At 71.8% G+C, this 57,671-nt stretch carries 48 protein-coding genes and 1 tRNA gene (2 of these 49 running past the window's edge); 15 read left to right on the plus strand and 34 right to left on the minus strand.

The features are described from left to right. From G472_RS0107295 to arfB, 3 genes are all read left to right on the plus strand, one after another. A protein-coding gene (locus tag G472_RS0107295; protein WP_029007853.1) for an amylo-alpha-1,6-glucosidase crosses the window boundary here: on the plus strand, positions 1-484 show its 3' portion. Its footprint begins 1,586 nt before the window's first position; only the last 484 of its 2,070 coding nucleotides appear in the window; its start codon lies off the left edge, out of view; the stop codon is at positions 482-484. Between the two features lie 149 nt (positions 485-633). Continuing rightward, positions 634-834, plus strand: coding sequence for a hypothetical protein (locus tag G472_RS0107300; RefSeq protein ID WP_029007854.1), 201 nt, complete (start codon positions 634-636; stop codon positions 832-834). Positions 835-897: 63 nt separating this feature from the next. Beyond that, positions 898-1,320: an alternative ribosome rescue aminoacyl-tRNA hydrolase ArfB gene (gene arfB / locus G472_RS0107305; protein ID WP_029007855.1), complete on the plus strand. Its 423-nt coding sequence runs from the start codon at positions 898-900 to the stop codon at positions 1,318-1,320. A gap of 66 nt (positions 1,321-1,386) precedes the next feature. On the opposite strand, the gene G472_RS0107310 is transcribed toward arfB, so the two are convergent. The 7 genes from G472_RS0107310 to hpt form a co-directional block, all read right to left on the minus strand. Beyond that, entirely contained in the window at positions 1,387-4,086 is a 2,700-nt protein-coding gene (locus tag G472_RS0107310) for a nitrate reductase (RefSeq protein WP_084536505.1), read from the minus strand. Further along, positions 4,079-4,429: a nitrite reductase small subunit NirD gene (nirD, locus tag G472_RS0107315; RefSeq protein WP_029007857.1), complete on the minus strand. Its 351-nt coding sequence runs from the start codon at positions 4,427-4,429 to the stop codon at positions 4,079-4,081. The genes G472_RS0107310 and nirD overlap by 8 nt, the downstream gene beginning before the upstream one ends. A 5-nt stretch (positions 4,430-4,434) precedes the next feature. Then, positions 4,435-6,888 (minus strand): nitrite reductase large subunit NirB, encoded by a 2,454-nt coding sequence (gene nirB, locus G472_RS0107320; protein ID WP_029007858.1) that lies wholly within the window; start codon positions 6,886-6,888, stop codon positions 4,435-4,437. A 693-nt stretch (positions 6,889-7,581) separates the two neighbouring features. Continuing rightward, on the minus strand, positions 7,582-7,938 hold the full coding sequence (locus G472_RS31795) for an HPF/RaiA family ribosome-associated protein (RefSeq protein WP_051340536.1): 357 nt from the start codon (positions 7,936-7,938) through the stop codon (positions 7,582-7,584). 34 nt (positions 7,939-7,972) lie between these two features. After that, positions 7,973-8,419 (minus strand): DUF3775 domain-containing protein, encoded by a 447-nt coding sequence (locus G472_RS0107330; protein ID WP_051340537.1) that lies wholly within the window; start codon positions 8,417-8,419, stop codon positions 7,973-7,975. A 60-nt stretch (positions 8,420-8,479) separates the two neighbouring features. Then, entirely contained in the window at positions 8,480-8,986 is a 507-nt protein-coding gene (locus tag G472_RS0107335; RefSeq protein WP_035691456.1) for a BCAM0308 family protein, read from the minus strand. 85 nt (positions 8,987-9,071) lie between these two features. Further along, positions 9,072-9,632 (minus strand): hypoxanthine phosphoribosyltransferase, encoded by a 561-nt coding sequence (hpt, locus tag G472_RS0107340; RefSeq protein ID WP_051340538.1) that lies wholly within the window; start codon positions 9,630-9,632, stop codon positions 9,072-9,074. 118 nt (positions 9,633-9,750) lie between these two features. Here hpt and selA point away from each other — a divergent pair, with 118 nt between their 5' ends. From selA to G472_RS0107365, 5 genes are all read left to right on the plus strand, one after another. After that, complete coding sequence (gene selA, locus G472_RS0107345) at positions 9,751-11,166, plus strand: L-seryl-tRNA(Sec) selenium transferase (RefSeq protein ID WP_084536506.1); 1,416 nt, start codon at positions 9,751-9,753, stop codon at positions 11,164-11,166. Continuing rightward, complete coding sequence (selB, locus tag G472_RS31800; RefSeq protein ID WP_211100156.1) at positions 11,163-13,094, plus strand: selenocysteine-specific translation elongation factor; 1,932 nt, start codon at positions 11,163-11,165, stop codon at positions 13,092-13,094. The genes selA and selB overlap by 4 nt, the downstream gene beginning before the upstream one ends. A 41-nt stretch (positions 13,095-13,135) precedes the next feature. Further along, positions 13,136-13,228 (plus strand) — tRNA-Sec (locus G472_RS0107355). Between the two features lie 17 nt (positions 13,229-13,245). After that, positions 13,246-13,644, plus strand: coding sequence for a hypothetical protein (locus G472_RS0107360; RefSeq protein WP_156927031.1), 399 nt, complete (start codon positions 13,246-13,248; stop codon positions 13,642-13,644). A gap of 134 nt (positions 13,645-13,778) precedes the next feature. Further along, positions 13,779-14,246, plus strand: coding sequence for a hypothetical protein (locus G472_RS0107365; protein ID WP_029007864.1), 468 nt, complete (start codon positions 13,779-13,781; stop codon positions 14,244-14,246). Positions 14,247-14,500: 254 nt separating this feature from the next. Here the strand turns inward: G472_RS0107365 and G472_RS0107370 are convergent, their stop codons facing one another. The 15 genes from G472_RS0107370 to argE all read right to left on the minus strand — a co-directional run bounded on the left by G472_RS0107370 (position 14,501) and on the right by argE (position 32,156). After that, positions 14,501-14,815, minus strand: a complete 315-nt coding sequence (locus G472_RS0107370) for a hypothetical protein (protein ID WP_029007865.1) — start codon at positions 14,813-14,815, stop codon at positions 14,501-14,503. Between the two features lie 5 nt (positions 14,816-14,820). After that, positions 14,821-15,723, minus strand: a complete 903-nt coding sequence (gene nrfD, locus G472_RS31805; protein WP_169732789.1) for an NrfD/PsrC family molybdoenzyme membrane anchor subunit — start codon at positions 15,721-15,723, stop codon at positions 14,821-14,823. Between the two features lie 11 nt (positions 15,724-15,734). Continuing rightward, entirely contained in the window at positions 15,735-16,616 is an 882-nt protein-coding gene (locus tag G472_RS31810; RefSeq protein WP_035691458.1) for a 4Fe-4S dicluster domain-containing protein, read from the minus strand. 43 nt (positions 16,617-16,659) lie between these two features. Then, on the minus strand, positions 16,660-19,218 hold the full coding sequence (locus tag G472_RS0107385) for a molybdopterin-dependent oxidoreductase (RefSeq protein ID WP_029007866.1): 2,559 nt from the start codon (positions 19,216-19,218) through the stop codon (positions 16,660-16,662). A 12-nt stretch (positions 19,219-19,230) separates the two neighbouring features. Further along, complete coding sequence (locus G472_RS40880) at positions 19,231-19,818, minus strand: molybdopterin-binding domain-containing protein (RefSeq protein ID WP_029007867.1); 588 nt, start codon at positions 19,816-19,818, stop codon at positions 19,231-19,233. After that, positions 19,815-20,045: a hypothetical protein gene (locus tag G472_RS31815; protein ID WP_035691461.1), complete on the minus strand. Its 231-nt coding sequence runs from the start codon at positions 20,043-20,045 to the stop codon at positions 19,815-19,817. Before G472_RS31815 ends, G472_RS40880 begins: the two co-directional genes overlap by 4 nt. A 46-nt stretch (positions 20,046-20,091) precedes the next feature. Beyond that, positions 20,092-20,619 (minus strand): hypothetical protein, encoded by a 528-nt coding sequence (locus G472_RS0107400; protein ID WP_029007868.1) that lies wholly within the window; start codon positions 20,617-20,619, stop codon positions 20,092-20,094. A 25-nt stretch (positions 20,620-20,644) separates the two neighbouring features. Next, positions 20,645-22,819 carry a selenide, water dikinase SelD gene (selD, locus tag G472_RS31820; protein ID WP_051340541.1) on the minus strand — a complete coding sequence of 725 codons (2,175 nt, stop codon included), beginning with the start codon at positions 22,817-22,819 and terminating at the stop codon, positions 20,645-20,647. A gap of 50 nt (positions 22,820-22,869) precedes the next feature. Further along, positions 22,870-24,282: a M20/M25/M40 family metallo-hydrolase gene (locus G472_RS0107410; RefSeq protein WP_029007869.1), complete on the minus strand. Its 1,413-nt coding sequence runs from the start codon at positions 24,280-24,282 to the stop codon at positions 22,870-22,872. Positions 24,283-24,294: 12 nt separating this feature from the next. After that, positions 24,295-25,479, minus strand: coding sequence for a metal-dependent hydrolase family protein (locus G472_RS0107415; protein WP_029007870.1), 1,185 nt, complete (start codon positions 25,477-25,479; stop codon positions 24,295-24,297). 52 nt (positions 25,480-25,531) lie between these two features. Further along, the gene (locus G472_RS0107420) at positions 25,532-27,274 is read right to left on the minus strand and encodes a dipeptide ABC transporter ATP-binding protein (protein ID WP_029007871.1); all 1,743 of its coding nucleotides are present in this window, start codon (positions 27,272-27,274) and stop codon (positions 25,532-25,534) included. Between the two features lie 10 nt (positions 27,275-27,284). Next, positions 27,285-28,214 carry an ABC transporter permease gene (locus G472_RS0107425; protein ID WP_051340542.1) on the minus strand — a complete coding sequence of 310 codons (930 nt, stop codon included), beginning with the start codon at positions 28,212-28,214 and terminating at the stop codon, positions 27,285-27,287. Between the two features lie 19 nt (positions 28,215-28,233). Continuing rightward, entirely contained in the window at positions 28,234-29,211 is a 978-nt protein-coding gene (locus G472_RS0107430) for an ABC transporter permease (RefSeq protein WP_029007873.1), read from the minus strand. Between the two features lie 118 nt (positions 29,212-29,329). After that, on the minus strand, positions 29,330-30,940 hold the full coding sequence (locus tag G472_RS0107435) for an ABC transporter substrate-binding protein (protein WP_029007874.1): 1,611 nt from the start codon (positions 30,938-30,940) through the stop codon (positions 29,330-29,332). A 61-nt stretch (positions 30,941-31,001) separates the two neighbouring features. After that, the gene (gene argE, locus G472_RS0107440; RefSeq protein WP_029007875.1) at positions 31,002-32,156 is read right to left on the minus strand and encodes an acetylornithine deacetylase; all 1,155 of its coding nucleotides are present in this window, start codon (positions 32,154-32,156) and stop codon (positions 31,002-31,004) included. 177 nt (positions 32,157-32,333) lie between these two features. On the opposite strand from argE, the gene G472_RS31825 reads away from it, so the two are divergent. Continuing rightward, positions 32,334-33,254, plus strand: a complete 921-nt coding sequence (locus G472_RS31825; protein WP_051340543.1) for a LysR substrate-binding domain-containing protein — start codon at positions 32,334-32,336, stop codon at positions 33,252-33,254. On the opposite strand, the gene G472_RS36860 is transcribed toward G472_RS31825, so the two are convergent. The 6 genes from G472_RS36860 to mdh all read right to left on the minus strand — a co-directional run bounded on the left by G472_RS36860 (position 33,229) and on the right by mdh (position 45,287). Continuing rightward, complete coding sequence (locus tag G472_RS36860) at positions 33,229-37,467, minus strand: response regulator (protein ID WP_029007876.1); 4,239 nt, start codon at positions 37,465-37,467, stop codon at positions 33,229-33,231. The genes G472_RS31825 and G472_RS36860 overlap by 26 nt on opposite strands. A 206-nt stretch (positions 37,468-37,673) precedes the next feature. Continuing rightward, positions 37,674-38,933, minus strand: a complete 1,260-nt coding sequence (gene odhB / locus G472_RS0107455; RefSeq protein WP_029007877.1) for a 2-oxoglutarate dehydrogenase complex dihydrolipoyllysine-residue succinyltransferase — start codon at positions 38,931-38,933, stop codon at positions 37,674-37,676. Between the two features lie 42 nt (positions 38,934-38,975). After that, positions 38,976-41,879, minus strand: coding sequence for a 2-oxoglutarate dehydrogenase E1 component (locus G472_RS0107460; RefSeq protein ID WP_029007878.1), 2,904 nt, complete (start codon positions 41,877-41,879; stop codon positions 38,976-38,978). A 171-nt stretch (positions 41,880-42,050) separates the two neighbouring features. Continuing rightward, positions 42,051-42,926, minus strand: a complete 876-nt coding sequence (sucD, locus tag G472_RS0107465) for a succinate--CoA ligase subunit alpha (protein WP_029007879.1) — start codon at positions 42,924-42,926, stop codon at positions 42,051-42,053. A 1-nt stretch (position 42,927) separates the two neighbouring features. Further along, positions 42,928-44,124, minus strand: a complete 1,197-nt coding sequence (gene sucC, locus G472_RS0107470; RefSeq protein WP_029007880.1) for an ADP-forming succinate--CoA ligase subunit beta — start codon at positions 44,122-44,124, stop codon at positions 42,928-42,930. A gap of 194 nt (positions 44,125-44,318) precedes the next feature. Then, entirely contained in the window at positions 44,319-45,287 is a 969-nt protein-coding gene (mdh, locus tag G472_RS0107475) for a malate dehydrogenase (protein WP_029007881.1), read from the minus strand. 238 nt (positions 45,288-45,525) lie between these two features. On the opposite strand from mdh, the gene G472_RS31835 reads away from it, so the two are divergent. Continuing rightward, positions 45,526-45,918, plus strand: coding sequence for a hypothetical protein (locus tag G472_RS31835; protein WP_051340544.1), 393 nt, complete (start codon positions 45,526-45,528; stop codon positions 45,916-45,918). A gap of 99 nt (positions 45,919-46,017) precedes the next feature. Here the strand turns inward: G472_RS31835 and G472_RS31840 are convergent, their stop codons facing one another. The 3 genes from G472_RS31840 to G472_RS0107495 all read right to left on the minus strand — a co-directional run bounded on the left by G472_RS31840 (position 46,018) and on the right by G472_RS0107495 (position 49,926). After that, on the minus strand, positions 46,018-47,160 hold the full coding sequence (locus G472_RS31840; protein WP_245593415.1) for a DUF2336 domain-containing protein: 1,143 nt from the start codon (positions 47,158-47,160) through the stop codon (positions 46,018-46,020). Positions 47,161-47,325: 165 nt separating this feature from the next. Further along, positions 47,326-48,990 carry an NAD+ synthase gene (locus tag G472_RS0107490; RefSeq protein ID WP_029007882.1) on the minus strand — a complete coding sequence of 555 codons (1,665 nt, stop codon included), beginning with the start codon at positions 48,988-48,990 and terminating at the stop codon, positions 47,326-47,328. A gap of 54 nt (positions 48,991-49,044) precedes the next feature. Further along, entirely contained in the window at positions 49,045-49,926 is an 882-nt protein-coding gene (locus tag G472_RS0107495; RefSeq protein ID WP_029007883.1) for an HpcH/HpaI aldolase/citrate lyase family protein, read from the minus strand. 154 nt (positions 49,927-50,080) lie between these two features. Here G472_RS0107495 and pdxY point away from each other — a divergent pair, with 154 nt between their 5' ends. Beyond that, a complete protein-coding gene (gene pdxY / locus G472_RS0107500) occupies positions 50,081-50,941 on the plus strand; it encodes a pyridoxal kinase PdxY (RefSeq protein WP_029007884.1) in 861 nt (286 codons plus the stop codon). Positions 50,942-51,212: 271 nt separating this feature from the next. On the opposite strand, the gene G472_RS0107505 is transcribed toward pdxY, so the two are convergent. Beyond that, positions 51,213-51,650 carry a YbaN family protein gene (locus G472_RS0107505; RefSeq protein ID WP_029007885.1) on the minus strand — a complete coding sequence of 146 codons (438 nt, stop codon included), beginning with the start codon at positions 51,648-51,650 and terminating at the stop codon, positions 51,213-51,215. A gap of 192 nt (positions 51,651-51,842) precedes the next feature. On the opposite strand from G472_RS0107505, the gene G472_RS0107510 reads away from it, so the two are divergent. Next, the gene (locus G472_RS0107510) at positions 51,843-52,400 is read left to right on the plus strand and encodes a hypothetical protein (RefSeq protein ID WP_029007886.1); all 558 of its coding nucleotides are present in this window, start codon (positions 51,843-51,845) and stop codon (positions 52,398-52,400) included. An 87-nt stretch (positions 52,401-52,487) separates the two neighbouring features. Next, entirely contained in the window at positions 52,488-53,126 is a 639-nt protein-coding gene (gene maiA, locus G472_RS0107515; RefSeq protein ID WP_029007887.1) for a maleylacetoacetate isomerase, read from the plus strand. Positions 53,127-53,160: 34 nt separating this feature from the next. Here the strand turns inward: maiA and G472_RS0107520 are convergent, their stop codons facing one another. Next, positions 53,161-53,937: a HAMP domain-containing protein gene (locus tag G472_RS0107520; RefSeq protein WP_029007888.1), complete on the minus strand. Its 777-nt coding sequence runs from the start codon at positions 53,935-53,937 to the stop codon at positions 53,161-53,163. 125 nt (positions 53,938-54,062) lie between these two features. Between G472_RS0107520 and G472_RS31845 the strand changes: the two genes are divergently transcribed. Together G472_RS31845 and G472_RS0107530 are read left to right on the plus strand one after the other, a co-directional pair. Beyond that, on the plus strand, positions 54,063-55,817 hold the full coding sequence (locus tag G472_RS31845; RefSeq protein ID WP_035691467.1) for a uracil-xanthine permease family protein: 1,755 nt from the start codon (positions 54,063-54,065) through the stop codon (positions 55,815-55,817). Further along, positions 55,787-56,746: a TAXI family TRAP transporter solute-binding subunit gene (locus G472_RS0107530; RefSeq protein WP_084536517.1), complete on the plus strand. Its 960-nt coding sequence runs from the start codon at positions 55,787-55,789 to the stop codon at positions 56,744-56,746. Before G472_RS31845 ends, G472_RS0107530 begins: the two co-directional genes overlap by 31 nt. 45 nt (positions 56,747-56,791) lie before the next feature. Here the strand turns inward: G472_RS0107530 and G472_RS36865 are convergent, their stop codons facing one another. Continuing rightward, a protein-coding gene (locus tag G472_RS36865) for a fused response regulator/phosphatase (protein WP_051340545.1) crosses the window boundary here: on the minus strand, positions 56,792-57,671 show its 3' portion. Its footprint extends 431 nt past the window's final position; 880 of the gene's 1,311 nt are visible here — the last part of the coding sequence; the start codon falls outside the window, past its right edge — the gene reads right to left on this strand; it ends in the stop codon at positions 56,792-56,794.

Here is a 57,671-nt window from a genome sequence, read left to right on the forward strand (position 1 = left end):
CGGCGACGACCCCGCCTGCCGCCCCAACCAGATCTTCGCCGTGTCCCTCGACCACCCCGTGCTCGACCGCCACCGCTGGGAGCCGGTGGTGGATACGGTGCGGGAGCGGCTGCTGACCCCGGTCGGCCTGCGCTCGCTCGCGGCGGGGCACCCCGACTACAAGCCGCGCTATTACGGCGACCTGCGCGCCCGCGACGCCGCCTATCACCAGGGCACCGTGTGGGGCTGGCTGATCGGCCCCTTCGTCGATGCCTGGCTGAAGCTGCACCCCGACGACACGGCCGGCGCCCGCCGGTTTCTGGAAGGCTTCCTGCCCCATCTGGACGAGGCCGGCGTCGGCACCATCAGCGAGGTCTTCGATGCAGACCCCCCATTCACCCCGCGCGGCTGCATCGCCCAGGCCTGGAGCGTGGCGGAGGTGCTGCGCTGCTGGGCGAAAACGCAGGACGGCGGTGAAGGGAAGCAAGCAGGCATCCGGTTATGACAGCCATGCTGCCCCACCTTCATGGCAGCCATGCTGCCCTATCGCGGCCCCGCCGCTTGCCCCTGCGCCGCCCCCGGCCTAGGATTGCTGCAACGCAATAAGAAAGACCCCCGGGAGGGGCGCCTTCTCGAACCCAAGAGGAGGTCCATGTGATCACGCATCCCGAATTCGGCGTCTACCCGTCCCCCGAAGAACTCCGCGCCATCATGCACGAGGCCAACCGGGAACGCGCCCGCTACATCCGCGCGACTGTCGGCCGCCTGTTCGGCGCCCTGGCGGCGGCGGTGACGCCGCGCCGCCGCGAGGCGGTGCTGACCGTTCCGGCCATGTCCTTCGGCACCCGGCGCTGACGCCCTCCGGATCGCATCAAACCGGTATCGGTTTGGTGCGATCCGATTTAGGGTGTCACCGTCATGATCCGCATCACGCACCGCATATCCGTTGACGAGAGCGAGCTTCAGGAGGAGTTCGTGCGCGCCTCCGGTCCCGGCGGCCAGCACGTCAACAAGACATCCTCGGCGGTTCAGCTCCGCTTCGACGTGGCGGCGTCCCCCAACATTCCCCCGGACGTGAAGGCCAGACTCGTCCGTCTGGCCGGCTCCCGCATGACCTCGGAGGGAGTCCTGATCCTCGTCGGCGACACCTACCGGTCGCAGATGCGAAACCGCGAGGACGTTCGGGAACGGCTGATCGACCTGATCCGCGACGCCACCGTCGTCCCGAAAACCCGCCGCCCGACCAAGCCGACGTTCGGTTCCAAGCAGCGGCGCCTGGAGGGCAAAGCCAAACGGGCCGAGGTCAAGCAAGGCCGCCGGGGGCCGACGCCGCAGGATTGAGGGGAGCCTGCAACGCCGGCAATGGGGCCTGATCCGATGGCCTCCCCTCCCGACGCCCCGCCGCCCTCACGCCGCCGCCCCCTCCCGAACCGCCGCCAGGATCTCGCGCAGTTCCGGCACGCACGAGCCGCAGTTCGTGCCGGCGTTGAGCGCCCGCCCGATTGCCTCCACGCTGGTCAGGCCGCCGTCGCGCACCGCCGCGGTCAGGCGGTCGAGCCCGACACGGAAGCAGGAGCAGACGATGCGGCCCTCCGCCGCCGCCGGCTCGGACGAGCGGCCGGAGAGCACCGCCAGGCGGGCGGCGGCGTCCAGCGGCTCCCCGGCCAGCAGGCGCAGCAGCCGGTCGCGCGACGGCAGGGCGCCGTCAGCCGCCAGGAACAGGCAGGCGGCCAGGCGGTCATCGGCGATCCAGGCGCGGCGCAGCACGCCGCGGCGGCGATCCTCGTAATCCACCGTGTCGGCACCGGCCGGGGACAAGCCGGGAAACAGGTCGGCCAGCGCGCCGGCGTCGGGCGGGGCGTCCTCCCCGGCCAGCGCCAGGACGTGGCCGCCGGGCACGGCGTGGCGGGCCCAGTAGCCGGCGTGCCGCGGCTCCACCGGTTCGCGCGACAGCAGGCAGCCGGCCCAGCGCAGCGTCACCGGCTCCACCCGCGCCGGCATCGCCTTCAGCTCCGGCTGGCCGGAGACGGGGTCGGCGACGGCGTCGATGAGCGTGCCCGCCACGCACGCGCCGGTGAAGCGGTCCGTCCAGTGCATGGGCAGGAAGGCTTCGCCCGGCCGCTGCCCGTCCTTCAGCGCGGCGCGGGCCAGGGCGGTCCCGGTGGCGGTGACGATGCGCACCACGGCGCCGTCCGTGACGCCGGCCCGCGCGGCGTCCGCGGGGTGCAGGTCGACGCAGGGCTCCGGCGTGTGGGCCGACAGGCGCGGCGACCGGCCGGTGCGGGTCATGGTGTGCCAGTGGTCGCGGGTGCGGCCGCTGTTGAGCCACAGCGGGAAGTCGGCGCTGCGGGCGCGGGCCGGCGGCCGGCCGGTCACCGGCAGCAGCCGCGCCCGGCGGTCGGGCGTGAAGAATCCGCCGTCGGCGAACAGGCGGCGGGTCGGCGCCTCCCCCGCGCGCATCGGCCAGGGGGCGGAGGTGAGAGCGTCGTAGGCCGCGTCGTCCAGCCCGGCCAGGGCCCCGATGTCGAAGTCGCGGCTGCCGCCGTTCTCGAAGGCGGAGAGGGCCGCGTGTTCCCGGAAGATGGTGGCCGGGCGGTCGTAGGCGAAGGCGTCCGCCCACCCCAGCGCGCGCCCCAGGGCCGAGACGATCCACCAGTCCGGCCGCGCCGCGCCGGGCAGCGGCAGGAACGGGCGCTGGCGCGCGATGGTGCGGTCGGAGTTGGTGACGGTCCCGTCCTTCTCCCCCCACAGGGCGGCGGGCAGCGTCAGATGGGCCAGCCGGGCCGTGTCGGTGTCGGCGAAACCGTCGGAGACGGCGACGAAGTCGCAGCGCGACAGGGCGGCGCGCAGCCGGCCGGCGTCGGGGACGCTGACCGCGGGGTTGGTCGCCATGATCCACAGGGCCCGGATGCGCCCGTCCTCCACCGCGCGGAACAGGTCGACGGCCTTCAGCCCCTCCCGCACCGCCATGCGCGGGGCGTTCCAGAAGCGGCGCACCCGGTCCACCTCGGTCGCCGAGAACCCCATGTGGGCGGCAAGCTGGTTGGCCAGCCCGCCGACCTCCCGCCCGCCCATGGCGTTGGGCTGGCCGGTCACCGAGAACGGCCCCATGCCCGGCCGGCCGATCCGCCCGGTGTAGAGATGGGCGTTGAGGATGGCGTTGACCTTGTCGGTGCCGCGCGCCGACTGGTTGACGCCCTGGGAGAACACGGTGACCACCCGCTCCGTCGCCGCGAACAGGTCGTAGAAGCGGCGCACGGCGGCGGGGTCCAGGCCGCACAGGGCGGCGGCGCGCTCCGGCGTCGGCGCCTCGGCCAGCGCGGCGGCCACGGCCCCCGCCGCCCCGTCGGTGTGCCGCTCGACGAAGGCGGCGTCGCCGTGGCCGCCGGCGTGCAGGTGGGCGAGCAGGCCGTTGAACAGGGCCACGTCGGCGCCGGGGGCAAGCGCCAGGTGCAGGTCGGCCTCGTCGCAGGCGGCGGTGCGGCGGGGATCGACCACGACGATGCGCGTCCCCCGCTCCCGTCGCGCCGCCAGCAGGCGCTGATGCAGCACCGGGTGGCACCACGCGAGGTTGGAGCCGACCAGCACCACCAGGTCCGCCTGCTCCAGATCGCCGTAGGTGCCGGGCACCGTGTCGCTGCCGAAGGCGCGCTTGTGGCCGGCCACCGTGGAGGCCATGCACAGGCGCGAGTTGGTGTCGATGTTGGCCGTGCCGATGAAGCCCTTCATCAGCTTGTTGGCGACGTAATAATCCTCGGTCAGCAACTGGCCGGAGACGTAGAGCGCCACCGAATCCGGGCCGTGGTGGTCGATGGCGTGACGGAAGGCGGCGGCCAGCGTGCCGATGGCGCGGTCCCACGACACCGGCCGCCCGTCCAGATGCGGGTGCAGCAGACGGCCCTGCGTCCCCACCGTCTCCGCCAGGGCGGCACCCTTGGAGCACAGCCGGCCGCGGTTGGCGGGATGATCGGGGTCGCCGCGCACCGTCACCGCACCGTCCGGCCCGGTCTCGGCGAGCACGCCGCAGCCCACGCCGCAATAGGGGCAGGTGGTGCGGACGGTGCGACCCGCACCACCGTCCCGCGGGATGCCGGACCCGTCAGGCACCGGCCGCCTCCGCGAAGGCGGGGTTGGCGATCTGGATGACGCCGTCGACCACCCGCACGGGCACGCTGGTGGCGGTGCAGGCGTCCGGCCCCGCGGTGCGGCCGCTTTCCAGGTCGAAGACCATGCCGTGCAGCGGGCAGGTGACGCTGCGGCCGTGGACGATGCCGTTGGACAGCGGTCCCGCCCCGTGGGGACAGCGGTCGCGCAGGGCGAAGACCTCGTCGGTGCCGGTGCGGAACACCGCGATGTCGCCGCCGGGCGCCCGGACGACGCGGGCACCGCGGGCGGGGATGTCGGCGACACGGCCGACGGCGATCCAGGAGGGGGCGTTGATGGCGTTCATGGCGGTCACTCCGCGGCGGCGGCGTATCGGGTGAGGTTGGCGAGGGGCCGGAACTCGTGCGCGTCCACGGCCGCGGCCGCACGCTCCGCCCACGGGTCGTCCTGCATGAAGACCTGCGAGTGCAGGAAGCGGGCGTGCAGGGACTTGCGGCTCGCGGCGTCGAACAGGCGGTCGCGCACATGGTCGATGCCCACGCGTTCGATCCACGGCGCGGTGCGCTCCAGATAGCGCGCCTCCTCGCGGTAGAGCTGGAGGAAAGCGCCGGTGTATTCCAGCAGTTCCTCCTCCGTCTCCACCTTGCACAGCAGGTCGGTGACGCGGACCTTGATGCCGCCGTTGCCGCCCACGTGGATCTCCCAGCCGCTGTCGACGGCGATGACGCCCAGATCCTTGATGGTCGCCTCCGCGCAATTGCGCGGGCAGCCGGACACCGCCATCTTGAACTTGTGCGGTGTCCAGGTGCCCCAGGTCATCTGCTCCAGCTTGACGCCCATGGCCATGGACGCCTGCGTGCCGAAGCGGCACCATTCGGACCCGACGCAGGTCTTCACGGTGCGCAGCGCCTTGCCGTAGGCGTGGCCCGACACCATGCCGGCGGCGTTCAGGTCGGCCCAGATGGCCGGCAGGTCCTCCTTCTTCGCACCCAGAAGGTCGATGCGCTGGCCGCCGGTCACCTTGATGGTGGGGATGGCGAACTTGTCCGCCACGTCGGCGATGGCCCGCAGCTCCCGCGGGTTGGTCAGGCCGCCCCACATGCGCGGCACCACCGAGAAGGTGCCGTCCTTCTGGATGTTGGCGTGCACCCGCTCGTTCACGAAGCGGGACTGGCCGTCGTCCGCATATTCCCCCGGCCAGGCGCACAGCAGGTAGTAGTTGAGCGCCGGGCGGCACGAGGCGCATCCCTCCGGCGTCGTCCATTCCAGCGTCTGCATGACCTCGGGGATCGACTTCAGCCCCCGGGCCACGATCAGGCGGCGCACGTCGTCGTGGGTGTGGTGGGTGCACTTGCACATGGGCTTGGCGCCGGTCTCGGCCACGTAGCCGTCGCCCAGCGTCAGGGCCAGCAGCGATTCCACCAGCCCCGTGCAGGTGCCGCACGACGCCGACGCCTTGGTGTGGGTGCGGACGTCGTCCACCGAGGCGCAGCCCTTTTCGCGGATGGCGGTGACGATGGTGCCCTTGCACACCCCGTTGCAGCCGCAGATCTCCGCCGTGTCAGGCAGCGCGGCGACCGCCGCGAAAGGGTCCCGGGCACCGGCCCCGGCCCCCTGCCCGAAAATGAGGCTGTCGCGGACGGCCGCCACGTCCTCCCCGTCCTTCATGAGCTGGAAGAACCGGGAGCCGTCGGCCGTGTCGCCGTAGAGGACGGCGCCCACCACCCGGTCGTCCTTCAGCACCACGCGCTTGTAGACGCCGCGGGCGGCGTCGCGCAGCACGATGTCCTCCGTCCCTTCGGCGGAGAAGGTACCGGCGGAGAACACCTCCACCCCCGTCACCTTCAGCCGCGTGGCGGTGACGGTGCCGGTGTAGGCGCTGCCCGCCACCCCGGCCAGCCGGTCGGCGCACACCCTGGCCATGTCCCACAGGGGCGCCACCAGCCCGTAGGTCTGGCCGCGGTGCTCCACGCATTCCCCCACCGCGAACACGGCGGGGTCTGAGGTGACCATGCCGTCGTCGACGACGATGCCGCGGTTGACCGTCAGCCCCGCCGCCCGGCCAAGCGCCGTGTTGGGGCGGATGCCCACGGCCATCACCACCAGGTCGGCCGGCAACTCCCGCCCGTCGGCCAGCTTCACCGCGCGCACGCCGTCACTGCCCAGGATCGCCTCGGTCGTGGCACCGGTGAGGACGCGGATGCCGCGTCCCTCCAGTTCCCGCTGCAGCAGCCAGCCGGCGGCCTCGTCGAGCTGGCGCTCCATCAGCGTCGCCATGAGGTGGACGACGGTGACCTCCATGCCGTGCACGCGCAGGCCGTTGGCCGCTTCCAGGCCGAGCAGGCCGCCGCCGATCACCACGGCGTGCGCCCCCGGCTTCGCCGTCGCCAGCATGGCCTCCACGTCCGCCAGGTCGCGGAAGCCGACGACGCCCGGCAGGTCGCGCCCCGGCACCGGCAGGATGAAGGGATCGGAACCCGTGGCGATCAGCAGCGTGTCGTAGGCCACCGAGCGCCCGGACACGGCGGTGACGGTGCGGGCGGCGCGGTCCACCGTCTCCACCCGCTCGCCCGTGTGCAGCGTGATGCCGTGATCCTCGTACCAGGCGCGGTCGTTGAGCACGATCTGGTCGAAGGTCTTCTCCCCGGCCAGCACCGGCGAGAGCATGATGCGGTTGTAGTTGGGGTGCGGCTCCGCCCCGAAGACGGTGATGGCGTAGCGGTCGGGCGCGCGGGCCAGCAGCTCCTCCACCGTGCGGATGCCGGCCATGCCGTTGCCGATGACGACGAGACGTTCCTTGGTCATGCTTCGGGTCCCTCGTGAGAGGCGGGTCCAGTCGGGCCGGAACCTCCGGGGCGGCGCGGCCAACAAAAAAGGCGTCCGCGGCGGGCCGGGAAAACCCCGGCTGCCGTGGACGCCTTTGTCCGGTCGGGCCCGTCGTCGGACCCTGCGACGGCACGGCACCCCGGTGCCGCCCGTCGAATTCGTCGTCAGCGACGCCATTGCCGCTGCACTGCCGCAATTATTCTAGCAAGAGGCGGGCCAGCGCCGGGACCACGCCCCGCCACGGCCGGGAAACGGCGGATTCCCTGCCCCGGGCAGCGCCGCGGCCCGGCCGCCGGCCGGCGGCGGCCCGCGCCCGGACCACCGCTCCCTGCCTATCCCGAAGGCATCTGCGCCGCTTCGCACCATTTGTGTGCAGGATGGCGCCTCAACCGCCCGCACCACACAAAAAGACCCCTCCGCAAAGGGGGCGGAGGGGTCAGTTTCCTGCCGGAGACACGACATCATGCCCCGGTTGCCGCCTGGCAACCTTCGGGCGATCTCAGCTTACGCAAGAACGGGGCCAGAACCGCGGGGGCGCCGCGCCGGGGATCCGGGCGCGCAACGCTGCCGTCGGGAAGGGCAAACGGGCGGGGGAACGGGCAATTGCCCCAAACAGCACCACCGGATGGCGGTGCGCTCCCCCGCCGTGGGGCGGGGGAGCAACCGGTGCGCCTATTCCGCCGCCATCATCGGCGCGGCGGGCACGGAAGTTTCGCGGCGCCGGCGCGCCCAATCGTCGAGGCGGCGGCGGGCGGCGTCGAAGGCGTTGCGCACCGCCACATGCACGTTCTCGCTCGCGTTGCACTGGTCACCGCGGACCACCAGCTCGCCGCCGGGCACCGTCATGTCGATGCGCACATGGTAGAGACGGCCCTTGCGGCGGTCGTGGTGCGGAGCCTCCACCACCACGTCGCAGCGGGTGAGGCGGCCGCACAGGCGATCCAGTTTCGCGGCCTTCTGGCGGATCTTGTACGCCAGGGCATCGGAAGCGTGCATGTTGCGGAACGAAATCTGGAGAGGAAGCTGCATGATGCGCTCTCCCTTGGGGTGAAAAGGGCAGTCGTCAGATGCGGACGAACGCGTTGTCGGCCGTGGACAGGCCGATCTGGTCCAACCCCTCCTCCAGGCAATCGCCCAGGTTCGGGATGCCGATCAGGTAATCGGCCGAACGGTCGTTGTGCCGTTCGCGGGCCAGTTCCACCGCCTCGGCCCATTCGTCGCGCGCGAAGTCGCCGCGGCCGAGCCAGGCCAGCGCAATGACGTCGACGATCTCATCGTCGTCGAGCGTCGCCAGCACGCCGGTCAGTTCCGCCAGCGTCGGGTCTTCGGGTCCCGGCTCCGGCCGGTCGAGATCCTCCTCCTCCGCGAGGTCCTCGTCTTCGGCGTCGACCGGCGCCATGCCGGCGTCGTACGCCCTGGCCTTGGAGATGATGTAGCACAACCGCTTGAGCCCGATGTTCAGTTCGGGCGGTTCAAGGGTCCTGTCCTCCAGGACCGCGGAGTCGCTCATGGCGAATCTCCCTCGTCGGAGCCGGTAGCGGGGCCGGTGTCGATGGCCGACGTCCGTGCCTCAGGCGTCGCAACGCCAGTGGACACGCACGAAATATTGGCCCTCCACGTAACGGATGTCCAGATCCCCGTGGTGGGACCGTTCCAGTGCCTTGCCGAGGCGGGCGGGCGTGTGGATGTCGGTGGTGGTGACGACCAGACCGCCGTCGCGCTCCTCGATGTCCAGGATGCGGTGCATCGGGTGTTCCTGCCGCTCGACCCCTTCGTGGTGGTGCAGCAGGAACAGGACCTCGTCCCTGTGGCGGGCGATGAAGCGGCCGGTGAGGATCAGCACCCCGGCCGGGGCGTGGTCGGCCGCCCGGCGGCAGGCCGGGCAGACGCCCTGGGCGGCGTCGATGTACAGCAGGCCCCAGCGCCAGCGTCCTTCCAGGAACAGGGCGCCGCATTCGGAGCAGCGCGTCGGCTCGGTCGGTTTGCGGTGCCACGCGTAGGGGTCGTGTACGCGCTCATGAATCAGGCGGTCGCGCCGTGGCTCGTGGCGTACGCCCTCCGGGACTGTGGCCGGCATCGTCACCTCCTGTGGGATGCGATCGGCGATCTGTAAAATCCATGCTACGCCCGCGGTGCCCGGAAGGGCATGCGGCAAAACGGCCCTATGGCAGCTCCACCCGGCCGACGAAGGGCAGGTGGCGGTAGTCCTCCGCCCAGTCGATGCCGTAGCCGACGACGAAGACGTCGTCCACGGTGAAGCCGATGAAGTCCACCGGCACCGGCACGACGCGGCGGGAGGGCTTGTCGAGCAGGGCGCAGATGCGCACCTCGGCGGCGCCGGCGTCCAGCAGCAGGCGGCGCACCGCGTCCAGGGTGCGGCCGCTGTCGGCAATGTCGTCCACCAGCAGCACCGGCCGCCCCGCCACCCCGTCGGGCAGCGGCCCCAGCACCCGCACGGTGCCGGAGCTTTCGGTGCCGCTGCCGTAGCTGGAGATGCGCAGGAAATCGACCCGCGGGTGCAGCCCCGCCCGCCCCAGCGCCCGCACCAGATCGGCGGCAAAGACGAAGCTGCCCTTGAGCAGGGCCACCACCGTGACGTCCGACGCCACCGTCCCGGCGATCTGTGCCGCCAGCTCCTCCAGCCGGCGGGTGATCGCCGCCTCGTCGATCAGCGGCAGGACGGTTCCCCGCCTCGGGGTCGGCTCGGTGGTGGCGGCGGTCATGGGCGGCGTCTCCCGCGGGATGGAAAGCGGTGTCTTGCCCGCGGGCGGCCGGCGGAGTCAAGGAGGTACCCACCCCGTCCCGTGGCCGCCCCGCCGCCCCGCCGCCATACTGCGGCCCATGTCCCTCGCCCCGCCCCCCGCCCGCCCCCCCGCCCGGCTCCCCGATGCGCGGCGCCGGCTGCCGCCGGTGCACAAGCTGCTGGAATCGCCGGACGCGCAGGCCCTGGCGGCCGAGCACGGCCGCACCGCCCTCACCGCCGCCCTGCGCGCCGCGCTGGATACCGCCCGCGCCGCCGCCGCCCGGGGGGACGGGGTGCCCGGCGTCCCCGCCCTGCTGGCCGACGCGCGCGAACGGCTGGCGGCGGCGCGGCGGCCGGTGCTGCGGCCGGCGATCAACGCCACCGGCGTGGTGCTGCACACCAACCTGGGCCGCGCGCCCCTGGCCGACGCCGCGGTGGACGCCGTCGCAGCGGTGGCCGGCGGCTACGCCACCCTGGAGCTGGACACGGCGACCGGCCGGCGCGGCGGCCGGGGCGACGCGGTGGCGGCGCTGCTGTGCGACCTCACGGGGGCGGAAGCGGCGCTGGCCGTCAACAACAACGCCGCCGCGGTGTTGCTGGCGGTGTCGGCGCTGGCCGCGGGCGGCGAGGCGGTGGTGTCGCGCGGCGAGCTGGTGGAGATCGGCGGCAGCTTCCGCATCCCCGACGTGGTGCGCCAGGGCGGCGCCCGGCTGGTGGAGGTGGGGGCGACCAACAAGACGCGCCTCGGCGATTACGAGGCGGCCATCGGCCCGGACACCCGCGTGCTGCTGAAGGTGCACCGCAGCAACTTCCGCATGGTCGGCTTCACCGCCGCCCCCGCCACCGCCGACCTGGCGGCGCTGGCCCGGCGCCGCGGCCTGGCGCTGGTGGAGGACCTGGGCAGCGGCACGCTGGTGGACCTGACCGCCTACGGCCTGCCCCATGAGCCCACGGTGGGCGACGCGGTGGCGGCCGGGGTGGACCTGGTCACCTTCAGCGGCGACAAGCTGCTGGGCGGGCCGCAGGCCGGTCTGGTGGCGGGGCGGCGCGACGCGGTGGCGCGGCTGAAGGCCCACCCGCTGATGCGCGCCCTGCGCCCGGACAAGATGGCGCTGGCCGCCCTGGAGGCCACCCTGCGCCTGTACCGGGAGCCGGACCGGCTGGCCGAGCGGCTGCCGGTGCTGGCCATGCTGGCGGCCACGCCGGCGATGCTGGAGGCGCGGGCGGCGCGGCTGGCCGGCCTGCTGGCCGGCATCGGCGGATTGACGGTGGAGCCGGGGCAGGACGAGGCGTACGCCGGCGGCGGCTCCCTGCCCGGCGTCACGATCCCCACGCGCACGCTGGCGCTGCGCGCCGCGTCCATGGGCGCCGCGGCGCTGGCGGCGCGGCTGCGCACCGGGCGGCCGGCGGTGGTGGGACGGCTGTCCGGCGACCGCCTGCTGCTGGACCTGCGCACGGTGGCGGAGGCGGAGCTGCCGGCCCTGGCCGCCGCCGTGCGGGAGGCGGTGGCGTGAGGACCGCCATGGTGGGGGTGATGGGCCACATCGACCACGGCAAGACCGCCCTGGTCCGCGCCCTGACCGGCACCGACACCGACCGCCTGCCGGAGGAGAAGGCGCGCGGCATCTCCATCGCGCTGGGCTTCGCCCGGCTGGCGGTGCCCGGCGGTGCCATCGACCTGGTGGACATGCCCGGCCACGAGCGTTTCGTGCGCACCATGGTGTCGGGCGCCACCGGCCTGGAGGCGGCCCTGCTGGTGGTGGACGCGGGCGAAGGGGTGCGGCCCCAGACGGTGGAGCATCTGGCCATCGCCGCGCTGATCGGGGTGCGCCGCGCCGTGGTCGCGGTCGCCCGCTGCGACCTCGTCCCGGCGGAGCGGGCGGCGCAGACCGCGGCAGAGGCGCAGGACCTGTGCGCCCGCCTGGGCTGCGCCGCCGCCCCGGCGGTGGCGGTGTCCGCGCGCACCGGTCAGGGGCTGGCGGCGCTGACGGCGCACCTCGCCGCCCTGGCGCGCGACCCGGCGGAGCGGCCGGACCATGGCTTCGCCTGGCTGCCGGTGGACCGGGTGTTCGCGGTGGCCGGGTTCGGCACGGTGGTGACGGGCACGCTGCGCCGCGGCCGGCTTGCCGTGGGCGACCCGGTGGAGCTGCTGCCGGGCGGCCGGCCGGCACGGGTGCGCAGCCTGCAGATCCACGGCGCCGCGGTCGACGCCGCCACCCCCGGCCGGCGCACCGCCGTCGCCCTGCGCGGAGTGGAGCGGGCGCACGCCGCGCCCGGCATGGCGCTCGCCACCCCCGGCCTGCTGCACCCGGCGCACTGGCTGGACGTGGTGCTGAGCGTGCCGCCCGTCGCCGCCGCGCCGCTGGACACGGGCCGCCCCGTGCGGCTGCTGTTCGGCACGACGGAGGCGGAGGCGCGCGTGCGCCTGCTCGACGGCGACCGGCTGGAGCCCGGGGCCGAGGGGGTGGCGCAGCTCCGCTGTCCGGACGGCGTGACGGTGCCGGCGGGGGAGCCGTTCATCCTGCGCGCCGGCTCGCCCCCGGCGACCCTGGCCGGCGGCCGCATCCTCGCCCCCGCCCCGGCGCGCCGGCGCCGCGGCGACCCGGCGACGCTCGGCCTGCTGGGCGCCCTGGCGGCGACCGCCGATCCGGCCGACGCCGCCGCGCTGCACCTGCGGGCGGCCGGCACCGCGGGGCTGGACCTGCCCGCCCTGGCCCGCGCCGTGGGCCGCGCCCCCGCCGCCGTGGCGCCGCCCGCCGGCGCGGTGACGCTGCCCGGCGCCCTCCTGCTGGACGCCGCCGCGGCGCGGCAGGCGGAGGAGCGGGTGCTGGCCCTGGTGACCGACCACCAGCGCCGCACCCCCACCGCGCCCGGCCTGCCGCGGGAGCATCTGCGTTCCCTGCCCGGCCTACCGGCCGCGGTGGCCGAGGCGGTGGCCGAGCGCCTGACCGCCGCCGGCCGGCTGCTGCGCGACGGCGCCGCGCTGCGCCTGCCCGGCGCGGACGCCGACCGGCTGCTGTCCGACACCGACCGCGCCCTGCTGGCGGCGCTGGAGGAGGCGTTCCGCCGCGCCGGCCTGACCCCGCCCGACGCCGCGGCGGTGGCCGCCGGCAGCCGGCGCCGCGTGCAGGCCCTGGGCTATCTGCTGCGCCGCGGCACGCTGGTGCGCACGGTGGACCGGGTGCACAGGCGCGAGATCCTGTTCCACCGCGACGCCCTGGCCCGCGCCCGGCGCATCCTGTCCCGGCACCTGGCGGACCGCCGCACCGGCTTTCCCGTGGGCGAGGCCGGCCGGCTGCTGGGCATCTCCCGCAAGTTCTGCGTGCCCCTTCTGGAACACCTGGACGCCACCGGCTTCACCCGCCGCGACGGCGACCACCGCGTGCTGGCCGAACCGGGCACCCCGAACGAGCCGGCGCGCGGCGACGGGAGGGTGTGGTAGGGACGTGGGTCACCCACCCGCCGCGGGCGGGAGGGAACGCGGGAGGCGACAAGGGTCTGGTGGCCCTCCTGGTCTTCAAAACCAGCGGATCGCCCAAAGCGATCGGTGGGTTCGATTCCCATCCGCCTCCGCCAGCCGGCGTGCGCCGGCGATGAAGCCTGCTTCAGCAGCGCGGCCTTTTCCGAATCCGGCATGGTATGATCTCATTCCGGTGCACCTGGCGTCCGCGGAGCCGATCGCGACGATCGGCCGCTTCGTGGAAGCGGCTCAGGACGCAGGGGGCGCCCTGCTGCGCTTCACGCACCCGGAAACCGACGGCGAACCCGACGCCTGCCCCGGATGCGTCTACGTCGTGCACGACGGTACCATCTATGAGGGCAGGTCAAGCGATGGCGGAACAACGTTCCACGGCTATCCGTACCGGGGTAAACCGGTCTCCCGTACGGTTCGGGAACTGCGGGCGATGGCTCGGCGGGACGGGTGCCCGGATGCGTTCGAGCACCGGGTGACGGAGCACATCGTGCTCCATGGCTCCGGCAGGCACGGGTGAGACGATCATGAAGGCAGCCCATAGCTTCGAGGTGCGGCTCGAGTGGCGGGATACGGCTGACGGCCAGCCGGTGCGGACCTTTGCCGCCATCGACGTGCGGATCGACGACGCGCCCGGCTGGCCGTCATCCGACGATGGCGCCCCCCCTGGAGTGGTTTGCCGGCGATCTGCTGGCCCATCTCGCCGAACGGTGGGATCAACTTCTGATCCGCCAGCACTACCCGGCCAACCTCAGCGTCAGCCGGCCCGACGAGGTGTGGAGCGCCTTCGAACGGCGCCCGATTCGGTCACCCGCGGCCGCCGAGGATGATGAACGGGCGTGCCTCGCCTTCGAAAGGACGCACAATCTGGCGTCGGCGTCCTCAGGCGTTTCGGGTCTGCCGCCCCTGTGGCTCCTGCGGCAGGGACATCGCTTCGTCGTCGACACCGGCACCACCCTCTGGACGGTTCCGGTCGATGCCGTCGTGGAGGCTCTGACCACGGTGGGCGACGCGATCGCACGGCGCCTCGACGAGAACGATCCGCAAAAATGGAGCCACATCATCGAACGATGGCGGGGGCGTTCGGCTTCGAGCGGATTCGGGACGTCGTCAAGCTCGTGAGAACCTGCGCCAGACGATGCACCGGACCTCGACAGCCTGGGTGCGCGGGTGTGCGGCACGCTCGATCACGGCGCACCGCCCTACCGGCAGGGGATTGACGCCGCCCGCGAGCTGCGGGATCCCGCCGGCGGACCGGGCCGACCCGTTCGACGTACTCGAACACGTGCTCGAAAACGCAGGAGCGGAGGTGCGCTGCATCCACATTCCGTCCCCGCCGCGCGATGCCATCGCGGTGTGGGGGACTGCCCAGCCGGCTAACCTCCCTCCATCAGTGCCTCCAGGCAGTCGCGCGCCGTCTTCAGCCGCTCGTGCCGCATCCCCACCATGGGGAAGGCGCCGGAGTGGAGCACGCTCAGCACGGCGTTCACCTGATGCAGGTTCTGCTCCAGCCGGGGCGCGGTGTCGCCGGCACGGCGGCGGGCGATCAGGTGGTTGCGCATGTTGACCAGGCAGCGCATGCCCTCCAGCAGCTCGTCGTGGTGGCGTTCGGGCTTCTCGGTCAGGATGCGGTCGAGGTGGCGGAGCGCGCTGCGGCAGTGGCCGTGTTCGGGGGTGTCCTCGGGCAGCATAGCGGTCATCTCCGCGGGGGCAGGCGGGCGGGTTCGGGCGGGCGGGTCAGGCGGAAGGTGTCGCGCGGGCGCTCGGTGGAGCGGTTGCCGGCCTGGATGACCGCGTGGCGCAGCAGCGCGCCGCCGGCCAGGGCGGCCAGCGCGCCGATCACCGACAGGGTGCGCGAGGGGCGGCGGGACAGACGGTTGGCGGCGTGGCAGGCCAGCGGCACCGCCACGCCCAGCGCCAGGGCGCCGGCGACGGCGGGCTCCTTATGGTCGTGGCCCGAGGCGATCGAGGCCGCGAGTTCGCCGGCCGCCGCCGCCGCGGTGATGGCGTCCAGCGTCGCCGCGGTGCCGGGCCGGCCGGCCGCCTGCTCCGCCAGGGACAGGGCGGCCGCCGCGCCGGCCACGGAGGAGCAGGCGAACTGCACCGCCAGCGACCGCGGCGCCTCGGCCCAGAAGGGCGAGCTGGTGGCGGACAGCAGGCTGGCGGTGTAGGTGGCCATGCCCGCCCCCAGAAGTGCCGCCGGCACCTGCGCCGCGTCCGACAAACGGCCGGCCGGCAGGGCCGCCAGGGCGCTGAAGGCGCCGAACCCGGTGAGGATGTAGGAGCCGACCGACATGGGCGAGGTCGGCCGGGCGATGCGCAGCATGTTGTACCAGCGCGTCGGCGTCTTCAGGTCGGCGATCAGGAAGGGCGGCCCCAGCACGGCGCCGGCCAGCGCCATCCACCGGCCATGCCGCACCACCCCGCGCGCGCGCCGCCCGCCCGCCGCCGCCGCGACGGCCGACAGCACCTGCGCCGCGCCGGCGACGCCGCCGATCTGCACATAGGCCGCGATCTTCCAGTCGAAGGGGCTGGCCTTGACCGGCGGCACGCCGTAATAGCCGATGGCGGCGTCGTCCGTCACGGTCGGCCCTCTCATGGCCGGCCCCCTCATGGCCGCCCCCCGTCCCCGCCGCCGTTCCGCCCGAACAGCAGGGCGGCGGCCAGCGTCAGCCCGGCCACGGCCGCCAGGCCGGCGGCCATGCCCGGCGCGAAGCGCTCCGCCGGGCGGGTGGGGTGTTCGGGCAGGTTGTAGACCTCCGGCCGGTCGGTCAGCAGGAAGAAGGCGTTCAGCCGCTCGATTCCGCCGGTGGCGCCGGGGGTTCCCGGCGCGCCGTAGAGATAGGCGTCGTCGCGGCCCAGCCCGCGCAGCTCCTCCACCCGCCCCCGGGCGCGTTCGGTCAGGTCGTCGATCTCGCCGAACTGAATGCTGTCGGTGGGGCAGGACTTGGCGCACGCCGGCTCCAGCCCGCCCTTCAGGCGGTCATAGCACAGGGTGCACTTGTGCGCCTTGCCGTCGCTGAGGTTGAGATCCACCACCCCGAACGGACAGGCCGGCACGCAATAGCCGCAGCCGTTGCAGATGTCCTGCTGCACCACGACGGTGTCGAACTCGGTGCGGAACAGCGAACCGGTCGGGCACGCCTCCAGGCAGGGGGCGGGGCTGCAATGCTTGCAGACGTCGCTCATCATCAGCCAGTTGGACTGGAACGGCGGCATGGTGGTGACCCGCTCCCCGCCGGCCTGCGGGGCGATCTTCTCGACGAACAGCACATGGCGCCAGGTGTCGGCGGACAGATCCACGGTGTTGTCGTAGCTCATCCCCGTCAGGCCGGGAATGTCGGCCGGCAGCGCGTTCCATTCCTTGCACGCGACCTCGCATGCCTTGCAGCCGATGCACAGGGTGGTGTCGGTGAAGAAGCCGTAGCGACGGCCGGGGCGGACGGTGGTGCCGGCGGTGAGGGCGGATTCATCGGGGATCAGCGCGGTCATGCCGGGGCCATTTCGGTCAGCGGGGACGTGGTCGGTTGGGGGCTCATCGCGCCAGCCTCCCCTTCCTCAACGCGCAGGTCAGGGCCTTGTTCTCGTGCATGCTGGTGTTGGGGTCGCCGACGCAGGCGGTGAGGACGTTGGCGATGTCGCCGGTGGCGTAGCCATGCCAGCCATAGTGCCAGGGCATGCCGATCTGGTGGACGCGGCGGCCGTCGATGACGAAGGGACGCAGGCGCTCGGTTACCAGGGCGCGCGTCTCGATGGCGCCGCGGGCGGTTTCCAGCACCACCCAATCCAGGGTGGTGATGCCCAGCTCGGCCGCCAGCTCCGGCGGGATCTCGGCGAAGCCTTCCGGCTGCAGCTCCGCCGTGGTGGGGACGGAGCGGGTGGGCGCGCCGCCCGAATGGTGCTCCGTCAGGCGGTAGGTGGTCAGGACGTACGGGTGCGCCGGGTCGCCGATGGGGTGCAGCTCATTGTCGTCGTGCTCCCACCGCTTGGCGGTGGGGTTGCCCTGCTGCTTGTACAGGGGGTTCGGGACCGGGGATTCCAGCGGTTCGTAATGGGTGGGCAGCGGCCCGTCCTTCAGGCCCGACGGCACGAACAGCGACGCCTTGCCGTCGGCGATCATGATAAAGGGGTCGTTGCCGGTGATCGCGTCCATGCCCGTGGGCTTGCTGTCCCAGTCCGGCTCGAAGTGGGGCGGTTTCTCCTCGGGGAAATCGGGCTCGTCGTGGCCGGTCCAGCGCTCCTGCTCCGCGTCCCACCACAGCAGGCGCTTGCGCTCCGACCACGGCTTGCCGTCGGGGTCGGCGGAGGCGCGGTTGTTCAGGGTGCGGCGGTTCGACGGCCAGGCGAAGGCCCAGTTCAGGTGGGTGCCGGGGCCGTCCGGCCCGTCGGGCGTGCGGTCGCGCGTCTTGTTGTGGTCGTCGGCGGGGAAGGCGCCGCAGTAGATCCAGCAGCCGCAGGCGGTGGAGCCGTCGTCCTTCAGATCCTTGAAGTCGGCGATCTGCCGGCGCTCCGCCGGGTCCGACGCCCATGTGTAGCCGTTGATCTCCTTCAGCACCGCCTCGGCGTCCGGCTCCTGCTTCGGCCCGCGCACGGGATAGTCCCAGGTCAGGTGGCGGACGGGCGCATCCTTCGGGTCGGTGCTGCCGGCGTAGAGCGCCTTCACCCGCAGCGCCAGATGGTGCATGAACCACAGCTCCGACCGGCTGTCGCCGGGCCCCTCGACCACCGCGTCGTGCCACTGCACCAGCCGGTGGGTGTTGGTGAAGGACCCGGCCTTCTCCCCGGCGAAGGTGCAGGGCATCAGGAAGACTTCGGTGGCGATGTCCTGCGGCCGCGCGTCGCCGTGGTGCCAGAAGGCGGCGGTTTCCGTCTCGGTGAAGTCGCGCACCACCATCCATTCCAGGTTGGCCAGCCCCCGGCGCACCATGCCGGCGTTGGAGGAGCCGACCACCGGGTTCTGCCCCATGACGAACAGCCCCTTGATGATGCCGTCGCGCACCGCCAGGGTCAGCGGAAGCTGGGAATGGTCGCCGACGATCCTGGGCAGCCAGTCGTAGCCCCAATCGTTGCCGGGCGTCGCCGCGTCGCCGTACCAGGCGCGGAACAGGCTGACGGCGTATTTGGGGAAGTTGCTCCACCAGCCGGTCGGCGTCTCCTCGATCTCCAGATAGTCCTTCAGCGTGTCGTGCGGCTTGTAGGCGTGCGGCATCGGCAGGTAGCCGGGCAGCATGTTGTAGAGGGTGGGGATGTCGGTGGAGCCCTGGATGCTGGTGTGGCCGCGCAGGGCCAGGATGCCGCCGCCGGGCCGTCCGACGTTGCCCAGCAGCGCCTGGATGATCGCTGCGGCGCGGATGATCTGGACTCCCGTGGAATGGTGAGTCCAGCCCACCGCGTAGCAGATGGTCGCCGTGCGCTCCCGGCCGGAGTTGCGGGTCAGCGCCTCGCACACCTTCAGGAACACGTCGGCGGGGCAGCCGGTCACCCGTTCCACCATCTCCGGCGTGTAGCGGGCGTAATGGCGGCGCATGATGCGGTAGACGCAGTTCGGGTGCTCCAGCGTCAGGTCCTGCGGCACCGGCGCGTGGGACAGGCGCTTGGTCTCGTCGTTGAAGGACTCCGTGGTGTTCACGTGGTGCTCGGCCAGGGAGGACGGCACCGTCATCCCCTCGTACTGCCAGCTATCGTAGACGTAGCGCCGGCCCTCCTCGTCCCAGCCGGAGAAGACGCCGTCCAGCTCGTCGGCGCCGCGGAAGCGCTCGTCGATGATGGTGGCGAGGTTGGTGTAGTGGAGCGCGTACTCCCGGAACCAGAGGTCGTTTTCCAGGATGTGGCGGATGATGCCGCCGAGGAACGCGATGTCGGACCCGGCGCGCACCGGCGCGTACAGGTCGGCCATGGCCGAGGTGCGCGTGAAGCGCGGGTCGGCGTGCATCACCGTCGCCCCCTTCTGCTTCGCCTGAAGCACGAAGCGGTAGGCGATGGGATGGCTCTCCGCCATGTTCGATCCCATGATGAGGATCGCGTCGGCGTTCGCCACGTCCCATTGGGGCAGCGTCGCCGCCCCCCGGCCGTAGGTGGCACCCAAACTGGGCACCGAACTGGAATGTCAGACTCTGGCCTGGTTTTCGATCCACACCATGCCCAGGCCGCCGGAGAAGAACTTCTTGATCAGGTAGTTCTCCTCGTTGTCCAGCGTCGCCCCGCCGAGCGACGCCAGCCCCAGCGTGTGGTTGACCCGGGTGCCGTCGGGCAGCTCGCGCACGAACGTCTCGTCGCGGGTGCGCTTCACCAGGGCGGCGATGCGGTCCATCGCCCAGTCCAGCGGCTTCACCTCCCACCGGTCGGCGTGCGGCGCGCGGTACAGCACGTGCTGCAGGCGCTGCGGGCTGGTCAGCAGGCCGAAGGTCGCGGCACCCTTGGGGCACAGGGTGCCCTGATTGATCGGGCTGCGGGGGTCGCCCTCCACATGGATCAGGCGCCCGTCGCGCGCGTAGAGGCGCTGGGCGCAGCCGACCGCGCAATAGGGGCAGATGCCGGTGCCCACCGTGTCCGCCTCTTCCAGCCGCGGCCGCAGGTCGCGCGACAGGCTGCTGCGCGCCGCCTCGTCCCGGTGGGATTGGCCGGCGATTTGGCGGGGGATCGACCATTCCCGCAGGAAGCCGCGGGCGCGGTCGGCGATGGTGCGGCGCGTCATCGGCGGCTCTCCATCGGGGCGAGGTGGTGGACGATGCCGGCGATCACCGTCCCGGCATCCTCGTAGCGGACGGTGACGCGGGCCTGCGCCCGCTGGAGGGCCGGCAGATCCTGCGGTTCCGCGTCGGCGCTCTTGGACAGCACCAGCAGCAGCGGCGGCCCGTCGTCCGTCGCCAGCCGGAACCTCCCCTCCTGCACGAGCGTGATGATGCCGGTCGCCGTCTTCATGGCACGATCAACGGCGGGCGGGCGGGGAGGTTCCGGCGCGCCGGCGTCAGCGCGCGTCGCGGCGGGCCTGTCCGTCCTTGACGAACTGCGACACCCGCCCGACCTCGCGCGGGTCGGCGGTGACGGTGGGGGCGTCGCTGGTGTTGGGGGACATGCCGCGGCCGGCGGTGCGGCCGGCGCTGGGGTGATGGCGCACCCGGTTGGCGCGCTTCAGTTCCAGGGCGCGGCGGGCCAGGTCGCTCTGGGTCGCGGCGGCCCTGGCGGACGCCTCGTCGGCGCGGCGGATCTCGCTGTTCAGGCGCTTCAGGGCGCTGGCGAAGATCTGCTTCTTCATGGAGGTGCCGGTGTTGTCGGCGGCCGGCCGGGCGCCGCGCGGATCGGCCTTGCCGCGCATCTCCCGGCGCTGCCGGCGGGAGACGTCGCGCGCCTTGTTGCGGTACTCGCGCAGCAGCTTGGCCGTCTCCACCAGGTCATCCCGCCCCATGGCGCAGATGTCCGGGTAGTGGGTCTTCCGGACGGCCTCGAACTCGTTGGCCGTGAGCATCCGCTTCTCGGTCGCCATCGGCACGCTCATCGTCGGACTCCTCCGTCGTCGGTCTTCAGGGTTCCGACCACATGGGGGGCTGGCCGTCCGTTGCCAACCCGGCCGGCCGGACTACGACCCGCCGCGACCCCGGCACCGCCCCGGTCACCGCGCCGATCACCGCCGCGTCGGCGCAGCCCAGCGCGCGCAGAGCGGTCACGCAGGCGGCGGCGCGGCCGGCGGGGATGCCGGCCAGCAGCCCGCCGGCGGTCTGCGGGTCGAACAGCAGGGCCACCCGCGGCCCGCCGCGCAGGTGCGGTGCGGCGGCGGCGTTGGCGGGGTGCAGCGTGCTGACCACCCCCGACGCCAGGGTGCCCAACGCGCCGGGCAGCGCCGGGATGGCGTCGGCGTCCAGCACCGCGTCGGCGTCCGACGCCTCCAGCATCTCCATCAGGTGGCCGTAAAGACCGAAGCCGGTCACGTCGGTGGCGGCGGTGGCGCCGTGGGCCATCAGGCACGCCGCCGCCGGGCCGGCCGGGCGCTGCATGGCCTCCAGCGCCGCGGCAACGTGGCGGGCGGGCACGCGCCCGCGCATGGCCGCCGCCAGCAGGGTGCCGGTGCCCAGCGCCTTGGTCAGCACCAGCCGGTCGCCGGCCCGCAGCCCGCCCTTGCGCAGGATGCGGTCGGGGTGGACGGCGCCGGTCACCGCGAAGCCCAGCGCCGGCTCCGCGGCCTCGCCGCTGTGGCCGCCCACCAGGCGGGCGCCGGCGGCCTCCAGCACCGCGCGCGCCCCGGCCAGCATGCGGAACAGGTCCTCCTCCACCAGGGCCGGGGCGTGCGGCGGCACGGCGGCGATGGCCAGGGCCGCCAGCGGCTGCGCCCCCATGGCGTGGATGTCGCCCAGGGCGTGGTTGGCGGCGATGCGCCCGAAGACGTAGGGATCGTCGACGAAGGCGCGGAAATGGTCGACGGTCTGCACCAGCAGCCGCCCGTCGCCCGGCGCGTCGAGCACCGCCGCGTCGTCGCGCGGCCCGACGCCGCCCAGCCGGTCCAGGGCGCGCGCCAGCGCCGCTGCCGGCACCTTGGCGCCGCAGCCGCCGCAGCGCATCTCCTGTACCATGGCGGGGGACGCGGGCGGCATCTCCGGCAGGTCGCGGAAGGCGCGCATGAAGCGGCGGTCGATCCAATCCTTCCACCGCCACACCCAGCGCCCCCGCGCCACGAAGGGACCGCGGGACGCCACCGCGGCGCGGTCGCCGGTGGCGATCAGGGAGAGGAAGCGGGTCTGCGGCACGAAGGGGCGCAGGGGCTCCCCGCGCAGGGACCGGCGCAGGTTGGCGGCCAGCGGCGGGCCGTGGCGCACCGCGAAGACGCCGGCCTTGGGGCGCGGGTGCCCGTCCATGGACGCCACGTCGCCGGCGGCGAAGACACGCGGGTCGGTGACGGAGCGCAGCGTCGGCGCCACCCGCACGAAGCCGCCGGCGTCGAGCGCCAGGCCGGTGTCGGCCAGCCAGGGGGCGGCGCCGGCCTGCGTCGTCCACAGCACCCGGTCGGCCGGCAGGCGGCGCCCGTCGGCCAGCACCAGCCCGTCCGGCTCCACCCGCGCCACCGGGGCGTGCTCGTGCAGGGTCACCCCGCGCTCCGCCAGCACCCGGCGGAGCGCGGCGGCGACGCGGGGGTCGTGGTGGGCCAGCAGGGCGCCGCGGGTGACCAGCGCCGGGCGCACCCGCGCCCCCAGCCGATGGTGCATGGCCAATACGAGTTCGGTGCCGGCCGGCCCGCCGCCCACCACGGTGACGGCGAGCGGCCGCTCCGCCCCCTCGGCCTCGGCCATCAGGGTTCGCCAGCGCGCCGCCAGCCGGTCCACCGGCTTGACCGGCACCGCGTGCTCCGCCGCCCCCGGCACCGCGTCGGCGCGGGGCGCAGAGCCGATGTCCAGCGATACCACGTCGTAGCGCAGGGGCGGCTGGCGGCGGCACAGCACGCGGCCGGCGGCGCGGTCCAGCCCCGTCGCCTCGTCGTGGATCACCCGGGCCCCGGCGAAGCGGGCGAGGTGCATCAGGTCGATGTGGATGTCGTCGTGCCCGTAATGGCCGGCGACGAAGCCCGGCAGCATGCCGGAATAGGGGGTCTCCACGTCGCGGGCGACCAGCGTCAGGCGCACCCCCGGCTCCGGCCGCATGCCGAAGCGCCGGAGCACCTGAACGTGCGCGTGCCCGCCGCCGATGAGGACGAGGTCTTTGTCGGCCATGGCTCCGCTTCGACCGGCGGGGCCCGGTGCGCCCGCGCCCCGCCGGTTCCCTACCCCGCCGCCGGCGCCGCGAACCGCGCCAGCATGGCGGCGTGGGCGCGGATGCCGTTGTGCAGGCATTTCAGTTCGAACTTCTCGTTGGGGGAGTGGATGCGGTCGTCGTCCAGCCCGAAGCCCACGAGGATGGTGTCATAGCCCAGCTCGTCGCGCACGTACCCCGCCACGGGGATGGAACCGCCGCTGCCCAGCAGCACCGCCGGCTTGGCGAAGACGTCGCCCAGCCCGGCCAGGGCGGCCCGCAGATGGGGGGAATCGGGCGGCACCCGGAAGGCCGGCGACTTGCCGAAGGTGCGGATCTCCCAGCGGCCGTCGGGGGGCGTGTGCTCCTCCAGGAAGGTGCGGATGCCCGCCAGGACGCGGTCGGGGTCCTGGCCGGGAACCAGGCGGCAGGAGAACTTGGCGGTGGCCTGCGCGGCGATCACCGTCTTGGCACCCTCCCCCGTGTAGCCGCCGATGATGCCGTTGATGTCGCAGGTGGGGCGCGACCACAGGCGCTCCGGCAGCGACCGCCCGGCCTCGCCGGCCGGCGCGGTCAGGCCGACGCCGGCAAGGAACGCCGCCTCGTCGAACCCGAGGTCGCGCCACATGGCCAGCTCTTCGGCCGCGGGCTCCTCCACCCCGTCGTAGAAGCCGGGGAAGCGCACCCGCCCCGCGTCGTCGTGGATGCGGCCGAGGATGCGGGTCAGGGCGTTGATGGGATTCAGCACCGCCCCGCCGAACAGGCCGGAATGCAGGTCGTGGGAGGGGCCGTGCAGCGTCACCTCGACGTACAGCAGGCCGCGCAGGCGGGTGGTGATCGCCGGCGTCTCGATGTCCCACGAATTGGTGTCGGTGATGATGCAGACGTCGGCCTTCAGCTCCGCGGCGTTCGCCTTCAGGAAGGGCACCAGGCTGGGGCTGCCCGTCTCCTCCTCCCCTTCCAGCAGCACGCTGACGCGCACGGGCAGCGTGCCGTGCACCGCGTGCCAGGCGCGGAACGCCTCCAGGAAGGTCATCACCTGCCCCTTGTCGTCCACCGCGCCGCGGGCGACGACGCGGGGGCCGTGCCGGGCGTCGACGATGGTCGGCTCGAAGGGCGGGCTGTCCCACAGCTCCAGCGGCTCCGGCGGCTGCACGTCGTAGTGGCCGTAATAGAGCAGGTGCGGCACCTCCGCCCCGGCGCCGGGGCCGGGATGATGGGCGACCACCATGGGATGCCCCTCGGTGTCGCGCACGGTGGCCTCGAAGCCGAGACCGGCCAGCTCGCCGCGCAGCCACTCGGCGGCGCGCCGGACCTCGGGCGCGTGGTCGGGCTTGGTGGAGACGCTGGGGATGCGCAGCAGGTCGCACAGCCGGGCGACCGAATCCGGGAACGAGCGGTCGACCTCCGCCAGCACGGCGTCGACGGGAAGGGAGGCGGTCATGGGGCGGGCCTTTCAGTGCGGCGCGAAGACGGTGCCGTTCTTGTAGACGGCGATATGGTTGGACGGATCCGCGGCGGCCGCAACCTCCTCCATGGGGTTGCCGCGCACCAGCAGCAGATCGGCGGCCATGCCGTCGGCGATGACGCCGCGGTCGTCCAGCCCCATCAGTTCCGCCCCGCGGGACGTCGCGGCGGTCAGCGCCTCGGGCGGCGTCATGCCCCAGTCGACCATGAAGGCCAGTTCCTGCGCGTTCTCGCCGTGGCGGTTGAAGGGGGTGCCGGCGTCGGTCCCCATGGCGATGCGCCCGCCGGCGCGGTGGAACATGCGGAAGGACTCGCGGTGCCGCTCGGCCACGGCGCGCGACTTCTCCACCGCGTAGGGCGGAATGGCGCCGCTGTCGGCGTTGCGCAGGATGTTCTGCACGGCGGCGATGGTGGGGACCAGGAAGGTGCCGGCCTCCAGCATCTCCTCCAGGCACTGCTCGTCCATGAAGATGCCGTGCTCGATGGAATCGATGCCGGCACGCACCGCGTTGAGGATGCCCTGCGTGCCCTGGGCGTGGCTGGCGGTCTTGCGGCGGAAACGCTTGGCCTCGTGAACGCCGGCGGTGATCTCGGCGGCGCTGTAGTGGGCGTCGCGGGGGTCGACGCCGGGCGTCATGACGCCGCCGGTCGCCATGATCTTGACCAGGTCGCAGCCGGCGTGCACCTGCTCGCGCACCGCCTTCACCACCTCGTCGCAGCCGTCGGCGACGCGGGCGAGCGTGTTGCCGTGACCGCCGGTCATGCAGATCATGCGCCCCGCCGCACGGATGGTGGGGCCGCGGAACGCGCCCTGTGCGATGGCGTCGCGCACGGCGAACTCCAGATGGTCCTTGCCGCCGCAGTCGCGCACCGCGGTGACGCCGCCGGCCAGCGTCTTCTGGGCGTTGGCCAGCATGGTCAGGACGATCTGGCCGGTGCCCATCTTCTGCATGGTGCCGCGCGGGTCGGCGCTGCCGGTGTAGCAGAGGTGCACATGGCAATCGACCAGGCCCGGCAGCAGGGTGCAGCCGGCGGTGTCCGTCACCGGCCCGGCATAGCCGGCGAACGCCGCCTCCGGCGCCACGCGGACGATGCGGGCACCCTCCACCAGCACGGCGAAGCCCTCGGCCAGGGACTCGCGGCCGTCGAAGATCCTTCCTCCCCGGAAGAGCATGGGTTTTGTCTCCGATTGTCTTGGTCGGTGGGGGCCCGACGCGGCCCCGTCGCTAACCGGCGCCGCCGACCGCCTCCACGTCGAGGTTGTCGTGCGACAGCCCCTCGAAGTGCGGCATCAGGCGCAGCAGTTCCTGCGTGTAGGGGTGCTGCGGGCGCTCGAACAGGTCCTCGGTGGCGGCCACCTCCAGCAGCCGGCCGTGGCGCATCACGCCGACGCGGTCGCACATCTGGCGGATCACCGGCAGGTCGTGGCTGATGAACAGCATGGTCAGCCGCAGCTCCTCCTGCAGGTCCTTCAGCAGGTTCAGGATCTGCGCCTGGATCGAGACGTCCAGCGCCGAGGTCGGCTCGTCGCACACCAGGAAGCGGGGCCGGGTGGCGAGGGCGCGGGCGATGCAGATGCGCTGGCGCTGGCCGCCGGAGAACTCGTGCGGGAACTTCTCCGCCGCCTTCGCCCCCAGCCCGACGTGGTCCAGCAGGTCGCGCACGATCCGCTCCACCTCGTCGCGGCCGGACGCCAGCCTGTGGAAGCGGATGGGCTCCGCCACGATGTCCAGCACGCGCATGCGCGGGTTCAGCGACGAGAACGGGTCCTGGAAGATCATCTGAATCTGCCGGCGGAACGGGTTCAGGTCGCGGTCGCGGGTGATGGCCGTGAGGTCGGTGCCGTTGAACGAAACCCGGCCGGCGGTCGGCCGGTAGAGGCCGGTGATCAGCCGGGCCACCGTGGACTTGCCGCTGCCGCTCTCCCCCACCAGGCCGAAGGTCTCGCCCTCGGCGATGGCGAAGGACACGTCCTTCACCGCGTCCAGATAGCGGCGGTTGCGCTCCAGCCAGGCGTTGTTCATGGGGAAGCGGATGCCCAGCCCCTCCACCGCCAGCAGCGGCCCGTCGGTCTTCGCGCCGAAGTCGCGGGCCTTGCCCAGCCAGTGGCCGCGCAGATCAATGGCCGGCGGCTTGGTGGCGATCCCCTCGATGTAGTCCACGTACGGGAAGCGGTGCAGGCGTACGTCCGGGCGCGGCACGGCGCCGATCAGCGCACGGGTGTACGCGTGGTCGGGGTCGCCCAGGATCTTGGCGGTCGGCCCCTCCTCCACCACGCGGCCGCGGTACATCACGGCGACGCGGTCGGTGATCTCGGCGATCACCCCCATGTCGTGGGTGATGACGATCATGCCGACCTTGCGGTCCCGGCACAGCGCCTTCAGCAGGTCGAGGATCTGCGCCTGGATCGAGACGTCCAGCGCCGTGGTCGGCTCGTCCGCCACCACCACCTCCGGCTCGGCGCACAGCGCCAGGGCGATGACCACGCGCTGGCGCATGCCGCCGGAGAACTGGTGGGGGTACTGCTTGACCCGCAGTTCCGGATCGGGAATGCCGACCTGGCGCAGCAGGTCCACCGCCCGCGCCCGCGCCGCCGCCCCGTCGAGGCCGAGGTGCAGGCGGATCGTCTCCACCAACTGGCTCTCGATGGTCTGGAGCGGGTCCAGCGAGGTCAGCGGGTCCTGGAAGATCATGCCGATGCGCCGGCCGCGGATGCGCCGCTTCGCCGCCTCGTCCAGGTCGTCGATCCGCCGGCCCTCCAGGCGGATCTCGCCGGCGCCGATGCGGCCGGGCGGCTCCAGCAGGCCGATCACGGCGTTGCCGATGGTGGACTTGCCGGCCCCGGACTCGCCGACCACCCCCAGGATCTCGCCGGGGCGCACGGTCAGGGTGACGCCGTCCACGGCGACGAACAGGCCGCGGCGGGCGGGGAACTCGACCCGCAGGTCCTTGACGTCGAGCAGCGACATGGGGCGCACCTCAGCGGAGCTTCGGGTTGAGGGCGTCGCGCAGCCAGTCGCCCAGCAGGTTCACGGACAGGACCAGCAGGACCAGCACGATGCCGGGGAAGATGGTGATCCACCACTCGCCGGAGAACAGATAGTCGTTGCCGATGCGGATCAGCGTGCCCAGGGACGGCGTGGTCGGCGGCACGCCGACGCCGAGGAACGACAGGGTCGCCTCGGTGATGATGGCGATGGCGAGATGGATGGTGGCGATCACCAGCACCGGCCCCATGACGTTGGGCAGGATGTGGCGCCACAGGATGGTCATGGGTCCGATGCCGATGATGCGGGCGGCCTGCACGTACTCCTTGCGGCTCTCCACCATGGCGGCGCCGCGCACGGTGCGGGCGTACTGCACCCAGCCGGAAATGCCGATGGCGAACACCAGCACGTACAGGGCGACCTCGCCGTGCATGTCGTGGGGCAGCAGGCCGCGGGCCACGCCGTCGATCAGCAGGGCGATGAGGATCGCCGGGAACGAGAGCTGGACGTCGGCGATGCGCATGATCACCGCGTCGACCCGGCCGCCCACATAGCCGCTGACCAGCCCCAGCCCGACCCCCAGCACGACCGAGAAGACCACCGAGGCGAAGCCCACCAGCAGCGAGATGCGGGCGCCGTAGAGGATGGCGGAGAGGACGTCGCGCCCCTGGTCGTCGGTGCCCAGCGGGAAGGCGGCCTCGCCGCCCGCGTCCCACACCGGCGGCAGCCCGGCGTTCATGATGTTCAGCGAGGCGAGGTCGAAGGGATTGTGCGGCGCGATCACCGGGGCCGCCAGGGCCGCCGCCACCAGCACCAGCGTGGTCAGCGCCGAGACGATGGTCACCGGCGAGGTGCGGAAGCTGTACCACAGGTCGCTGTCGGCGGCGGCGCGCAGCCGGGCGGAAAGGCGAAGGTCTGGCATGGATCGTTCCTCCCGCCCGTCAGCCCAGCGCCCGGCCGACGCGCAGGCGCGGGTCGACCGCGAAGTACAGCAGGTCGACCACCAGATTGATGATCACGAAGAAGAAGGCGATCAGGCACAGGTACGCCGCCATCACCGGGATGTCGACGGTGCTGATGGCCTGGATGAACAGCAGCCCCATGCCCGGCCATTGGAACACGCTTTCGGTGATGATGGCGAAGGCGATGATCGAGCCGAGCTGCAGGCCGGTGATGGTGATGACCGGCACCAGCGTGTTCTTCAGCGCGTGGCGGAAGTTGACGAGACGGTCGGGCAGGCCGCGGGCGCGCGCGAACTTGATGAAGTCGGTGCGCAGCACCTCCAGCATCTCCGAGCGCACGAGGCGCATGATCAGCGTCATCTGGAACAGCGCCAGCGTGATGGCCGGCAGGATCAGCGCCTGCAACCCGGATTTGGTCAGCAGCCCCGTGGTCCACCAGCCGAGATCGACCACCGCCCCGCGCCCGAAGGTGGGCAGCCAGCGCAGCCACACCCCGAACACCAGGATCAGCAGGATGCCGATCAGGAAGGTGGGCAGCGACACGCCGACCAGCGAGACGGTCATGAAGGTCTTGGCCAGCACGCCGTTACGTTTGAGCGCCGTGTACACTCCCATGGGCACCCCCAGCGCCAGCGCCAGGACCATGGAGACGATGGACAGCTCCAGCGTCGCCGGCAGCCGCTCCGCCAGCAACTCGCTGACCGGCCGGCGGTGGCGGTAGGACATGCCGAACTCACCCTGCGCGGCGTTCACCACGAAGCGCGCGTACTGCACGATGAACGGGTCGTTGAGGCCGAGCCGCTCCTTCAGCTCCTCGCGCTGCGCCAGCGTGGTGTCCTGGCCGACCATGGCGTTGATCGGGTCGCCGACGTAGCGGAACAGCGAGAAGGCGATCAGCGCCACCGTGAGGATCACCAGCACGGATTGCAGCAGGCGCTTGAGGATGAATGTGGGCATGGGGGGTTCCCGCGTTGGGCCCCCCTCCCGGCCTCCCCCCAATCGCCGACCGGGGGAGGAGAGGAACCCTCCCCCGTCGACGATGGGGGAGGGTCGGACGGGGGCGCGATGGCCGGACTTACTTCACCACCGCCGAGCGCAGGTCGAGCACGTCGTCGGCGCGCTGGACCACCTCGACGCCCTCGCGCACACCCCACGACAGGGGCTGGGCGTGCAGCGGCAGATAGCCGTAGTCGTCGCGCACGATCTCGAACGCTTCCTTGATCATGGCGTTGCGCTTGGCCTGGTCGGTCTCGGAGCCGACCTTGTGCGTCAGCTCATCGACCTTCGGGTTGCAGTAGCCGCCCAGATTGAACAGGCCGGCCTGGGTGTCCTTGTTGCGGCAGGCGGCGAGGTTGAGCAGCGAGTTGTGGGCGTCGATGGACGACGGCGTCCAGCCCAGCAGGTACATGGAGGTGTCATAGCCCGCCTGGGCCAGCACCTTACCGAAGTACTTGCCCTTGGTCTGGGCCAGCAGGTCCACCTTGATGCCGACCCTGGCGAGCATGCCGGCGACGGCCTGGCAGACCTTCTCGTCGTTGACGTAGCGGTCGTTCGGGCAGTCCAGCGTCACCGTGAAGCCGTTGGGATAGCCGGCCTCGGCCAGCAGCTTCTTGGACTTCTCGGGGTCGGGCTCGTACGGAGTGCCGAAGCTGGCGTCGAAGCCGTTGATCGGACCGGCGAGCAGCGAGCCCAGCGGCTCGGCCGCGCCGCGCATGATCTTCTCGTCGATCGCCTTCACGTCGACGGCGCGCACCACCGCCTCACGCACCCGCGCGTCCTTGAAGGGGTTCTTGCCCTTGACGCTGGAGTACTTCAGCTCGTCCCGGTCCTGGTCCATGCCGATGAAGATCGAGCGCGCCTCGGCGCCGGTCAGCGGCTTCACGCCCGGCGCCTTCTCCAGCCGGTCCCAGTCCTGCACGGGCACGGGCTGGATCACGTCCATCTCGCCCGACAGCAGGGCCGCGACGCGGGTCGCCGGCTGCGTCACGGGCGTGAACACCACGTCGGTCACGTTGGTGGCGATGCCCTTGTCCCAGTAGTCGGCGAAGCGCTTCAGCGTCGTCTTCACGTCGGGCTGCCGCTCGGCCAGCATGAACGGGCCGGTGCCGTTGGCGTGCAGGTTGGCGTGGTTGCCCTGGTTCGAGCCCTTGACGTTGGTGGCCTCGGTGGTGTTGTTGGCCTCCGACCACTCCTTGTCCATCATGTAGAGGAACACCCATTCCCGGGGCAGGATGGGGTTCGGCGACTTGGTGACGACCTCGACCGTGTGGTCGTCGATCTTGTTCACCGCCTCGGCCTTGGCGCCGTAGCCCTTCATGTCCGACCCCTCGGTCAGCGAGCGCTGCCACGAGAAGATCACGTCGTCGGCGGTGAAGGGGTTGCCGTTGTGGAACGTCACGTCCTTGCGCAGGTGGAACACCCACTTGTTGGGTTCGGGGTTCTCCCAGCGCTCCGCCAGCATGGGCGTCAGCTTCAGGTCCTTGTCGTAGCCGACCAGCGGCTCGTAGATGTTGCCCTGGAAGCCCAGCGTGAAGGTCTCGTTCAGCCCGTGCGGGTCCATGGTGGTGGCGTCGCCCTGATAGGACCAGCGCAGGGTCGCGGCCTCGGCGGCGACGGCGCCGGCACCCACGGCGGCGGCGAGCGCCACGGCGGCGGCGGAGCGGAGCAGCTTCGACGTAAGCGTCATGACGTGTAATCCCCCTGTTCGTTCGTTGTCGGCGTCGTTGGACCGTCCGGTCCCCCGCTGATCAGGCCGCGAGGCGCCGGACGAGGCTGCGCAGGAACCGTTCGCACGCGGCGACCTGCGTCGTCTCGATGAACTCGTTGGGCTGGTGGGCCTGGTCGATGGAGCCGGGACCGCACATGACGGTGGAGAAGCCGGCCTCCTGGAACTGCCCGGCCTCGGCGCCATAGGGCACCACGGCCGTGTCGTTGCGCCCGGTCAGCGAGCGGACCAGGCAGGCCGCCTCGCCGTCGGGATCGGGGTTCAGTCCGGGGGCGCCGGCCAGCACCTCGGTGCGGATGGTGCAGTCCGGCGCGATCCGGTGCATCTCCGGCAGCACCACGTCGCGGCAATATGCCTCGAAGCGGGCGAGATAGCGGCTCCAGTCGTCGCCGGTGACGGGACGGATGTCCCACAGGAACTCCGCATGGCGCGCCATGATGTTGAGCGCCGTGCCGCCGGCGAAGGTGCCGACGTGCAGCGTCGTGTAGGGCGGCTCGAACGGGCTGGCGGGGTCGGCGGCGGCGGCGTTCTGCGCCGTCATGTCGGCGATGAAGCCGACCAGGCGGGCCGCCGTCATGACCGCGCTGACGCCGCGGTGGAGCTGGCTGGAATGAGCCTCGTGCCCGGTGACGGTGGTGCGCAGGGCGTAGGTGCCCTTGTGGGCGACCACCGTGCGCATGGACGTGGGCTCGCCGACGATGACGGCGGAGGGACGCGGCAGCTCGGCCGCCATGCGGCGGATCATGTCGGGGGCGCCGAAGCAGCCCACCTCCTCGTCATAGGACAGCGCCAGGTGGACGGGGCGCTTCAGCCCCGCTTCCAGCATTTCCGGCAGCAGCGCCAGGGCGACCGCCGGAAAGCTCTTCATGTCGGCGGTGCCGCGGCCGTACAGGCGCCCGTCGCGCTCCACCACCGTGAAGGGATCGCTGTCCCAGGGCTGCCCGTCCACGGGCACCACGTCGGTGTGGGCCGACAGCACCACACCGCCTTCCGCCGCCGGCCCGATGGAGGCGAAGAGGTTGGCCTTCGTCCCCTCGGCGTTGGGCACCAGCCGGCTTTCGATGCCGTACCCGTCCAGATAGTCCCGCACCCAGTCAATGAGCGCGAGGTTCGACCGCGACGACACCGTGTCGAACGACACCAGGCGCGCGATCATCTCCTTCGATCGAGGCTCCACGTTCGTCTCTTACCCTGTTCTTCCCCGCCCGTTTCCGGTTGGCCGCATTTTTTCGGCTCTTCTCGGGGCTTGTTCGGTTTCGAAACGATGACAAGGGGAGCGTCAGAGTGTCAAATAGGATTTTCCGGCCGGGGTATACGCAAATGCTATGGCCGGCGGGCGACGGGGAGGCAATGCATGCGGTTCCGGCAGGTCGAGGCGTTCCGCGCCGCCATGCTCACGGGGTCGGTGACCGGTGCGGCGGGGATGCTGTGCATCGCCCAGCCCTCGGCCAGCCGGCTGATCGCCGACCTGGAGGAGGCGGTGGGCTTCCGCCTGTTCAGCCGGTCCGGCGGCCGGCTGACCCCGACCACCGAGGGGCTGCGCTTCTACACGGCGGTGGAGCGTTCCTTCGTCGGCATGGAAAAGCTGGAACGGGTGGCCGAGCAGATCCGCGGCGCCCGCACCGGGCATCTGACGGTGTGCGCCCTGCCCGCCTTGTCGTCCTCCGTGATGCCGGGAACCATCCGCCGTTTTCTCGACCGCCACCCTGAGGTGACGGTGAACCTGGAAATCCTGCACCCCACGGAGATCCTGGAGAGCCTGCAGGCCGGCCAGGCGGACGTCGCCATGTCCGCCAGCTTTCCCGCGGTGCCCGGTGTCATCCAGGAGCCGCTGCTGGAGGCGCGCTTCATCTGCGCCCTGCCCCGGGGGCACCCGCTGTGCGCCAGGGAGGTCGTCGCCCTCACCGACTTCGAGGGGCAGGACGTGGTCGGCGTCCTGCCGTCCACCCCCATCGACTGGAGCCGCATCGACCGCCTGTTCGAGGATGCCGGCGTGCGGTTGCGCCGCCGCGTCGCCACACCCCATTCCCACACTGCCTACGGACTGGTGGCCGCCGGTCTCGGCATCGGCCTGTTCGAGCCGTTCGCCGCCCGGCTGTGGATGGCCAACGGCGTCGAGGTGCGCCCCTGCAGCGCCGATCTGCGCTACACCTACTCCCTGTGCCTGCCGGCGGCGCGCGCCGACTCACCGCTGGTGCAGGAGTTCGTGGCGTGCCTGCGCGCCTGCCTGCGGGAGGAGCCGCCGGCGCTCAACGGACCCGTTCCGCCGGCATGACGTCCGGCAGGCAGCGGCGCAGCATGGCCGCGGCATCGGCGAAGCGCAGCCCGTCCACGGCAGCGGTGACGGCGGCGGCCTGCTCGCGCCCGGCCGTGTGGACGATGGCAGCGCGCAGGCGATGGAAGCCGTCGACCGCGTTCATGTTGCGGCTGTCCAGATCGGCGAGCAGCGCCGCCAGGGACTCCGGATCGAGCCGCACCTCCCCCGCCTCCGCCGCGGCCGGCGGAACGGCGATGGTGGCGACGGCCCGGAAGAGGGACGTCAGATCGCCCCGCAGCACCGGCAGGATCGCCGCCGCCGCGGCTCCGTCGCCGCTGCGCAGCGCCATCTCCATGCGCCCCGCCAGCGCGGCGATGGCGGTGGCGCCGACATTGCCGGCGGCACCCCGCAACGCGTGCAGGCGGGCGGCTGCGTCATTGTGGCGGCCCGCGTCAAGGGCAGTGCCGATCCCCTCCGCCACGCCCTCGAACTGATCGCGCAGGGCCCGCAGCAGCATGACGAACAAGGTGGCGTCGCCGTCCACCAGCGCCGATGCGGTGACGGTGTCGATGCCGGGCACCTCCGGCAGCGGTGCTCCGGCGGCGCAGGGGGGCGCCACCGCGGCGCCGCCGGTGACCGCCACGTGCAGGCGGACGACCCGCACGACGTCATCGACCCTGAAGGGCTTGGTGATGAAATCGTCCATGCCGGCGTCGAGCGCCCGCCGACGCTCCGCCGCCAGCGCCCCGGCCGTGAGGGCGATGACGGGAAGCCGTGCAAGGCCAAGATCCCGGCGCAGGATGCCCGTCGCCTCGTACCCGTCCATCACCGGCATCTGGATGTCCATGAGGACCACATCGAAGGCGGCCGGCGCTTCCGCGAGGATCGCCACCGCCTCCGCTCCGTCGTTGGCCACCGTCACCATCGCTCCTTCGCGTTCGAGCAGACGGCGCGCCACGTCCCGGTTGATGGCGTTGTCCTCGACCACCAGCAGGCGGATGCCGCCCAGGCCGGGCCGTTGTTCGGCGGGTGCGGGCGCGGCGGGCGGCGGGACGGTGCCGGGCGCCGGCACCGGCCGGCAGCGCCCCCGCGCCACGGCCACCGCGTTGCGCAGCGCCGACGGCGTCACGGGCTTGGCCAGCACGGCGTCGGCGGAACCGGCCGCCGCGGAGCGGCCGGGGCGGGTCATCATCACGAGGACGGCTTCGGCACCGACACCGCCGAGCGCACGGACCCACGCCGCAAAGCCCGGTCCCTCCATCCCGGCCAGCCCCTGATCGACCACCAGGACGTCGAAGGGATCATCGTCGCCCCGGCCGCGCAGCAGGGCCACCGCCTCGTCCCGCGACGCCGCGCCGACCGACCTCCAGCCCTGTGCGGTCGCGGCGTCGATGATGGCCTGCCGGGTGGCCGGGTGGTCATCCACCACGAGCACGGTGCGGGGGGCGGCCGGCTCCGGCGGCTCGTCGGCCCCGGCCGCCGGCACGAAGGGCAGCAGGACGCGGAAGGTGCTGCCCTGCCCGACCGTGCTGTCGACCTCGATGGAGCCTCCCATCAGCCCGATCAGGCTGCGGCTGATCGCCAGACCCAGGCCGGACCCGCCGAAGCGGCGGGTGGTGGAGCTGTCGGCCTGGGAGAAGGCGTCGAACAGGCGCTCCCGGTCGGCCTCGGCGATGCCGATCCCGGTGTCGGCCACCTCGAACCGGAGGAGCAACGCCCCGTCCCCGTCATCCACCCGGTCGACGCGCACCGTCACGCAACCGGCGGGGGTGAACTTGATGGCGTTGCCGGCCAGATTGATCAGGATCTGCCTCAGGCGCAACGGGTCGCCCACCAGCCGGTCCGGGACGTCGGGCGCCACGCCGATCACCGGTTCCAGGTCTTTGCCCGCCGCGTTGACGGACATCACCGTGGCAAGCCCGTCCATCACCTCCGACAGGCGGAACTCCGACCGCTCCAGCTCCAGCCGGCCGGCCTCCACCCTGGAGAAATCCAGGATGTCGTCGATGATGCCCAGCAACGACCGGGCGGCGGTTTCCACCTTGGTGAGGTAATCGCGCTGGGTGGCGTCCAGGGGGGTGCCGTCCAGCAGGTGGCACAGGCCCATGATGGCGTTCATGGGGGTGCGGATCTCGTGACTCATGTTGGCGAGGAACTCGCTTTTCGCCCGGTTCGCCAGTTCCGCCCGGGCCTTGGCCAGCGACAGGATGCGTTCCCCTTCGCGCAGCGGGGTGATGTCGTAGTTGATGCCCACCATGCGCACCGCGGCGCCGTCGGGGCTGCGTTCCAGCAGCGCCGCCGCCTTGATGTGCCGCAGGGTGCCGTCGGGGGTGAGGATGCGGAACTCCGAATCGAAACTGCGCTCACCCTCGCGCGCGGCCTGCAGCTCCCCTTCGACCCGCTCCAGATCGTCGGGGTGGCAGCGGGTGCGCCACAGATCGTAGGTTTCCGCGCCGACGCGGCACTCGATGCCGTAGAGCGCGTACATCCGCTCGTCCCAGATCAGCCGGTTGGCGACCAGATCGTACTCCCAGACGCCGATGCCGCCGGCGCGCGTGGCCAGGGCGAGGCGCCCCGTCATGGTGCGCAGCCCGACCTCGGCCGTCTTCAGCGCCGTCACGTCGGTGACCAGGACGAAGAAGCCGACGACGGCGCCGGTGTCGCGGTCGACATCGGGAATGTAATGGGCCCAGGTGTAACCGGTATCCCCGTTGGCCTTGGTGAGTGTGCGTTCGAAATGCTGGGGCACGCCGTTCAGCGCCGCCAGGATGTGGGGCTCGTTGAGACGGTAGAGCGACTCGCCCATCAACTCCCGGATCGACCGTCCGACGATCTCCCGGGCATCCTTGCCGAACCAGTCGCGATAGGCGCGGTTGGCGAAGCGGCAGCGCAGGTCCGCATCCCAGTAGCCGACCATGCCCGGCATGTTGTCGGTGATCGCCTTGATGAAGCGCTGGCGTTCCCGCAGCTCCCGTTCAATGGCCCGGCGCTCGGTCACGTCCATGCCGAACGACACGGAGGTCAGGCCGGCGGCGGGCCCCGGGGAGTGCCGCCAGGCAACGATGCGCTCCCGCCCGTCCCTGGTCGATACCGGCCCTTCGGCCGGGTCGGACGGGCCGTTGCCATCCGGCGGCATCAGCACCTCGCTCCAGGGGCGTCCCAGCGCCTCGCTCTTGTGCAGTCCGGTCACCGCCTCGGCCGCCGTGTTGAAGATGGCGATGCGCCCGGCGTGGTCGCGCCCGACCACCATGACGTTGGCCGATTCGATCAGGCTGGTGGCGAAGTTGCGCTGGTCGCGCAACTCCCTCTCGCGCACCGCGAAGGCACGCAGCAGCGCACCGATGAAGGCGATAAGGGCGACCAGGACGGCGGCCTTGATACCCGCGCTGCGCCGCCAGGGAGCCAGGACCTCGTCCTCGCTCCAGCCGACCGCGACCATCAGTTCGGGAAACTCGGTGGTGCGGGTGACCACCAGGCGCTGCTTGTGGTCGGTCACCTCCATCAGGGCCCGCGCGCGCGACTGGCGCGCCCCGGCGGCGAGGTGACCGGCATGGGCCGGACCGGCCGCGACATTCACTCCTATGAACCGGTCCTGCTCGGGGGAGCGGGCGATGATCGTGCCGTCGGCGCCCAGCAGCGTGGCAAACCCGTCGCCCTGCGGTCGCATGGTCGACAGGATCGACGCGAAATAGGCCGGCGGCAGCGTTGCCACCGTCACCCCGTCCCATGTGCCGTCCGGCGATTCCCCGGGCCGTGCGGCGAAGATGATGGTGGAGCCGGTGACCGTCGTGAACGGGCCGTAGATGAACAGCCGATCGCGGTTCGCCGCCGCCAGCGGGCCGGCGAAATAGGGTCGCTCCCGACCATCGAATCCCTTCACCTCCGGCAGGGTGGTGTGGATGACGGTTCCCTCGCGGTCGGTGACGGACAGGGACCGCACCTCGTCGAACGAGCCGGCGCGGGCGATCATGTAGGAGACCAGCGCCTCTTCCTGTTCGGGGGTCGCCACCAGGCGGGACTCGCGGCCGACGTCCCGCAACATCAGGTCCACCGTGCGCAGCCGCCCGGAGATCCCCTCGTCGGCGATGCGCGCCAGATTCTCCAAACGGACGAAGGCGGTTTCAAGGGTTCGCTGGTAATCCAGATAGATGTCGACGGCGCCCGCGCCGGCAACGAGAAGGACCAGGGCGATGCCGCCGGTGACGACGGCGTGGCGGGCATCCCGCAGCATTGCGAACACCGGTCCCCTCCCCGCCCCGTTACACGCCCCAGCGCATCAATCCGACCTTATCCCATTCAGCCAAGCTTCGCCATACCAACAGGGGATTGTATCATCCGAAAGTCGTAATGCAATTCAATGAGGGCAGCCCGACCGCCCCCGGAACGGGAAAGGGCGCCACGAAGGCGCCCTTTCCTTTCCGATATGACGCGCTGTCCTTACACGTCGAGCAGGAGGCGGCGCGGGTCCTCGATGCACTCCTTGATGCGGACCAGGAAGGTGACCGCTTCCTTGCCGTCGATGATGCGGTGGTCGTAGGACAGGGCCAGGTACATCATCGGCCGCACCTCGACCTTGCCGTTGACCACGACCGCGCGGTCCATGGTCTTGTGCATGCCCAGGATGGCGGACTGGGGCGGGTTGATGATCGGGGTCGACATCAGCGAGCCGTAGACGCCGCCGTTGGAGATGGTGAAGGTGCCCCCGGTCAGCTCGTCCATGGACAGCTTGCCGTCGCGGCCCTTCCTGCCGAGTTCGCCGATCTTCGCCTCGATCTGCGCGAAGCCCATGGTGTCGGCGTCGCGCACGATGGGAACCACCAGACCCTGCGGCGTGCCGACGGCGACGCCGATGTCATAATAGTTCTTGTAGACGATGTCGGTGCCGTCGATCTCGGCGTTCACCGCCGGGATCTCCTTCAGCGCCTGGATCGCCGCCTTGACGAAGAAGGACATGAAGCCGAGCCGCACCTTGTGGCGCTTCTCGAAATAGTCCTTGTACTCGTTGCGCAGCGCCATGACGTTGGTCATGTCCACCTCATTGAAGGTGGTCAGCATGGCGGCGCTGTTCTGCGCCTCCTTCAGGCGCTCGGCGATGCGCTGGCGCAGGCGCGTCATGCGCACCCGCTCCTCGCGGGCGGCGCGGGGGCGGTCACCCTGGGTGCCGGCGGCCCACTGGTACTTCTGCGGCGCAGCGGCCGGAGCGGCGGCCGGGGCCGCCTTCGGCGCGGCGGGCTTCTCCAGGTGCTCGATCACGTCGCCCTTGGTGACGCGCCCGCCCTTGCCCGTGCCGGCGATGTCGGCGGCGTTCAGCCCCTGCTCCACGATCATCTTCTGGGCCGAGGGCATGACGCCGGCGCCCGTCGCGGCGGCCGGGGCGGCGGCCACGGCGGGGGCCGGAGCCGCGGCGGCCGGCTGCGGCTTGGCCTGGACCGGCTTGGTCACTTCCGAGGCGTTGGCGGCGCCGTCGGCGATGACGCCCAGCACCGCGTCCACCGTCACGTTGGCGCCTTCGGCGGCGATGATCTCGGCCAGCGTGCCGGCGGCGGGGGCCGGGACCTCCAGCGTGACCTTGTCCGTCTCCAGCTCGACCAGCGGCTCGTCGGCGTTGACGGCGTCGCCGGCCTTCTTCAGCCAGCGGGCGACGGTCGCCTCGGAGACCGACTCACCCAGGGTGGGAACCTTGATTTCCGTAGCCATTGCTTCCTCTCGCGTCCTTCTTGTTCGTTCCCGGGGTTCGGCTCAGCGCACGGTCAGCGCGTCGTCGATGAGCTTCGCCTGCTCCTGATTGTGCCGCTTCAGCAGACCGGTGGCCGGGGCGGCGCTGGCCGGACGGCCGGCGTAGACCGGCCGCCGGGCCTTGTGATCGATGGCGGTCAGGCAGCCCTCGATGCGGCGGTCGACGAAGAACCAGGCACCCTGGTTCTCCGGCTCCTCCTGGCACCACACCACGTCGGCGTTCGGGTACTTGGCGAACTCGTTGGACAGGGCGGTGCGCGGGAACGGATACATCTGCTCCAGGCGGACGAGGGCGACGTCCCGGATGTTGCGGTTCATGCGCTCCTGCAGCAGGTCGTAGTAGACCTTGCCGGTGCACACCACCACGCGGCGGACCTTGTCGGCCGGCACCATGTCGGTCGCGGTCTCGCCCAGCACCCGGTGGAAGGAGGAGCCCTCCGCCATCTCGGCCAGGGTCGAGACGCACAGCTTGTGGCGCAGCAGCGACTTCGGCGTCAGGAGCACCAGCGGCTTGCGGACCTGGCGGCGGACCTGGCGGCGGAACACGTGGAACAGGTTGGCCGGAGTGGTGACGTTGCAGATCTGCCAGTTGTCCTCGGCGCACATCTGGAGGAAGCGCTCGGGGCGCGCCGACGAGTGCTCCGGCCCCTGCCCCTCGTAGCCGTGGGGCAGCAGCATGACCAGGCCGCACATGCGCAGCCACTTGGACTCGCCGGAGCTGATGAACTGGTCGATGATGGTCTGGGCGGTGTTGGCGAAGTCGCCGAACTGCGCCTCCCACAGCACCAGCGCGTGCGGCTCGGCCAGGGCGTAGCCGTATTCGAAGCCCAGCACGGCGGCTTCCGACAGCGGGCTGTCGTGCACTTCGAACGGCGCCTGGCCGGGGCGCAGGTGGTTCAACGCGACGTACTTGTCCTCGTTCACCTGGTCATAGACCACGGCGTGGCGGTGCGAGAAGGTGCCGCGGCCCGAGTCCTGGCCGGACAGGCGGACAGGCGTCCCCTCGACCAGCAGCGTGCCGTAGGCCAGCGCCTCGGCGGTCGCCCAGTCGATGGGCTCGCCGGCCTCGATGGCCTTGCGCTTGGCATCGAGCTGGCGGGCGATCTTGGAATTGATGTTGAAGCCGTCGGGCACGTCGCACAGCTTGCGCCCGACCTCCTTCAGCAGCTCCATCGGCACGTCGGTCTTGCCGCGGAAGTCCTCGTCGGACTTGGACCCTTCCAGGCCCACCCACTTGCCTTCCAGCCAGTCGGCCTTGTTGGGCTTGAAGGAGTTGGACGCCTCGAACTCCTCCTCCAGCTTCTTCATGAAGTCCTGGACGATCTGATCGCCCTCGGCCTCTGTGATGACGTTCTCCGCCACGAGCTGGCGGGCGTACAGCTCCCGCGTCGTCGGGTGGGAACGGATCACCTTGTACATGATCGGCTGGGTGAAGCCGGGCTCGTCACCCTCGTTGTGGCCGTGGCGGCGGTAGCACACCATGTCGACCACCACGTCCTTCTTGAAGCGCTGGCGGAACTCGATGGCGATGCGGCTGACGTGGACCACCGCCTCGGGGTCATCGCCGTTCACGTGGAAGATCGGCGCCTGCACGATCTTCGCCATGTCGGAGCAGTAGATGCCCGAGCGCGAGAAGTGCGGGTTGGTGGTGAAGCCGATCTGGTTGTTGATGATGAAGTGGATGGTGCCGCCGGTGCGGTAGCCGCGCAGCTCCGACAGGCCCAGCGTCTCGGCCACGATGCCCTGGCCGGCGAAGGCGGCGTCGCCGTGCAGCAGCAGGCCGCAGACCTGCTCGCGGTCGTCGTCACGGCGCTGCATCTGCTTGGCGCGCACCTTGCCCAGCACGACGGGGTTGACCCATTCCAGGTGCGAGGGGTTGGCGGTCAGCGACAGGTGGACGACGTTGCCGTTGAAGTCACGGTCCGACGAAGTGCCCAGGTGGTACTTCACGTCCCCCGAGCCCTGCACGTTCTCCGGCGCCGAGGGGTTCCCCTGGAACTCCGAGAAGATGGCGGCGAAGCGCTTGCCCATGAAGTTGCCGAGCACGTTGAGCCGGCCGCGGTGCGCCATGCCCAGCGCCACTTCCTTCAGGCCGAGCTGGCCGCCGCGCTTGAGGATCTGCTCCAGTGCCGGGACCAGCGACTCGCCGCCTTCCAGGCCGAAGCGCTTGGTGCCGGTGTACTTCATCTGCAGGAACTTCTCGAAGCACTCGGCGGCCGTGAGACGTTCCAGGATGGCGCGCTTGCCGTTGACGGTGAAGTCGGTGTGGTTGCGGCCCCCTTCGATGCGCTCCTGGATCCACGCCTTCTGGTCGGGATCCTGGATGTGCATGAATTCCACGCCGATGGTGCCGCAGTAGGTCTTCTGCAGCAGATCCATGATCTGGCGCAGCGTGGCACTCTCCAGACCCAGCGAGTAGTTCAGGAAGATCGGGCGGTCGTAATCGTTGGGGCCGAAGCCGTAGGTCGCCGGGTCCAGTTCGGGGTGCGGCTGGCGCTTCTCCAGGCCCAGCGGGTCGAAGCGGGCGTTCATGTGGCCGCGCACGCGGTAGACGCGGATCAGCATCAGGGCGCGGATGCTGTCCAGCAGGGCCTGGCGGAGCTGGTCGTGGCTGATGCCGCCGAACACCTCGCGGGTGTGGGCCACGATGGGGGCCGCCGACGGACCGGCCAGGGATGCGGCCACCTCGTCGGTGGCGCCGTTGCCACCCGCACCGTCACGCAGCGTCCAGGAGGCGCCGCGCAACTCGTCGAGCACCGCACGGGTGTCGTCGTCCAGTTCCTTGAAGAAGCCGCTCCAGCTCGGGTCCACCGAGTTGGGCTCCTGCAGGAAGCGGGCATACAGCTCGGCGACGTAGTTGGCGTTCGAGCCGAACAGGAACGAGGACTTCTCCAGATTCACCGACATGGTCTTCGCCGCGGGCGTGTGCCGCCCGTTCCCTAGTGTCCGTGGTTGTTCTCACGGGGGCCTTCGGGGGTCCCCTTGCTCATGCAAAGACCCCGGTCTCCGCGAAGGGAAGCCGGGGGTCCCGAGGCTGACGGGAATGCGGGGGGAGCGCGCTCCCCCCGGCACACCGGATCAGCCCTGCATCGCCTTGACCATGGTCGAGCCGAGGCTCGCCGGGCTGTCGGCGACGTGGATGCCAACCGACTTCATGAAGTCGATCTTGAAGTCGGCGGTGTCGTTGCCGCCCGAGATCACCGCGCCGGCATGGCCCATGCGGCGGCCCGGAGGGGCGGTGCGGCCGGCGATGAAGCCGACGACCGGCTTGGTGGTCCCGGAGTCGCGCAGGAACTCCGCGCCCTTGACCTCGGCGTCGCCGCCGATCTCGCCGATCATGATGATGCCCTCGGTCTCCGGGTCCTTCAGGAACAGCTCCAGGCTGTCCACGAAGTTGGTGCCGTTGACCGGGTCGCCGCCGATGCCGATGCAGGTGGTCTGGCCGAGGCCGGCCGCCGTGGTCTGGGCCACCGCCTCGTAGGTCAGCGTGCCGGAGCGCGAGACGATGCCGATCTTGCCGCGGCGGTGGATGTGGCCGGGCATGATGCCGATCTTGCACTCGTCCGGCGTGATGATGCCGGGGCAGTTCGGGCCGATCAGGCGGGTCGAGGAGTTGGCCAGCGCGCGCTTCACGCGCACCATGTCGAGCACGGGAATGCCCTCGGTGATGCAGACCACCAGGGGAATTTCGGCGTCGATCGCCTCCAGGATGGCGTCGGCGGCGAACGGCGGCGGCACGTAGATCACCGACGCATTGGCGCCGGTCTTCTCCACCGCGTCGGCCACGGTGTCGAACACCGGCAGGTCGAGGTGGGTGGTGCCGCCCTTACCGGGGGTCACGCCGCCGACCATCTTGGTGCCGTAGGCGATCGCCTGCTCGGAATGGAAGGTGCCCTGGGCGCCGGTGAAGCCCTGGCAGATGACCTTCGTGTTGGAATCGACGAGAACAGCCATCTTACTTGGCCTCCTTCACGGCCTTGACGACCTTTTCCGCGGCGTCGGCCAGGTTGTCGGCCGACAGGATGGGCAGGCCGGACTCGGACAGGATCTTCTTGCCCAGATCCACGTTCGTGCCTTCCAGGCGGACGACCAGCGGAACGTGCAGGTGCACCTCGCGGGCCGCCGCCACCACGCCCTCGGCGATGACGTCGCAGCGCATGATGCCGCCGAAGATGTTGACGAGGATGCCCTCGACGTTGGCGTCGGACAGGATCAGCTTGAAGGCCGCGGTGACGCGCTCCTTGGTGGCGCCGCCGCCGACGTCCAGGAAGTTCGCCGGCTCGCCGCCATAGAGCTTGATGATGTCCATGGTCGCCATCGCCAGGCCGGCGCCGTTGACCATGCAGCCGATGTTGCCGTCCAGCTTGACGTAGTTGAGGCTGTGCTTCGCGGCCTCGATCTCCGCCGGATCCTCCTCGGCCTCGTCGCGCAGCTCCTCTACGTCCTTGTGGCGGAAGAGCGCGTTGTCGTCGAAGTTCATCTTGGCGTCGAGCGCCAGAACCTCACCCGAGCCGGTGACGATCAGCGGGTTGATCTCGACGATGGAGCAGTCCAGCTCGACGAAGGCCTGGTACATGGCCATCAGGAACTTGGTGGCGGCGCCGACCTGCTTGCCTTCCAGGCCGAGCCCGAAGGCGACCTTGCGGCAGTGGTACCCCTGGATGCCGGTGACGGGGTCGATGGCGACCTTCAGGATCTTCTCGGGGTGCGTTGCCGCGACCTCCTCGATCTCCATGCCGCCCTCGGTGGAGGCGATGATGGTGACGCGGCCCGACGCGCGATCGACCAGCATGCCGAGGTACAGCTCACGGCGGATGTCGGCGCCTTCCTCGACGTAGATGCGCTTGACTTCCTTGCCCTCGGGGCCGGTCTGCTTGGTGACCAGCACGTGGCCCAGCATCTCGCCGGCGTTGGTGCCGACCTCCTCGACCGACTTGACGACGCGGACGCCGCCCTTGCCCTGGGGGTTGTCGGTGAAGCGGCCGGCGCCGCGGCCACCGGCGTGGATCTGCGACTTGACGACCCACACCGGCCCGCCCAGATCGCGGGCGACGGCCTCGGCTTCCTGGGGGGTGTAGGCGACGCCGCCGCGGGGCACCGCGACGCCGTACTTCTTCAGCAGGCCTTTGGCCTGGTACTCATGGATGTTCATCGGGCGTCCATCTGTTTTTTTGGTCGGCTGACGATGGGCGGACGTAAGGCAAGCGCGTCGGACGGCTCGGAGCCTCGACCGGAGGGCTTACGCCCTCCGGCAGGAGGCCCGCGGTACTTTACCACCTGGGGCGGAGCGTTCAACCGTCCGTCCCCTGCGGCGCCCGGCGGGCCCCGTTCGGCAAAAAGGCCGCCTTAAGAGGCGGCCTTCTCGGCTTGCTGCTTCTTCACCACGGCGACGAGCTGCTTCACCGCGTCGACCGAGTGGTCGAACATCGCCTTTTCCTCGGCGTTCATCTCGATCTCGACGATCTTCTCGACGCCGTTCTCGCCGATGATGACGGGGACGCCCACGTAGAGGTCGTTCACGCCGTACTGGCCGGTCAGGTAGGCGGCGCAGGGCAGCAGGCGGCGCTGGTCCTTCAGGTAGCTCTCGGCCATCTGGATCGCCGAGGCGGCCGGGGCGTAGAAGGCCGAGCCGGTCTTCAGCAGCTTCACGATCTCCGCACCGCCGTCACGGGTGCGCTGCACGATGGCGTCCAGCTTCTCCTGGGTGGTCCAGCCCATCTTCACCAGGTCGGGCAGCGGGATGCCGGCGACGGTGGAGTAGCGGACCAGCGGGACCATGGTGTCGCCGTGGCCGCCCAGCACGAAGGCGGTGACGTCCTCCACCGACACGTTGAACTCGTCGGCCAGGAAGTAGCGGAAGCGGGCCGAGTCCAGCACGCCGGCCATGCCGACCACCTTCTCCGGCGGCAGGCCGGACGCCTGCTGGAGCACCCACACCATGACGTCGAGCGGGTTGGTGATGACGATGACGAAGGCGTTGGGGCAGTGCTTCTTGATCGCTTCGCCGACGGTCTGGCAGACGCCGGTGTTGATGCCGATCAGGTCGTCGCGGCTCATGCCGGGCTTGCGCGGCACGCCGGCGGTCACGATCACGACGTCGGCGCCCTCGATGATCGAGTAGTCGCTGCCGCCGCTGAGCGTGGCGTTGAAGCCCTCGACCGGTGCGGTCTCGGCGAGGTCGAGCGCCTTGCCGTCCGGCATGCCTTCGGCGATGTCGAACAGGACGACGTCGCCCAGTTCCTTGAGGCCGGCCAGCAGAGCCAGCGTGCCGCCGATCTGGCCGGCGCCGACGAGAGCGATCTTGTTGCGTGCCATGGAGCGTTCCCTGAGATTGAGCACCCCCCATTCCGCGGGGGACGAACCGGGTGGATTTTCTTTTCTTAGGGGTCCAGCGCCCTTAGAATTCGTGGCGGGTTCGTAGCGCGAATCCAAACGGAGGGCAAGCGCAACGGGGCGCACGAAACCGGAACCGCGACCGATTCCGGTAAACCGGCGAACCCCGCGCAAGCCTTTGTTCGCACAACAAACAGAGACGATTGCGGGAGAGTGGACAATGCGGCGTTTCGCCCTGGCAACCTTGACGATCACCGCCGCCCTGGCCCTCGGCACGGCGGCGTCCGCCGGCGCGCGGGCCCAGACGGTGCAGGACTATCTGACGGCCCTGCGCGAGGCTCCCGTCACCGACGCGGCCGCGCCGCTGGCGGATGACCACTGCCGGCCGCTGATGAATTTCGTCTATGTGGAGATTCCGGAATCCCGGCGCTCCACCGGCTGGATCGCCGACCTGTTCGGCCACAGCGCGACGGACGACGCGACCCTCACCGCCAAGCGCGACGCCTGCCTGGCGGTGCGCCGGACGCCGGTGATCAGCTTCACCAACACCAACAACGAACCCATCGTCACCCCGCCGGAACTGCGCGACATGTCCCGCGAACGGGTCTGGTAAGCGCCCGCATTCTCTTCCCCCGCCTCCGGCGGGGGAGGAAGGGGCCCGACGAAGGTTGGGACGGTGGGGGCAAGGTGCCACGGGTGGAGCCGCGCCTCCCTACCCCACGCCGTAGCGGGCCAGCAGGCGTTCCATTTCCGTGGGCATCAGGGGAAAGTCGGTGCCGCGGCGGGCGTTCAGCATGGCCGGCGGCGGCAGGCCGGCGGCGCGGGACTGGACCTGCATGGCGCAACGCATGCCGAAACCGGCCCGCCACACCAGGGCGGTTACCGCCCTCCCGTCACCCGAGCCCAGGATCGCGTCCACCGCCGCCGGCGGGGCGGCGGCGGCCAGCGCCAGGGCGGCGCGCACGAAATCCCGCTCGTTCCACGACAGGGCATCGCCCAGCGCCGCCTCGTCCAGCCGGCCGGTGCGGTGCAGGCGCAGCGCCCGGCGCTCCCCGCCCTCCTCCGGGTCGCGGCCGGCCACCCAGTCGACGCGCCGGCGCACGGTGGCGGCGATCTCCGCCACGGTCGTGTCATCGAAGTCGCGGCGCGTCCGCAGCAGGTCCACCACCAAACGGTCGACGAAGCCGGCCAGCCGCACCGCCAGGCGTGCCGGCAAAGCGGCCCGGCGGGCCAGGCCGGCTTGCCAGGCGCGCTGCCGCGCCGCGTCGGCCACCAGACGCTCCAGCGTCGGTTCGGGGATCTCGGCACCGTCGTTGTCCAGCAGCACGCCGGTCGCCGCCGTGTCGCCCGTCGCCACGATGGCGTCGGCAACCGGGGCGCCGACCCGGTCGCGGCGCGCGATGGCGGCCAGCCGCCACGTCTCCGGCCGGGTGGCGATGACGGCCAGCAGGTCGTCGTCGGTAAGGGTGGCGCAGCCGTGCAGGATCGGTTCGGCAACGCAACGCTCCACGTCCGCCGCCAGGCGCCGCACCACGGCGGGCGGGGCGCAGGCAACGTCGGTGATGGCGGAGGCCAGCGCCGCGCGGACCTGCGTGGCGTGGTCGCGGGCCAACTGCTCCAGCGCCCGGCAGGCGACGTCGGTCACCGTCTCGCGCCGGTCCGGCGGCAGGCCGGGCAGCAGCCGGCACAGCTTGCGGGCCAGCATCGCGCGCACACCGTCGCGGCCCCAGCCGTCCAGCCGGCTCTGCGCCAGGGCGTCGCCCACCGCGTGCGCAGCCAGCGGAACGGCGGCGGGAACGGCCGGCGGGGAGGCCGTGCCGTCGGCGAACAGGTAGCCCATCTCCTCGGCGGCCACACCTCCGGCATCGGCGGCCGTGCCGCGCGTGATGGCGAGCGTGGCCGGAGGCCGCGGTCGCGCCGGTGTCGCCTTGCCGTTCAACGTCGGTCCCGTGCGCTGGAGTGTCCGTGACTCCCATCACAGCGCCGGCGGGTTAAGGACCGCCTAATCAGGCACCTCCCATCACACCACGGACGTGAAACCATTGGTGATGGGGTAGCGGCGGTCGCGGTTGAAGATGCGGCGGGTGATCTTGACGCCGGGGGCGGCCTGGCGGCGCTTGTATTCCGACAGGTGCAGCATGCGCCACACCTTGTTCACCGTCTCCGGCGCGTGGCCGCGGGCGACGATGTCGGGGATGCCCAGGTCCAGCTCCACCAGGCAGTGGAGGATGTCGTCCAGCTCCTCGTAGGGCGGCAGGGTGTCCTGGTCCTTCTGGCCGGGCTTCAGCTCGGCCGTGGGGGCCTTGGTCAGCACGCGCTCGGGCACGACGCGGCCGGCGGGGCCGCGGACGTCGTCGGGCAGGTGGTCGTTGCGCCAGCGTGACAGGGCGTAGACGGTGGTCTTGTAGACGTCCTTCAGGGCGTTGAAGCCGCCGCACATGTCGCCGTAGAGGGTGGCGTAGCCGACCGACACCTCCGACTTGTTGCCGGTCGACAGGACCATGGCGCCGAACTTGTTGGACAGGGCCATCAGCGTCAGCCCGCGGGAGCGGGACTGGATGTTCTCTTCCGTGATGTCGGGGTCGCGGCCGGCGAAGGCGGGGGTGAGCATGCGCTCGAACGCCGTCATGGCCGGCTCGATGGACACGGTGTCGAGGCGGCAGCCCAGCAGTTCCGCACACTCCGCCGCGTCGTCCAGGCTCTCCCGCGAGGTGTAGGGCGAGGGCATCATCACGCAGTGCACCCGCTCCGCCCCCAGCGCATCCACCGCAATGGCGGCCGACAGGGCCGAATCGACGCCGCCCGACAGGCCCAGCAGCACGCCGGGGAAGCGGTTCTTGTTGACGTAGTCGCGCAGCCCCAGCACCAGGGCGCGGTAGACCGCCTCCTCGCCCTCCACCGGCGCCTCGATTTCGCCCTCGGCGCAGTGCCAGACGTCGTCGTCGCCGCGCTCCCAGCGGGTGAGCAGCAGGTGTTCCACGAAGCCCGGCGCCTGCGCCCGCAGCGCCCGGTCGGCCCCCAGCGCGAAGGAGGTGCCGTCGAACACCAGCTCGTCCTGGCCGCCCACCTGGTTGACGTACAGGAGCGGCAGCCCGGTCTCGGTGACGCGGGCGACGGCCAGCGACAGGCGGCGGTCGTGCTTGTCCGTCTCGAAGGGACTGCCGTTGGGCACCACCAGGATCTCCGCCCCGGTCTCCGCCAGCGTCTCGGCGGCATCGGGGGTCCACATGTCCTCGCAGACCATGACGCCCAGGCGCACGCCGCGCACGTTCATCGGCCCCGGCAGCGGCCCGGCGGCGAACACGCGCTTCTCGTCGAAGACGCCGTAGTTGGGCAAGTCGTGCTTGAAGCGCACGGCCGCCACGGCGCCGCCGTCCAGCAGCAGGGCGGCGTTGTAGACGCGCCCGTCCTGGCGCCACGGCGCCCCCGCCAGCACGGCCGGACCGCCGTCGGCGGTTTCGGCGGCAAGGCCGTTCACCGCCGCCTCGACCGCGTCGAGGAAGAAAGGCTTCAGCACCAGGTCTTCGGGCGGGTAACCGCACACCACCAGCTCCGGAAAAACCACGAGGTCGGCGCCGCGCGCGGCGGCCTCCGCCCGCGCGGTACGGATGCGGTCGATGTTGGCGGGGATGTTGCCGACGGTCGGGTTGACCTGGGCAAGGGCGATGGACAGGCGGTCGGTCATGGCGCGGGCCGTGGTGTGATCGGGACAGGCAGGTGGAAAGACGATCTTACGCCGTTACGCGTCCTTCTCCAGCGCCGCGATCGCCGCGGCCAGGGCGACCAGGCGGCGGGCGTTCTCCACATGCAGGTTTTCCACCAGCCGGCCGTCCACCACGACCACCCCCTTGCCCTCGGCCACCGCGGCGGCGTGGGCGTCGATGATGCGCCGGCACGACTCGATCTCGTCGGCGGCGGGCGCGAAGGCGGCGTTGCAGGCGGCGATCGTCTTCGGGTGGATCAGCGTCTTGCCGTCGAAGCCCAGCTCCCGGCCCTGCCGGCACGCCGCAGCGAATCCCGCGTCGTCGGCCAGGTCCAGATGCACCCCGTCGAGGATGGCGTGCCCGTACGCCCGCGCCGCCAGCAGGCAGAGCCCCAGCGCCGTGATCATCGGCAGCCGGTCGGGGGTGTGGGCGGCGTGCAGGTCCTTGGCCAGGTCCGACGTCCCCATCACCAGCGCCCCCGGGCGCGGCAGGGCGCCGGCGATGGCTGCGGCGTTCAGCATGCCCAGCGGCGTTTCCATCATGCACCAGACGGCCAGCGTCTGCGGCGCCCCGGCGGCGCGCAGCACCGCATCCGCCTGGCGCACGGCGTCGGCGCTCTCCACCTTGGGCAGCAGCACGGCGTCGGCGCCGCTGGTGGCGGCCATCACCAGGTCGTCGTAGCCCCAGGGGGAGGCCAGCCCGTTGACCCGCACCACCAGCTCCCGCCCGCCGTAGCCGCCGGCGGCCAGGGCGGCGCGGATGGTGTCGCGGGCGGCCGCCTTGGCGTCGGGGGCGACCGCGTCCTCCAGGTCGAGGATCAGCCCGTCGGCGGGCAGCGTCCGCCCCTTTTCCAGCGCCCGGGCGTTCGACCCCGGCATGTACAGCACGCTGCGGCGCGGGCGGACGGTGGCGGGCATGGCGGAACTCCCCGGTCCTGGTCGAATGCGGTGACGTCCTGCTTACCCGCGGCGCGGGGCGGCTGTCATCAGCGTTCTGTGCAGCCCCGGACGACGTGTCCGCAGCGCGCCGGCATCTGGACGGGCGCCGGGGGATCGCCTAGCATTCGCGGCTATGAAAAGCGTCCTCTCCATCCAGTCGCACGTGGCCTACGGCTACGTCGGCAACCGCGCCGCGGTGTTCCCGCTCCAGCGTCTGGGCTTCGACGTCACGGCGGTCAACACGGTGCAGTTCTCCAACCACACCGGCTACGGGCAGTGGACCGGCCAGGTGTTCAGCGCCGAGCACATCGCCGACGTGGTCGACGGCGTGGCCGCCCGCGGCGGGCTGGAGGGCTGCGACGCCGTCCTGTCCGGCTACATGGGCGAGGCCGGCCTCGGCCAGGTGATCGTGGAGACCGCGGCGCGCGTCAAGGCGGCCAACCCGCGGGCGCTCTACTGCTGCGACCCGGTGATGGGCGACGTCGGCCGCGGCTTCTTCGTGCGGCCGGGCCTGCCGGAGTTCATCAGGGCGCACGCCGTGCCGGCCGCCGACGTCATCACCCCCAACCAGTTCGAGCTGGAATACCTGGCCGACCGGCCCATCGTCACGCTGGAGGACGCACTGGCCGCCACCGCCGCGGTGCGGGCGCGCGGCCCGCGCCTGGTGCTGGTCACCAGCCTGACCCACGCGGCCGTCCCCGCCGACCGGATCGAGATGCTGGTGGACGGCCCCGACGGCGCCCGGGTGGTGGAAACGCCGCGCCTGCCCCTCGACCCGCCGCCCAGCGGTGCAGGCGACGCCACCGCCGCCCTGTTCCTCGCCCACCTGCTGACCACCGGCGACCCCGCGCAGGCCCTGGAGGCGGCGGCCGCCGCCATCTTCGCGGTGTTCGAGACGACGCGGGACCGCGGATCGCGGGAGCTGCAGCTCATCGCCGCCCAGGACCGGCTGGTCGCGCCGCCCCGTCGCTTCGCGTCCCGCCCGGTCCGCTGACCCGGCCCCACGACCGCGTCAGCCCGGCCGCCTCGGCGCAGCCGTAGTGCCAGGCATGGCCCTCGGGATCACCGGCCCAATGGGCTTCGCCGCGACGCACCGGCCGGCCGCAGTGCCGGCATTCGGGAAGAGCGGCCGCACTTCGGGCCCGCATTCCAACGGGGAGCATGGATGGCGTCCCTCCTGGCTGTTCGGTTATCGAAACCGATCATTATGCTGCATCGCAGCGTCCGCCAAGCGGGAAACAGCCATGTCATAGGCTTCCCGTACGTCAGATAGACCCCGTGGACCGCCCCGCCTCGGGCAGCGGCCGGGTGGCGACGTACAGGGCGACGGCGAGCATCACCGCGCCCGCCACCAACGGTACGGCGGTGCCGTCGGCGGAGCGGTAGATCAGCGTCCAGCTCACCGCCAGCCCGATCAGGGCCGCCGCCTTGCCGCGCAGGGGAATGGCGCGGCGGTCGCGCCATTCGCACAGGAAGGGGCCGAAGCGGGGGTGCCGGTACAGCCAGCGTTCCATCGCCGGGCTGCCCTTGGCGAAGGCCCAGGCGGCCACCAGCAGGAACGGGGTCGTCGGCAGCAGCGGCAGCACCACGCCGACGGCGCCCAGCCCCACCGCGGCATAGCCGATGCCCAGGTACAGCCAGCGCCGGGTCCGGCCCGGTTGTTCCGATGGCCGGGCGTCGTCCGGTTGTGCCGATCCGCTCACGCGCGTCCTCCGTCGTCACGCCGATGCCGTCGGGCGCCCCCCTATGAGACATTGGTCCCGCCCCGGCGGTTTGGAAGGGCGGCCTCCCCCGAAGAGGCTCATACGCATGGCCAGATTGCACGGCCGCCGCCGCGCCACACCTGTTCTCGTGCGTTCGGTTTCCCCACCGGTTGCGGCGAAGGCAGGCAAAGCATGTTGTTCGAATTCGAGCCGTCGGGCATCAACGATACCTATCTGCGCCTCACGCGCAACGCAATCTCCTGTATCCTGGTGCCGGCCGGCACCTGGAACGGCCTGTTGCGGATGAACTATCTGGTCAGCGGCCCGACCGGCGGGTCGGAGCCCCACTTCGTGTTCCGCGCCGCCGACGTCGGCTGGGACGACGGCCGCTTCTTCTGGCGCGGCAAGGCGGCCCCGGTGGTGACCTCCACCGCCATGGTCAATGTGCTGCTGGAGCGCGGCATGGCCGTCGATTCGGAGGTGGAGATGCTGGTCTTCGCCACCGCCGGCGACGGCGGCGCCGCGCGCTCCGACGAACGGCTGATGCTGCGCGCCCTGCTGGGGGGCTGCACCTTCACCCCCATCTACGAGGACCGTCCCGACCCGTTCGGCACCGGCGCGCCGCCGGCGGTGACGGGCTTCGCGGTGCGCACGCTCGCCGATCCCGGCGCCTTCGTGGTGGAGGCGCGCGACGGCCTTCCCGTGCTCGACCCGGACACCCGCCGGGCCTTGCAGCGGCAGGTGGGATAAGGCGGCCGCCCGACCTTCGCCGTTTTCCCCGCCCGCCGGCCGGTCTAGGATCGGCCCGGCAACAGGGCAGAGGAGGAAACGGTCGCCATGAAGCTCCACGGGTATTTCCGGTCGTCGGCCGCCTATCGGGTGCGCATCGCCCTCAACCTCAAGGGGCTGACGGCGGAACCGGCGTATCTCCACCTGCGCAAGGGTGAACAGGCGGCCCCCGCCTACACCGCGCTCAACCCGCAGAAGCTCGTCCCCACCCTGGAGGACGAGGGCGCCGTGCTCACCCAATCCCTGGCCATCATCGAGTACCTGGAGGAGCGCCATCCCCACCCGGCGCTGCTGCCCGCCGACCCCGCCGACCGGGCGCGGGTGCGGGCGATCGCCCTGGCCATCGCCTGCGAGATCCACCCGCTGAACAACCTGCGGGTGCTCAACCACCTGCGCGACCGCCTGGGCCTCGACGAGGCCGCGCGCAACGACTGGTACCGGCACTGGGTGTCCGAAGGCTTCGCGGCGGTGGAGGCGATGCTGGCCGGCGACCCGCGCACCGGCCGGCTGTGCCACGGCGACACCCCGACGCTGGCCGACGTGGTGCTGGTGCCGCAGGTCTACAACGCCGAACGATTCGCGGTCGACCTCGCCCCCTACCCGGCCATCCGCCGCATCGCGCAGACGGCGCGCGCCCTCGACGCCTTTGCCGCCGCCGATCCCGACCGCCAGCCCGACGCGGAATAACCGCCACGTCCTATCCGGTGGCGGGCGGACCCGTCTATCCGGTGGCGGGCGGACCCGCCAGGGCGCGGACACGCTCCTCCACCATGATGTCCATACGCTCGGCCGTCAGCTTCAGGGTGCGGGCCAGCAGCAGCACGCCGCGGGCCAGCCGGCCGAACTCGTCGCGCCGGTGGGCCAGCGGCGACAGGGCATCGATGTCCGCCTGGCCGTCGCGCAGGGATTCCGACACCCGCACCAGCGTGTCGATCGGCCGGCTGATGCGCCGCGCCAGCGCCGCCGCCGGGATCATCCCCATGGCCAGCACGCCCACCGCCATGGCGGCGGCGAAGCCCAGCCGTTCGCCGGGGGCCAGCGTGTGCAGCTCGTTGGGCACGGCGATGGCCAGGACGCCTTCCAGGTCGCCCTGGGAATCGATCACGGGGGTGGCGACGTAGAGCGCCTCGCCCACGCGCACCGCCTCGCCGATGCCCTCCTCCAGGGTCCGCGTCAGCAGGGCACGGTCCATGCGCCGCTCCGGCTCATGGTCGGCCAGCCCCGGCACGCGGGCGGCGCGCACCACGTTCAGATCGCGGTCGAACAGGGTGACGGCGATCAGCGGCCCCGATGCCAGCAGCCGCTCCACCGCCTCGGGCGTGGGGTCGTCGACCGCTCCGAACGCGTGGGCGACCAGCCGGGCGTACATCAGCATGTCCGCCCGCCCGTGCTCGGCCACCGCCCGGTTGATGATCACCTCGTAGGCGGCGACGGAGGTCAGCACCGTCAGCGCGATGGCGGCGGACGTCATGATCCAGATGCGGGCGAACAGGTTCATCGGCACTTCCCGGCGCGGGTTCCCGTGAGCGTCCGTCCCGTGGACGAACGAGCGGCCGTCATGTATAGCCTAAGTTCCCGCCGCCTCACAGGGCGGGTCCACGGCACGGCACCGACGCGGAGCCCATGGCGGCACAGCCCCAGACCCTGATCTACGGCGTCGACGACACCCCGCCGCCGCTGGTGACGCTGGCCATGGCGGTCCAGCACCTGGCCCTGGTGTCGATCTTCCTGATCGTCGCGGTGACCCTGGCACGCGCCGCCAATCTGCCGCCCGACATCGCCGACGGCTTCGTCGCCCTGACGATGGTCGCCGGCGGCGTCGGCTCGATCCTGCAATCGCTGCGGCGCGGCGGCATCGGATCGGGTTTCCTGATCCCGACCACCACCACCACCATCCTGCTGCCGCCGGCCATGGCGGCGCTGCCCCACGGCGGGCTGCCGCTGGCGCTGGGCATGACGGCGGTGGCCGGGCTGCTGGTCATGGGGCTGTCGCGCATCGTCCACCGCATCCGGCCGCTGCTGCCGCCGGAGATCGCCGGCTTCGTGGTGCTGATGGTCGGGCTGTCGGTGATGATCCTGGCCACCCGCAACGTGCTGGGGGTCGACCTGCCGGCGGAAGACCGGGGGCCGGGGCTGGTGGTCGCCGCCATCGCCCTGGCCGCCATGGTGTCGCTGAGCGTGTGGGGCGCCACCCCGCTGCGCCTCTATTGCTCGCTGATCGGCGTGGTGGTGGGCTATGCCGCCGCCTCCCTGGCGGGGATGGTGTCCCACGACGACGTCGCCCGCATCGTCGACGCGCCGTCCTTCCGCCTGCCGCCGGTCGGCAGCATGGGGCTGGCCTTCGACGCGGCCCTGCTGGTGCCGTTCGTGATCGCGGCGCTGGCGATGACGCTCAACACCGTGGGCGCCGTCACCGCCGCGCAGAAGGTCAACGATCCGGATTGGAAACGGCCGGACTTCACCTCCATCGGCCGCGGCGTGCTGGCGGAGGGGATCACCAACGCCCTGTCCGCCCTGATCGGCGGCATGGGCCAGTCCTCGACGTCCAGCGCCGTCGGCCTGTCGGCCGCCACCGGTGCGGCCAGCCGGGTGATCGGCTTCGCCATCGGCGGACTGCTGATCGCGCTGGCCTTCCTGCCCAAGGTCACGGCCGTGCTGCTGGTGATGCCGGTGCCGGTGGTGGGGGCCGCCCTGCTGTTCAGCGGCTGCCTGCTGGTGGTGAACGGCATCCAGATGATCGCCTCGCGCCTGATCGATTCGCGCAAGGCGTTCGTGCTGGGCATCGGGCTGGCCTTCGGGCTGGCGCGCAACGTCTTCCCCGATGCCTTCGCCGACGTGCCCGACTGGCTGGCCCCCTGGGTCAGCTCGCCCATGGCGCTGGCGGTCAGCCTGGCGGTGCTGCTCAACCTGATCTTCCGCATCGGCATCTGGCGCAAGAACCGCCTGCTGGTCGAGACGGCCCACGCGGACATGACCGAGGTCGGCGATTTCATGGCCCGCCAGGGTGCCGCCTGGGGGGCCCGGCCGGAAGTGGTGGCCCGCGCCACCATCGCCACCTGCGAGGTGGTGGAAACGCTGATCGCCAACGATCTGGTCTACGACACGGTCCGCCTCGGCCGGCACTTCCCGGACGTGAAGGTGCCCGACGGCCTGATCTCCATCGCCACCCGCTTCGACGAGTTCCGGTTCATCGTGTCGATCCGCTACGCCGGCTCCCTGCTGGAACCGCGCAACGACCGCCCGTCGCAGGATGAGATCCTGGAGCATCCCGCCGGCGCGCTGGAACTGGCCCGCTACCTGCTGCGCCGCGCCGCCGACGATGTCCGCACCCACAAGGAGGGCGACCTGTGCACGGTAAGCCTCGTCATGAAGGATTGAGCCGCCGCGCCGTCCTGGCGGCCGCCGTCCTGGTGCCGGGCGCCTGCGTGGCGGAGCGCCGCGGCGGCTTCCTGCCGATCGCCACGGCGGAGGTGGACGGGGTCTACTTCCGCATCGGCAACGCCATCGCCGAACGGATCAACCTCGGCTACAAGGGCCACGGCCTGCGCGCCGCGGCGCAGAGCTCGCCGGGCTCCTTCGCCAACGTCGCGGCGCTGCTGCGGCGGCGCACCGCTCTCGGCCTCATCCAGAGCAACGATGCCTGGTCCCTCGACGCCGCACACCGGGGGGAGCTGCGGCTGCTGGCCGCCCTGCACGCGGAGAGTTTCGTGCTGCTCGCCCGCCCGGAGATCGGTTCGCCGGACGCGCTTCCCGGCCACCCCGTGGCGCTGGGGCCGCCCGGCTCCGGCCATCGCACGGCCATGACGGCGCTGATGGCCGGCCGCGGCTGGACGCCCGGCGACTTCACCCAGACGCGGGAACACACCACGCGGTCGTCGCTGGCCGCCCTGTGCGCCGGGGTGGTCGACGCGGTTCCCCTGATGATCGGCCATCCCGCACCGGCGGTGGGCCGGGTCGTCGACCGCTGCGGCGCCCGCCCGCTGGCGCTGTCCGATGCCGACCGTGCCGCCTTCGGCAACCACGCGCCCGGCTTCGAGCCCGCGGTGATCCCGGCGGGCATGTACGGCACCGGCACCCCGGCGGTCCCCACCGTCGGCACGCGGGTGCTGCTGGCCTGCCATGCCGGCCTGTCCGGTGCCGCGGCGGCGGCGGCGGTGGCGTCCCTGTTGAATGGAATCGAGGCGCTGCGCGCCGCCCACCCGGTCCTGCGGGCCGTCACCGCCCGGTCGCTGCGCCCGCCGGTCGACGGACCCGTGGCGCTCCACGACGGTGCGCGGCGCGCCTACGCCGAGGCCGGCGTGGCGTAACCGCGCCGGGTGTCACCCGCGGCATCCTCGCCGATGCCACCGAGGTCAGTCCGGTGTCAGGCCGGCCGTGACCACAAGCAGGTCGTCGTTGACCAGCCGGCCGAATTCCGCAAGGAACCGTTCGGCCAGCCAGGGGGCCAGGTGCGGACCCGGCGGCGCCACCGGCAGCAGGGGCGTCAGCCAGGCGATCAGGTCCTCCTCGCTCTGCGGTTCGCGGCCGTCGCCCGGTTCGCACTCCACCAGGGCGTCACTGTAGAACAGCAGCGTATCGCCGGGAGCCAGATCCACCGCGCCGACCGACCGGTCGTCGTCCGGGAGCACGCCGAACGGAAGGCCCGACAGGCAGAGACGGTCGAGTCCGCCCCCGCGATGCAGGATGAGGCCGTCGCGCATACCCGCGGGAACGAACCGGAAGCGACGGCGGCGCACGTCGATGATCCCGCAGAATCCGGCCACGTACAGGCCCCGGCTGCCGCCGTGCCCGTACAGGCGCCGGTCGAGGTGGGCGGCGAACGCCGCGGGATCGCCGGCGAACGGCGGCGGCGGCATGATGAGGGCGTGAAGCGCGAACATCCGAAGCGCCGCCGACACGCCGTGGCCGGACACGTCGGCCACCATCAGCGCCACCAGTCCGTCCCCGGCCGACCAGGCGTGCCAATAGTCCCCACCGATGGCGGAACAGGAGCGGTGATGGTGGCCGAACGCCACCCCGCACGCGGCCAGCGCGGCCAAAGCGCCGGGCTGCGGCAGCACCGCCTCGGTCAGGCCGCGCGCCTCGGCCAGTTCGCCCTCCAGGCGGGCGCGATAGTCCAGCAATTCCTCCGACAGCAGGGCCCGTGTCAGGTGCACCCGCACCCGCGCCTCCAGCTCCATCGGATCGTAGGGCTTGGCCACCACGTCGGACGCCCCGGCGTTGAACGCCCGC

Source organism: Azospirillum halopraeferens DSM 3675 (assembly GCF_000429625.1).
GTDB lineage: Bacteria > Pseudomonadota > Alphaproteobacteria > Azospirillales > Azospirillaceae > Azospirillum > Azospirillum halopraeferens.

Excerpts from the sequence above, each read along its gene's own strand:
- nirD (WP_029007857.1), bottom strand. The coding sequence starts at position 4,429 with ATGAACGCCATCAACGCCCCCTCCTGGATCGCCGTCGGCCGTGTCGCC.
- G472_RS0107435 (WP_029007874.1), bottom strand. The coding sequence starts at position 30,940 with ATGACGCTTACGTCGAAGCTGCTCCGCTCCGCCGCCGCCGTGGCGCTC.
- odhB (WP_029007877.1), bottom strand. The coding sequence starts at position 38,933 with ATGGCTACGGAAATCAAGGTTCCCACCCTGGGTGAGTCGGTCTCCGAG.
- G472_RS0107365 (WP_029007864.1), top strand. The coding sequence starts at position 13,779 with ATGGCGCCCCCCCTGGAGTGGTTTGCCGGCGATCTGCTGGCCCATCTC.
- G472_RS31810 (WP_035691458.1), bottom strand. The coding sequence starts at position 16,616 with ATGACCGCGCTGATCCCCGATGAATCCGCCCTCACCGCCGGCACCACC.
- G472_RS0107420 (WP_029007871.1), bottom strand. The coding sequence starts at position 27,274 with ATGTCGCTGCTCGACGTCAAGGACCTGCGGGTCGAGTTCCCCGCCCGC.
- nirB (WP_029007858.1), bottom strand. The coding sequence starts at position 6,888 with ATGACCAAGGAACGTCTCGTCGTCATCGGCAACGGCATGGCCGGCATC.
- G472_RS0107410 (WP_029007869.1), bottom strand. The coding sequence starts at position 24,282 with ATGACCGCCTCCCTTCCCGTCGACGCCGTGCTGGCGGAGGTCGACCGC.
- G472_RS0107425 (WP_051340542.1), bottom strand. The coding sequence starts at position 28,214 with ATGCCAGACCTTCGCCTTTCCGCCCGGCTGCGCGCCGCCGCCGACAGC.
- G472_RS31835 (WP_051340544.1), top strand. The coding sequence starts at position 45,526 with ATGCGGCGTTTCGCCCTGGCAACCTTGACGATCACCGCCGCCCTGGCC.
- G472_RS0107460 (WP_029007878.1), bottom strand. The coding sequence starts at position 41,879 with ATGTCGGTGAATCTGGAGAAGTCCTCGTTCCTGTTCGGCTCGAACGCC.
- sucD (WP_029007879.1), bottom strand. The coding sequence starts at position 42,926 with ATGGCTGTTCTCGTCGATTCCAACACGAAGGTCATCTGCCAGGGCTTC.
- G472_RS0107415 (WP_029007870.1), bottom strand. The coding sequence starts at position 25,479 with ATGCTCTTCCGGGGAGGAAGGATCTTCGACGGCCGCGAGTCCCTGGCC.
- G472_RS0107360 (WP_156927031.1), top strand. The coding sequence starts at position 13,246 with ATGAAGCCTGCTTCAGCAGCGCGGCCTTTTCCGAATCCGGCATGGTAT.
- G472_RS0107495 (WP_029007883.1), bottom strand. The coding sequence starts at position 49,926 with ATGCCCGCCACCGTCCGCCCGCGCCGCAGCGTGCTGTACATGCCGGGG.
- G472_RS0107430 (WP_029007873.1), bottom strand. The coding sequence starts at position 29,211 with ATGCCCACATTCATCCTCAAGCGCCTGCTGCAATCCGTGCTGGTGATC.
- G472_RS31825 (WP_051340543.1), top strand. The coding sequence starts at position 32,334 with ATGCGGTTCCGGCAGGTCGAGGCGTTCCGCGCCGCCATGCTCACGGGG.
- G472_RS40880 (WP_029007867.1), bottom strand. The coding sequence starts at position 19,818 with ATGACGCGCCGCACCATCGCCGACCGCGCCCGCGGCTTCCTGCGGGAA.
- selA (WP_084536506.1), top strand. The coding sequence starts at position 9,751 with ATGTCCCTCGCCCCGCCCCCCGCCCGCCCCCCCGCCCGGCTCCCCGAT.
- G472_RS31845 (WP_035691467.1), top strand. The coding sequence starts at position 54,063 with ATGGCGGCACAGCCCCAGACCCTGATCTACGGCGTCGACGACACCCCG.
- nrfD (WP_169732789.1), bottom strand. The coding sequence starts at position 15,723 with ATGAGAGGGCCGACCGTGACGGACGACGCCGCCATCGGCTATTACGGC.
- sucC (WP_029007880.1), bottom strand. The coding sequence starts at position 44,124 with ATGAACATCCATGAGTACCAGGCCAAAGGCCTGCTGAAGAAGTACGGC.
- G472_RS0107370 (WP_029007865.1), bottom strand. The coding sequence starts at position 14,815 with ATGCTGCCCGAGGACACCCCCGAACACGGCCACTGCCGCAGCGCGCTC.
- G472_RS0107510 (WP_029007886.1), top strand. The coding sequence starts at position 51,843 with ATGTTGTTCGAATTCGAGCCGTCGGGCATCAACGATACCTATCTGCGC.
- arfB (WP_029007855.1), top strand. The coding sequence starts at position 898 with ATGATCCGCATCACGCACCGCATATCCGTTGACGAGAGCGAGCTTCAG.
- mdh (WP_029007881.1), bottom strand. The coding sequence starts at position 45,287 with ATGGCACGCAACAAGATCGCTCTCGTCGGCGCCGGCCAGATCGGCGGC.
- G472_RS0107490 (WP_029007882.1), bottom strand. The coding sequence starts at position 48,990 with ATGACCGACCGCCTGTCCATCGCCCTTGCCCAGGTCAACCCGACCGTC.
- G472_RS31815 (WP_035691461.1), bottom strand. The coding sequence starts at position 20,045 with ATGAAGACGGCGACCGGCATCATCACGCTCGTGCAGGAGGGGAGGTTC.
- selD (WP_051340541.1), bottom strand. The coding sequence starts at position 22,819 with ATGGCCGACAAAGACCTCGTCCTCATCGGCGGCGGGCACGCGCACGTT.
- G472_RS0107520 (WP_029007888.1), bottom strand. The coding sequence starts at position 53,937 with ATGAACCTGTTCGCCCGCATCTGGATCATGACGTCCGCCGCCATCGCG.
- hpt (WP_051340538.1), bottom strand. The coding sequence starts at position 9,632 with ATGACCGCCGCCACCACCGAGCCGACCCCGAGGCGGGGAACCGTCCTG.
- G472_RS0107400 (WP_029007868.1), bottom strand. The coding sequence starts at position 20,619 with ATGAGCGTGCCGATGGCGACCGAGAAGCGGATGCTCACGGCCAACGAG.
- G472_RS36860 (WP_029007876.1), bottom strand. The coding sequence starts at position 37,467 with ATGCTGCGGGATGCCCGCCACGCCGTCGTCACCGGCGGCATCGCCCTG.
- pdxY (WP_029007884.1), top strand. The coding sequence starts at position 50,081 with ATGAAAAGCGTCCTCTCCATCCAGTCGCACGTGGCCTACGGCTACGTC.
- G472_RS31795 (WP_051340536.1), bottom strand. The coding sequence starts at position 7,938 with ATGCAGCTTCCTCTCCAGATTTCGTTCCGCAACATGCACGCTTCCGAT.
- maiA (WP_029007887.1), top strand. The coding sequence starts at position 52,488 with ATGAAGCTCCACGGGTATTTCCGGTCGTCGGCCGCCTATCGGGTGCGC.
- G472_RS0107330 (WP_051340537.1), bottom strand. The coding sequence starts at position 8,419 with ATGAGCGACTCCGCGGTCCTGGAGGACAGGACCCTTGAACCGCCCGAA.
- G472_RS0107335 (WP_035691456.1), bottom strand. The coding sequence starts at position 8,986 with ATGCCGGCCACAGTCCCGGAGGGCGTACGCCACGAGCCACGGCGCGAC.